The organism is Propionivibrio sp., from assembly GCF_047602565.1.
GTDB lineage: Bacteria > Pseudomonadota > Gammaproteobacteria > Burkholderiales > Rhodocyclaceae > Propionivibrio.
Map to the genome: position 1 here is coordinate 4,386,070 of NZ_JASGGX010000001.1, position 56,282 is coordinate 4,442,351.

The window sequence follows — 56,282 nt, forward strand, 5'->3', positions numbered from 1 at the left end:
CTCTCGCCGGGCGACGTCGAAGCGATCAAGGAATGGATCGAAGCCTTCGGACTGCGGCCGGTGGTGGTGCCCGACCTCGGCGATTCGATGGACGGCCACCTGATCGACAGGCAGCACACGCCGCTGACGCTCGGCGGCGTGCCGCGCGCCGAGATCGCGGCGATGGGCGAATCGGTCGCCACCCTGGCCGTCGGCCGCTCCATCGGCGCGGCGGCCGACCGTCTGGCGGCGCGCACCGGCGTGCCGACGTTCCGCTTCGACCACCTGATCGGGCTCGATGCCTGCGACAGCTTCACCCAGGCCCTGGCCGAGATTTCCGGCCAGGCGGTGCCGGCGAGGATCGAGCGCCTGCGCGCGCAGTTGCAGGACGCGATGGTCGACACGCACTTCATGACCGGCTTCCTGCGCGTGGCGCTGGGGCTCGATTCCGACCTGCTGGCCGGCCTGGCCGATCTGTTCGCCGGCGTGGGCGCCGAGATCGTCGCCGCCGTGGCGCCGGCGCGCGCCGAGGTGCTGGCCGGCGTGCCGTGCCCGCGCGTGCTGATCGGCGACCTGGAAGACCTGGAACAGGCCGCCCACGCGCACGGCGCGCAGATGCTGGTGTGCAACTCGCACGGCGCCGGCGCGGCCGGACGCCTGGGCATCCTGCTGCTGCGCGCCGGTTTTCCGCTCTACGACCAGGTCGGCGGCTACGCGCGCGGCTGGGTGGGCTACCGCCACGCGCGGCAGGCCCTGTTCGACATCGCCAACCTTTTCCTGGGGCAGCACCATGACCTTCCTGCCTATCGATCCATCTACCGAGGCGACGCCGTGCCCGCCTCCGCACGCCCGCAAGCTGGCGCTGGCGTGGTCCGCCACTGACCGGGAGCGGGCCGTGCTCAAGGTTGCCTTCGCCACCTCGGACCGCGTCACCGTGGACCAGCATTTCGGCGCTTCCGCCGGTTTCGCCATCCATGCCGTCGACGCCGAACGGGCGAAGCTGGTGGAAGTGGCGGAGTTCCCGGAGGAGCCCATGGACGGCGGTGGGAACGAAATTTCGGCGGAGGCCAATGCCGACATGGGCCGTAGCCACAACAAGCTGGCCGAAAAGGTTTCGGCGCTGACCGGGTGCGCCGCCGTGTACTGTCTGGCGGTCGGCGGTTCGGCCGTGCGCCAGTTGCTGGCGGCCGGCGTGCAGCCGATCCGCCTGGAGGAGAAGACGGGTATCGACGTCCTGTTGAGCGACGTGCGCCGCGCCGTGCGCGAAGGCGGCGTCGCCTGGATCGACCGGGCGTTCTGCCGCGCCGGCGACCTCTCGCGCTTCGACCGCATGGCCGAGGAAGGATGGCAGGAATGAGCGGCCCTTGCCCGGACGATTGCCGGAGTTCCCGCGCAGACCCCCCGATCCAAAGTTTCGGAGAGACGACCCCATGAATTCGATCCCCGCCGCCGCGAGCAGCGATGCCATCCTCGAAACCGATTTCATCCGCGAGATGGTGCGCCAGATGCGCGCGCTCGACAGCTACGGCCAGTACGACGGACAACCGGCGGCCCGCCTGCTCGAAACCTTCGTCCTGACCAAGGAGCGCAAGGCCGAGATTCCGGTGATCGGCGACCCGGATGAGATCACGCTGGCCTGCATCAAGGCCTTCTACAACGGCATCGCGGTGATGATCGAAAAGGAATGCGCGCTGATGGCCGTATCGCTGGTGCATCTCTCCCACGAAGGCTTCGGCCGGGTGTTGATCACCGTCGGCAAGCTGGTGGTTCTCGACCGCACGCTGCGCGACGCGCACCGCTTCGGTTTCGAGAGCCTGTCGAAGATGAAGCACGAAGCCGACAAGTACCTGGCCGTGGCCTTGGAAATCATCGGCAAATATCCCGAGGTGGCCGGTCTGTGAGCGAACGGACGGCGCACCCCGCCAAACTATCGGATACCCCTGCCCAAGGAGCAAGCACGATGGAAAACATCACTGGTCTGACACTGAACGGCACGTCCTGGACCCCCGAGTTCGTGAGCGCCATCGACCCCAAGAAATGCATTGGCTGCGGCCGCTGCTACAAGGTCTGCACGCGCGAGGTGCTCGGCCTGATCAACCGGGGCGAGGAAATGGACCCCGACGACGAGGATTACGACGAGGACGACACCGCCTCGGTGATGAGCCTCAAGAACTCCGGCGACTGCATCGGCTGCGGCGCCTGCGGCCGGGTCTGCCCGAAGGGTTGCTACACCTACGGGGCGTCGCCGGTGCGGGCCGCGGCCTGAACGGCGGCCGCCGGCGTTGCGCGCCCCGTGTTTCCCGGGTGAACCGATGAACCAGTCAGGATCGAAGGAGCAGCATCATGTGGGATTACACCGAGAAAGTCCGCGAGCATTTCTTCAACCCGCGCAATGCCGGGCCGTTGGAGGACGCCAATGCGGTGGGGGACGTCGGTTCGATCCAGTGCGGCGACGCGCTGCGCCTGATGCTCAAGGTCGATCCCGGCACGGAACGCATCCTCGACGCGCATTTCCAGACCTTCGGCTGCGGTTCGGCGATCGCCTCGTCGTCGGCGCTCACCGAGATGGTCAAGGGCATGACGCTCGACGAGGCCATGCGGGTTTCCAACCAGCAGATCGCCGACTACCTCGACGGCCTGCCGCCGGAGAAGATGCACTGCTCGGTGATGGGGCGCGAGGCGCTGCACGCGGCCATCGCCAACTATCGCGGCGAGGCGTGGGCCGACGAGCACGAGGAAGGTTCGCTGGTGTGCAAGTGCTTCGCCGTTGACTCCGTGCTGATCGAGGACGTGGTGCGCGCCAACGGCCTGACCACGGTCGAGCAGGTCACGCACTACACCAAAGCCGGCGGCGGCTGCTGCAGTTGCCACGAGGGCATCGAGGAGATCCTGGCCGGGGTCTCGGCCGAGCGCTGCACCGCGCCCATGCCGCCGTCGCTGGCCGAAGCGCCGAAGCCGGCGAGACCCGCCGCCGCCGCGCCGGAGCCTGTCTCCCGCGCGCGCCTGACCAACTTCCAGCGCATGCGCAGGATCGAGGAAACCATCGAGGCCATCCGGCCGATGCTGCAACGCGACCACGGCGACGTCGAGGTCGTCGAGATCGACGGCAAGAGCATCTACGTCAATCTCAAGGGCGCCTGCCAGGGCTGCATGATGGAGCAGGCCACGCTCTCGGGCATCCAGGCGCAGCTCGTCGACGCGCTCGGTGAATTCGTCCAACTGCTGCCCGCCAGCCTGCTGTCCAGGCCGGCGCGGAGGTGAGCCATGCAACCGATCTATCTCGACAACAACGCGACGACTGCCTGCGACCCGGCCGTGGTCGAGGCCATGCTGCCGTACTTCACCGAACAGTTCGGCAACGCCTCGTCGATGCACAGTTTCGGCAACAAGGTGGCGCAAGGACTGAAGGAAGCGCGCGTCGCGGTACAGGCCTTGCTCGGCGCCGAGTTCGATTCTGAAATCATCTTCACCTCCTGCGGCACCGAGTCCGACTCGACGGCCATCCTCTCCGCCCTGCGGGCGCAGCCCGAGCGCAGGCAGATCATCACCACCGCGGTCGAACATCCGGCCATCCTGGCCCTGTGCGAACACCTGGAGAAGGAAGGCGTCGTAGTCCACCGCCTGAAGGTCGATAAGAAAGGACGCCTGGACCTGGACGAATACAAGTCGCTGCTTTCGCCGCGCACGGCCGTCGTCTCGGCGATGTGGGCCAACAACGAGACCGGCACCCTGTTCCCGGTCGAGGAAATGGCCCGCATGGCGCGCGCCGTCGGCGCAATGTTCCACACCGACGCGGTGCAGGCGGTCGGCAAGGTGCCGATCGACCTGAGGAGCAGCACGATCGACATGCTTTCGCTATCCGGCCACAAGCTGCACGCGCCCAAGGGCATCGGCGTGCTCTACCTGCGCCGCAACACACGTTTCCGGCCGCTGCTGCGCGGCGGCCACCAGGAACGCGGCCGCCGCGCCGGCACGGAGAATTCCGCCTCCATCGTCGGCCTCGGCCGTGCCGCCGCACTGGCGCTGGAGCACATGGCCTTCGAGAACAACGAGGTCAGGCGCCTGCGCGACAAGCTGGAAGCCGGCATCCTGGCGCGGGTGCCGCACGCCTTCGTCACCGGCGATCCGGGCAACCGCCTGCCCAACACGGCCAACATCGCCTTCGAATACGTCGAGGGCGAGGCCATCCTGCTGCTGCTCAACAAGCAAGGCATCGCCGCCTCGTCCGGTTCGGCATGCACTTCCGGCTCGCTGGAGCCGTCGCACGTCATGCGGGCCATGGGCATTCCCTACACGGCCGCGCACGGCACCATCCGCTTCTCGCTGTCGCGCTACAACACCGAGGAGGAGATCGACCGCGTGATCGCCGCCGTGCCGCCGATCATTGCCCAGTTGCGCAAGCTCTCGCCGTACTGGTCGGGCGACGGGCCGGCCGACGCGGAAAAAACCTTCGCGCCGGCCTATGCCTGATGCCGGCCCGTTCGGACGGCGCTCCGAGAAACCCGGTTCGCACCGCCCGGGAACAGGAGGATGGGCCGCGCCTGTCGGCTGATTGTCGGAGATACGACAAAGCGCCGACAAAATCGGCGCGGCAGCCCTTGATTACAAAGCTTTCGGGCCTGGGCACCGTTCTTGCATATTGATGGGCGGAGGTGGTGCCCATGTCAGAATCCTCGAAATCTTCCGTCGTGATCAACGACACGACCTTGCGGGACGGCGAGCAGACCGCAGGCGTCGCCTTCCGCGATGCGGAAAAACTGACGATCGCCCGGCAACTGGCCGAGGCCGGTGTGCAGGAGCTGGAGGTCGGCATTCCGGCCATGGGCGAGGCGGAATGCCGCTGCATCGAAGCCATCGCGGCGCTCGGCCTGAAAGCCCGCCTCATGGTGTGGAGCCGGATGCGCCTGGACGACATCGAGGCGTGCTGCCGTCTCGACGTCGATCTGGTCAATATTTCCGTCGCGGCGTCGGACCAGCACCTGCGCCACAAGCTCCGCCGCGACCGCGCCTGGCTGCTGGACAACCTGCCGCGTTATATCGTCCGCGTCCGCGAACGCGGTTTCGACGTGAGCATCGGCGCCGAGGACGCCTCGCGCGCCGATCCGGCCTTTCTCGCCGAGATCGCGGAAACGGCCTGGCGCGCCGGCGCGCGCCGCATCCGCTTCGCCGACACGCTGGGCGTGCTCGATCCCTTCGCGGTGTTCGAGGCGGTGCGGCGCCTGCGCGAAGCGTCGGACCTCGAAATCGAAATGCACGCGCACGACGACCTGGGCCTCGCCACGGCCAACACGCTGGCCGCCGTGCGCGCCGGCGCCACGCATGTGAATACCACGGTCAACGGGCTGGGCGAGCGGGCCGGCAACGCGCCGCTCGAAGAAGTGGCCCTGGGCCTGCGCCGCTGCTACGGCATCGATGCGGGCGTCAACCTTTGCCGCTTGCCGGCGCTCTCCGAGACCGTCGCAGCGGCGTCGGGGCGGCCTGTGGCGTGGCAGAAGAGCGTGGTCGGCGAGGGCGTGTTCACGCACGAATCCGGCCTGCATATCGACGGTCTCGTCAAGCATCCGGACAACTACCAGGGCTTTGATCCCGGGATCGTCGGCCGCGAGCAGCGTTTCGTCGCCGGCAAGCATTCCGGGGCGAAGGGGCTGCAGGCCGTTTACGCCCAATTGGGCGAATCCCTGGCGGACGATGAGATTCCCCGGCTCCTGGCGGACATCCGCGAATTCGTGCTGGCCGTCAAGCGTGCGCCCTCGTCCGGGGAACTGCGCGCGTTTCTCGGTGCCGTGCGCATCCGCAAGAACGCCGCGCGCCGCGCGGCCCCGCATCACGTCCGCGCGCTTTGCTGAAAGGATAAAACCCATGCCTTCCGCCTTTTCCGCCGGTTCTGTCGGCAACGACTTGGAAAGCCGGATGTCCGGGCTGGAGAGCGCCGAAGATTTCCTGGAGTTCTTCGGCGTCGACTTCGACCCGCAGGTGGTGCGTGTCAACCGGCTGCACATCCTGCAGCGTTTTCACGACTACCTGCAGCGCGCCGACGCCACCGACCATGCCGCCCTGCGCGCCTGCCTGGCGCGCGCCTACGGGGATTTCGTGCGCTCCGACGCGCTCACCGAACGCGTCTTCCGTGTACACCAGCGCGCCGCGGGCATCGCCACGGTGCCGCTCTCTGCCATCGGCAGGAGGCGCGCGCCATGAGTTTTCTGTGGGACGTAGGCGACGCGGTGCGCGTGACCTCCAACGTGCGCGACGACGGCACCTTCCCAGGCGCGGCACGCGGCGAACTGCTGATCCGGCGGGGCAGCGTCGGCACGGTGGTTGACGTCGGCACCTTCCTGCAGACGCAGGCCATCTACAGCGTGCACTTCCTCGATGTGGATCGCATCGTCGGCTGCCGTGAGGAGGAGTTGATCGGCGCCGACGAGCCCTGGATGCCGAGCGTTTTCGAGAGCCGCGAGCGGGTGCGCGCGGACAAGATTCTGGCGGCCGGCAACGGCGGCCTGCATGTTCCCAAGGGCAGCCCCGGCGAAATCCTGCGCGTGCTGCGCCATGCCGCCGGCGTCGTCTATCACGTCCATTTCGAATGCGCGCCGGGACGCACGCTGGCGGTGCCCGAATCGGCGCTCGTCGCGTGCGGGGAGTGACGGCATGACCGATCCCGCCGCGGATGTCCGCCTCGACACCGCTTCGGACGTCTGCCCCTATCTCGCCCTCAAGCTCGCGCAGGCCATGTTCGGGAAGGGCACGGACCGTCTCGAACCGGCCGAACGGCAGCGCGTGGAAAAGGCCGCCGCGCGCCAGTTCGCCATCGAGCGGCGCATTCTCGCCTCGCCCGAGGCGGTATGCGTCACGGTGCCGGACGCCTCGATCCGCGACGCCTTCAAGGTGGTGCGCTCGCGCTACGAATCCGACGACGCTTTCGAGACCGCGCTCGCACGCGCCGGCCTGGACCGCGACGGCCTGGCGGCAGGCCTGGCGCGCGGCCTGCGGGTGGACGCCGTGCTCGACCGCGTGAGCCGCGCCGTCGCCGTGAGCGACGCCGAGATCGAGACCTTCCATTGCCTGCGCCGCGAACGCTTCGCCCGGCCCGAGCGCCGCGCGCTCCGACACATTCTGGTGACCGTCAACGATGCCTTGCGGAGCAACGGCCGGGAGGCCGCGCGGCGGACGATCGATGCAATCCTCCGGCAACTGCGCGCATCGCCGGAACGCTTCGAAGCGCTGGCCCTGAGGCATTCCGAGTGCGCCACCGCCCTCGACGGCGGCAGGCTCGGCACGGTAGGGCGCGGCCAGCTCTATCCCGAGCTGGAGCGCGAGGCGTTCGCCCTGGAACCGGGCGGGATTTCCCAAGTCATCGAATCGCCCATGGGCTTCCACATCCTCCAGTGCGTCGCCGTCCAGCCGGCCGGCGAATTGACGCTGGAGCAGGCGCGCGGCAGGATTCGCAGCCACCTTGCCGAATCGAAGCGCAAAGCCGTTCAGCGGGAATGGATCGCCTCGCTGTTCGGCAAGGCAGCGTAAATTTCCTGGGTTTTTCTGATGGCCGCCGGAGAAAACAGCGCCTTTTTTTCAGTCGACTCTCGAATTAACGGCACTAGAACAGTACTGAACGAGATGCTTGACCGGTTCTCTGTCATTGGGCAGCATTCGGCCAGCTGCTGCCGCTGAGTTCTTCTTTCAAGCGGCCATCCGAACGGCAACTCCAATCTGAAAACCCGACTGATGGCCTGCCACGGACCCTTAGCCTTCCGGATGCCTGGCCGGGCGGAAGGGATATAAACTGCCGTCTTTCTCCCGTTTGAGCTGACAATGCCCGCTGTCCTCGATATCAGAACTTTGGTGTTGATCTATGTAGGTATCAATATCGGACAGGCGGTCGTTCTGGTCTACCTGTGGAGCGTGCAGCGCAACTACCCGCCGGCGAAAGACTGGGCTCTCGGGTCCTTAATGTTTGCTATCGGCTTGTTCTTATTCGCTCTACGCAATCTGGTGCCAGCGGTGCTGAGCGAAGTCGTTTCGAATCTCTTCCTGCTGCCGGGATTGATGCTGTTCAATTTTGGGATTGCGAGGGCGACTGGCCGAGAGCCGCCATTTATGTCAGGGGTGGCATTGTGTGTGGTCGCCAACGCAATCCTGGCCTGGTTTGTCTTGGTGGCCCCGAATTATCCGGCCGCAGTCTTCACCCAGAACGTGGTGTTCCTGGCGTTTGACATATATACCGCCTACGCCTGTTTGACGGCGAGAACAGCGGAAGGCAACCACACGTTTCGCCTGATTGGGGTTTTGTTCGTCTTGCTGGTAATCGTCTGCTCCTGGCGCGTGGCGGGAGGCGTTTTTGGTTTGACTTTCTCCTTCTCTCCGACGCTACCGCGCTTGTTCTGGATCGCAACGTCGCTCATCAGCTTCCCGATGATCACCGTTTTACTGACCTTGCATACATCGCAAAGGCTCCAGGAGGAAATCCTTGCTCAAGCACGCCATGACACATTGACCGATGCCTACAATCGCCGTGCCTTTACCGAGTTTGCCGACAAGGAATGGTCCCGCAGCATGCGTCATGGTTCTCCATTCTCAATTCTTTCGGTCGATATCGATCACTTCAAGCTCTTCAATGATCAGCACGGCCACCAGACCGGTGACAAAGCGTTGGTTGAAGTCTCGAAGTCTGCCCAGGCAGCGTTGCGAGCGAACGACATCTGGTGCCGTTATGGGGGTGAAGAATTCATTGCCTTGCTTCCTGACACCACGATGGATCGCGCGCTGGCCGTTGCGGAACGGTTGCGCTTGTCGGTGGAACGCACCACGATTTCTTCGCCGCGCGGAGCCCTGAATGTGTCAGTGAGCATCGGTGTCGCGGAACGCTCATCGCATCATGCCGACCTGTCCGCGGTTCTGGCAATCTCCGATGCCGCGCTTTACAAGGCAAAGGCAGCCGGGCGCAATAGAGTCGTCGCGGCCGGCCGCGAGGAGTAAGCTTCGGGCCGCGGCGCACTGAGCCTGCGGTGCCATTCGCGATGTGCCATGAGGTTCCGCGGAATTTGAAGTGATTGCAGATGGCAAGTGATCCTCTGACCCGCGGGGTGCAAGTCGCTGCAAGAGTCGAATCCACGGGCTTGATGGCCGTTCGATGGTCGATCATCCCGGCCGACTCCGAATAAGCGCGCTTGACGACCCAGCTCATCGCCAGCACGCCGCCGTAGTCCGGGATCACCTGGGTTTCGAGAAAGGCGAAGCGCGGACCGAGCGGCAGGCTGGCCTGGGCGGACAGCGTGCCCGCGCCGATCAGTTCGCGCACCAGGCCGATGGCGGTCAACGACCGTGCTACGTGCTCGAGAGCCCGTTCCGGAATCGTGCGATGCCCGGAAAATCCGCACCGTAACGGGGTGGCCGCCTGCCGGGCGCATGCCCCTCCGGGATGTGTCGCAATTCCTACAACGTGCGGGAAACGCGACAGATACGACGGTCGCGGCGGAGCGCAGAATTTGTCCGCAAGGGTGGTACGGAAATTGCGCCGGGTTCCCGCATGATGGAGAACAGACGTGGCAGACCAGGATAAATCCGCAAAGCCGTTCGCTCCGGCCATCGTGCCGGCGGTATTCCAGCAGGCGGTCGAGCAGGCGGACATCGCCATTTCGATCACCGACGCCGCGGCCGTCATCCTGTACGTCAATCCCGCTTTCACGCGGGTCACCGGCTACGCGCCGGAAGAAGTGATCGGTGCCAACCACGCGCTGCTTTCGAACAAGTCCACGCCGGAATCGATCTACCAGGCCATGTGGGCGGCGATCACCGCCGGGCAGCCCTGGAGCGGGCGGCTGGTCAATCGCCGCAAGGACGGCAGCAAATATCTGGCCGATCTCCTGGTCCAGCCGGTCATCGACGCCTCGGGCGCCGTCACCAACTACCTCGGCATCCAGCGCGACGTCACCGATCTGCACCGCCTCGAATGCGAAGTCGGCGAGCAGAAGGCGCTGATCGAGTCGGTCGTCGATTCGGCGCCGGTGGTCCTGGCGCTGCTCGACCGGGATTTCCGCGTGGTGCTCGACAACCACGAATACAAGAAGCTGGTCAGCGACCTGCGCGCCGTGGAGCCGGCGACGGTCATCCTCGACGCCGTGCGCGCCAGCCTGGGGACGTTGCCCGGCACGCCGCAGGTCGGCCGCCATGCGTTCCACGACCATGAGATCCGCTTCGACTCGCGCAACGGAACGCGCTGGTATTCCTGTTCCGGTCTCTGGGTACGACGCAAGGACGGGACGGTCGAGAGCTTCTTCGACCGGCGGGACGATCTGTTCCTGCTGCTGGTCGCCAAGGAGACGACGCGCCAGCGCGCGGAGCAGGAGAAGACCCGCCTGGCCATGCTGCAGGCGATGATGGCCGAGGAGGCGCGCATCGACAGCCTGCGCGAGACGCTCTCGGCCGCCGTGTTCAAGATCGAGGGGCCGGTCAACATCATGGCCTCGGTGCTGTCCACGCTGGAACGGCGCGGCGGCTCGCCGGCGGGAGCGGCCCTGGCGGGGGCGCTCCGCGCCGGACGCGACGCGATCGACAGCCTGCGCGGCGCGATCCCCGGGCATTCGCCGGAATCGCGCACGGCGGTAAACATCAACGAAGTCATGCGCGACGTGCTCGATCTGACCACGACGCGCATGCTCGCCGCGGGCATCACCGTGCATTGGCGGCCGCAATCGGTGCTGCCCTCGCTCAACGCCTATCCCAGCCGCGTGCGCACGATGTTCAAGGCTATCGTTGACAACGCCATCGAGGCCATGAACGCCAAGGGCTGGAAGGCGCGCGAACTCTCCGTCGTCACGCGCGGCCATGCCGACCGCGTGGAGGTGATCATCGAGGACAGCGGCCCCGGCATTCCGCCGGACCTGCGCTACAAGGTGTTCGAGCCCTTCTTTTCCACGCGCATGGGCGGCGGCGGGCACCTGGGCACCGGCTTGTCGTCGGCGCAGCAGGTGGCCGCCGACCACGACGGGACGATCGAGATCGATTCGACGGAGCGCCGGGGCTGCTGCGTGCGCGTGGTCCTGCCGGTGCCGCGCCGGGGAATGGCGGCATGAGCATCACCCCGCCCGGGCTCACCACGCTGCGCCGCGTCGAACTGGAGACGCTGTACCGCGTCGGCGAAATCCTGTCGCGCTCGCTCGATTTCCGCCATACGTCGCGCGAAATCCTGCGCCAGCTCGACGAACAGGCGGGCATGAGCCGCGGCATGGTCAGCGTGCTCGATGCGGCGAGCGGCGATCTCGTGGTCAACGCCATCAACGGCAGCGACGACGACGGCCGCGAGCGCGTGCGCTATCAGCCCGGCGAGGGGCTGCTCGGGCTGATCCTGGAGGAAAAGCGCACGCTGGCCCTGCCGCGCCTGGGCGACGAGCCGCGCTTCCTCGACCGCCTGGGGCTGTTCGACCGCCGCCTGCCCTTCGTCGCCGCGCCGATCAACCAGGGCGGCGACCTGCAGGGGGTGCTGGCCGTACAGCCGAACACGCCGGACGACGGCCTGCTCGACGAGCGCACGCGCTTCGTCGAGATGGTCGCCAGCCTGGTCGGCCAGAGCATCCGCCTCTCGCTCGGCGTCGAGCAGGAGCGCCGGCAACTGGCCGACGAGCGCGACAGCCTGCGCCGCACGGTGCGCCACCAGTACGGCTTCGACAACATCGTCGGGCGCTCGGCGCCGATGCGCCGGGTGTTCGACCAGGTGCGCATGGTCTCGAAGTGGAACACCACCGTGCTGCTGCGCGGGGAAACCGGCACCGGCAAGGAACTGATCGCCAACGCCATCCACTACCACTCGCCGCGCTCGAACGGCGCCTACGTGCGCCTCAACTGCGCCTCGCTGCCGGAAAACCTGCTCGAATCGGAACTGTTCGGACACGAGAAGGGTGCCTTCACCGGCGCCGTGGCGGCGCGGCGCGGACGCTTCGAATCGGCCGACGGCGGCACCATCTTCCTCGACGAGATCGGCGAGATCTCGCCGGCCTTCCAGGCCAAGCTGCTGCGCGTGCTGCAGGAAGGCGAGTTCGAGCGCGTCGGCGGCACGCGCACGATCAAGGTCAACGTGCGGGTGATCGCCGCCACGCACCGCGACCTGGAGGCGGCGGTCGACGCCGGCGAGTTCCGCGAGGACCTGTACTACCGTCTCAACGTGATGCCCATCGTCCTGCCGGCGCTGCGCGACCGCATGGAGGACATCCCGGACCTGGCGCGCTTCCTGGCCGGCCGCGTCGGCGAACTGCAGGGGCGGCGGCTGTCGCTGACCGACGGCGCGCTCCGCCGCCTGTCCCAATATTCGTGGCCGGGCAACGTGCGCGAGCTGGAGAACTGCCTGGAACGGGCCTCGGTGATGTCGGAATCAGGTGCGATCGACGCGGAGCTCATTCACCTCGACCGTTCGCGCGAAATGAGCGGCGGAATCCAGCCGCTTGTGGCGAGTTCCGTCATCGATGCCGTGGCGCCGGAGGTGGCGGCGGCAACCACCCCGGCCGACGACGACCCGGACGAACGCGCCCGCGTCATCGCCGCCCTCGAACGGGCCGGCTGGGTGCAGGCCCGCGCGGCGCGCCTTCTCGGCATGACGCCGCGGCAGATCGCCTACCGCATCCTGACGCTGAACATCGAAGTGAAAAAGATCTAGCGTCAACAGGCCCGGGTGCACGCGAAAGCTGTCGTCTTTGGCACAGAGGCGATCCGGAGGTTGTTCCGTTTGCGACATGTTCGCCGTTGCCCGAAAAAAAATTCCTGCGAAACAGGGTGTTGAGCTTAATGGCTGAGATGGCACAGGCATTGCTACTCACCGTTCGAGCAGACAACGCGGAGAACGTCGTGGATAGGCCTGTTTTCGCAAGCGCGTCCGTTTCGCCGGGCGGTTGCAGCAAGGGCTCGTGCGGGGCGGGGGCGGCGCAACCGGACGACTGGCCGGACGAGGTGCGGGCCAAGGTCCAGGACCATCCGTGCTTCTCGGAAGACGCGCACCATTACTTCGCGCGCATGCATGCGGCGGTGGCGCCGGCGTGCAACATCCAGTGCAACTACTGCAACCGCAAGTACGACTGCGCCAACGAGTCGCGTCCCGGCGTGGTGTCGGAGGTGCTCACGCCCGAGCAGGCGGTGAACAAGACCCTCGCCGTGGCGGCGGCGATTCCACAGATGGCGGTACTCGGCATCGCCGGTCCCGGCGACCCCCTGGCCAACCCCGAACGCACCTTCGCCACCTTCCGCCTGCTGGCCGAAAAAGCGCCGGACATCAAGCTGTGCGTGTCGACCAACGGCCTCGCCTTGCCGGAATGCGTCGACGAACTCGCGCGGCACAACATCGAGCACGTGACGATCACCATCAACTGCGTCGATGCGGATGTCGGCGCCAAGATCTATCCCTGGATCTTTTGGAAGAACCGGCGCGTACGCGGGCGTGCGGCCGCGGCGATCCTCATCGGACAGCAGCAGAAGGGACTGGAAATGCTGGTGGCGCGCGGCATCCTGGTGAAGATCAATTCGGTGCTGATTCCGGGCGTCAACGACCAGCACCTCAAGGAGGTGTCGCGCGTGGTCAAGGCCAAGGGCGCGTTCCTGCACAACGTCATGCCGCTGATCGCCGAGCCCGGCCACGGCACCTTCTTCGGGCTGATGGGGCAGCGCAGCCCGTCGCCGGAGGAATTGCAGCGCCTGCAGGACGCCTGCGCAGGCGACATGGTGATGATGCGCCATTGCCGCCAGTGCCGCGCCGACGCGGTGGGCCTGCTCGGAGAGGACCGCGGCGCGGAGTTCACGCTGGAGAGATTGGACGCGCTGGAGGCGTCGGCGGGCGAGGGCGGCGGCATCGACCACGCGGCGGCGCTGGCGCGCCGGCAGGCGTTCCGCGCGCAGGCCGTCGCCGAACTGGAAGCCCGGCGCGCGGCCCGGCGGGCGGAGGCGCAGGGCGCGCCGCAGGTGCTGGCCTTCCACCGCCCGGCGCGCAAGCCGCGCGGCCGGCCGGTGCTGATGGCCGTGGCGACCAAGGGCGCCGGCGTGGTCAACGAGCATTTCGGCCATGCCCGCGAGTTCCTGGTTTACGAGGCGAGCGAAGCCGGCGTGCGCTTCATCGGCCACCGCAGGACGGACAAGTATTGCGTCGGCGGCGAGCACTGCGGCGACGGCGAGTCGCGGCTCGACCGCGTCATCCGCGCGCTGGCGGGCTGCGAGGCGGTGCTTTGCGCGCGCATCGGCTTCGAGCCCTGGGGCCGTCTGGAAGCGGCCGGCATCGCGCCGAACGCCGAGCACGCCATGGAACCGATCGAAGCGGCGGTGATGGCGGTGTGGCGCGGCATGCTCGACGCCGGAGCGCTCGCCGCCGGGCCGCTCGGCGCGGCCGGCAGGCGCGCGTGAGCACGCGAGAACGGCCATGGCCCTGAACATCGGCGAGAGCTGCATCAACTGCGAGGCCTGCGCGCCGCTGTGTCCGCACGCGGCGATCCGCGCGGCGCGCCCGCATTTCCTGATCGACGCGCGCCGCTGCGGCGAATGCCTCGGCGATTACGACGAGCCGCAATGCGCGGCGATCTGCCCGATCGAAGGGGCCATCTCCGACGCCTTCGGCAATGCGCTCAATCCGCCCGGCTCGCTGACCGGCATCCCGCCAGAACGCTGGGCGGCCGCGCGGGCCGAGATTTCGGCGCGCTAGGGCGGGGGGTATGAGGGCATCCCGACCGGATAGCGCCGCCGGCCGGGCGGAGGCCGCCTATCTCGGCCTGGCGCTGGGCGACGCGCTCGGCGCCACGGTCGAGTTCATGACGCCGCGCGAGATCGCGCACACGTATGGCGTGCTGCGCGACATTCGCGGCGGGGGGTGGCTCAACCTCAAACCGGGGCAAGTCACCGACGATACGACGATGGCCCTGGCGCTCGGCCGGGCGATCCTCGACGACGGTGGCGAGGTGCGCGCGCTGTCGTGCGCGCGCGCGTTCGACGCCTGGATGCGCGGCAAGCCGGTGGACATCGGCAATACCGTGCGGCGCAACCTGATCGCCTTCCGGCGCACGGGAAACCCCGAGGCGCCGCCTTCCGAATACGACGCCGGCAACGGCGCCGCGATGCGCGTGTTGCCGGTGGCGCTGGCCTCGCTGTCCTGGGACGACGCGGCGGTACGGGCGGCGGTGCGCGCGCAGTCGCACGTCACGCACAACAATCCGGTCTCCGACGCGGCTTGCGAGCTGATCGTGCTGTGCGTGCGCGATTTCCTGCGCGGCGAGCCCCTGCGTCAGGTGTACCGCCGGCACATCGGCCCGGCGCTCGGCCGCCATCCGCAGTTCGCCTACCGCGGCAGGCGCCGCGAGAATCCGAGCGGCTGGATCGTCGACACCATGCAGGCCGCGCTGCAGGCACTGATGGATGCCGACGGCTTCGAGCACTGCCTGGTAGACGTGGTCAATCGCGGCGGCGACGCCGACACCACCGGCGCCATCGCCGGCATGCTCGCCGGCGCGCTGTACGGGATCGAAGCGATTCCGGCGCGCTGGCTGAAGGCGCTCGATCCGGCCGTCAGCCGGGCGTGCCGCGCGCAGGCGGCCGCGTTGACGGGGGGCATTCCCACGTCTTCCGGGCGTTGAATAACCGCCGTTCTGGGTCCCAGCGAAAGCCGGGACCCAGGAGCGAACCGGGAGCATTACCCGGCTCCGCCCAGCAGCGCCTGCCAGTCTTCCTCGATCAGCTCGATCCCTGCCCGTTCCAGAAAGCGCCGTTCCTTGGCCGTGGTCTCGGCGATCATCGCCCAGCCGGCCGGTTCCGGCGCCGCGCCGTGGATCAGGTCGGAGAGCACCATGCGTTCGGTGTCGCGGTCGAGGCGCAGGCCGAGCAGGAGATAGCGCTTCCCCGCCCGCCGCGCCTTGACGAAGGCGGGGACGGCAAAACCGCCCATCAGCTCGGTGATGTAATCGACATAATCAGCATCGGAGGCGATGTAACTGTCCTTCGGTTTCGGGCTGCCCATCGGCTTGAAGAGTATCGGCTGCGCCGTGTCGATCTCTTCCGGGGTGGCGGGCGCGTAGGCGGCACCGTCGTGGCGATGGAGCCGGAAGCGGTAGGCGCTGCCGCCGAGGCGGGCGCAGCCGAGAATCAGCGTGTGGGGGATGCCGGCGTAGCTGTCGAGCAACTGGGTGTCGCGGTTGATGTCGATGACGTAGGGCGGCCGGACGCCTTTCAGCCAATCGTGCAGCACCGAGCGCGTCCATCGGGTCGCGCCGTAGGTGGTGTTCAGGAAGCGCGTCACCGCCGAACGTCCGCGCTTGAGCTCGACGTTCATCGCGGCGCGCGGGAATTCGTACATCAGCCGTGGCGCCATGGGCCGGCCGCCGTTCATGGCCAGGATCAACTGCTCGCTGGTCGCCGGCATCGGTGCGCCGGTCTTCGTGTCAACGACGTCGGCCAGCGCGCCGGGGCCGAGGTAGGGGACGATGCCGCCGTCGTGCAGGCCGGCCAGAAGCGAGTCGCGTAGCGCGTTGTCCATGCGGGTTCCTTGAGTGATCCGTGAGGAGGACCACGCAAGAAATGTACGCAAAAATACACCGGCCGATGGGCGTACTGACGGCCGGCACTGGATTCCGGCTTTCGCCGGAATGACGAAGAGGGATCGACGGAGGGATTTCAGTCGTCCCAGCGAACGCCGGGACCCGGGGAGCGAACCGCGAGCCTCCATTACGGAGAGCAAACCGCTCCCTGTCGCATTTGCGACAAACTCACACCGTGTCGATGGCCACGTCGTAAACTCCGCCGATCACCAGGCACTCCTCTTCGCCCTTGAGAATGCCCGGAACGAGGTCGTGGCCGAAGAAGATCTTCTCGACGGGGACGCGGGTCAACAGGATGTAATCGCCGAATTCGCCTGCGCGGTCGCGCGACGCGGTGAAGGAAACCAGGTTGTTGAACAGCACGACCTGCCGGCGCCCGCTGCGGTTCAGTACTTCGTGCTCGTTGATGCGGTTGATGCCGCGGAATAGTTCGACACGCTGCCCGGAACGGCCGCCGCGCCGGAACTCGTATTGGCTGTAGGCATAGAGCAGGTCGAGCTGCCCCTCCAGGGCGTTGGTGCCGTACAGTCCCGCCGAGCGCATCTCCTGGTAGCGCAGGTAGGCCGCGCCGGAGAAGTCGCGCAGGGCCTCGCCGTGGAAGCGGGCGAGCAGGCCGAAGCGTGACTCCACCCAGCCCTTGAGCACGGCGCCTTCGCGACCGTCCGAATCGAAGCTCCAGCCGCGCAGCAGGCGCATCCAGTTGGCCTTGGCGCGCCCGTTCGAGCACGGCGTCAGGCCGGCCTTTTCCAGTTCCTCCAGGCAGAAGTGCACCGTCATGTAATCGCGGAAGGACTCGGCACGCTCCGCGCGGCCGTCGATGGCGTCGAGGCGCCGGAACAGGTCGGCGTGGAACTCGGCGACGCTGTCCAGGTGCAGCGGCGCTGGATGGTGCTGGAAGGTCAGGCTGCCGAGTATGACGGGCGGGACGTTGCAGCGGTTGATCGGCAGGCGCGCGTAGCGCGGCAGGGTGGCGTGGTCGTTGTCGGCACTGCGACAAGGACTGGCCCGATTGTCGGCTTCCGCCGTTTGCGGCGAGTCTTCGAATGTCTGTATTTTAGTTTTCATTTCAATTGGTTATCGCGTTTTTTCGGCGATGGCACGGTCTTTGCGGAAACCCCGGCGGGATCGAGGGATTTTCCTAATGCCCGAGAGAAGCACAGACACAGGAGATTGCACCATGGCTAAACTGCGTCAAGCCGCCATTTATGGCAAAGGTGGCATCGGCAAGTCAACCACCACCCAGAATCTGGTCGCCGCGCTGGCGGAGGCCGGCAAGAAAGTAATGATCGTCGGCTGCGACCCGAAAGCCGACTCGACCCGCCTGATCCTGCACAGCAAGGCCCAGACGACCGTCATGCACCTGGCGGCGGAAGCCGGTTCGGTCGAGGATCTGGAACTCGAGGACGTGCTGGCCGTCGGCTACGGCGGCGTGAAATGCGTCGAATCCGGCGGTCCGGAACCGGGTGTCGGCTGCGCCGGCCGCGGGGTCATCACCGCGATCAACTTCCTGGAGGAAGAGGGCGCTTACGACGAGGACCTCGACTTCGTGTTCTACGATGTTCTCGGCGATGTGGTGTGCGGCGGTTTCGCCATGCCGATCCGCGAGAACAAGGCGCAGGAAATCTACATCGTCTGTTCCGGCGAGATGATGGCCATGTACGCGGCCAACAACATCGCCAAGGGCATCGTGAAGTATGCCAACTCCGGCAGCGTGCGCCTGGCGGGCCTGATCTGCAACAGCCGCAAGACGGACCGCGAGGATGAGCTGATCGTGGCGCTGGCGGCCAAGCTGGGTACGCAGATGATCCACTTCGTGCCGCGCGACAACGTGGTCCAGCACGCCGAGATCCGCCGCATGACGGTCATCGAGTACGACCCGAAGGCCAATCAGGCCGACGAGTACCGCGCGCTGGCGCGCAAGGTGATCGACAACAAGATGTTCGTCATTCCGACGCCGCTCGAGATGGAAGAGCTCGAAGACCTGCTGATGGAGTTCGGCATCATGGATCCGGAAGACACCAGCATCATCGGCAAGACGGCGGCGGAACTGGCTGCCGAGGCGGCTTGAGCGACGGGAAACCGTCTCGTTGGCAACTGGATTGTTCTGTAACGGCGCCGTGTCGGACTGAAGACCGTCGCCCGGAGAGGAGAAGCACATGGGTTTGCTCAATCGCGAGGAGGCCGAGGCCCTCATTCAGGAGGTGCTCGAGGTTTATCCCGAGAAGGCCAAGAAGGATCGGGCTAAGCACTTGATGGTGAACAACAAGGAGATCACGCAATCGAAGAAGTGCATCACTTCGAACCGCAAGTCGGTCCCGGGTGTGATGACGCAGCGCGGCTGCGCCTATGCCGGCGCCAAGGGCGTGGTCTGGGGGCCGTTCAAGGACATCATCGACATTTCGCACGGCCCGATCGGCTGCGGCCAGTATTCGCGCGCCGGACGCCGCAACTATTACGCGGGCATCGCCGGCGTCGACGCCTACTGCGACATGATGTTCTCGTCGGACTTCCAGGAAAAGGACGTGGTGTTCGGCGGCGACAAGAAGCTGGCCAAGCTGATCGACGAGGTCGAATCCCTCTTCCCGCTCTCCAAGGCCATTTCCGTGCAGTCCGAATGTCCGATCGGCCTGATCGGCGACGACATCGAGGCGGTCGCCAAGAAGAAGTCGGCGGAACTCGGCAAGACCATCGTGCCGGTGCGCTGCGAAGGCTTTCGCGGCGTGTCGCAGTCGCTCGGGCACCACATCTCCAACGACGCGATCCGCGACTGGGTGATCTCCGCGCGCGACGGCAGGCTCGAACCGGGCAGCCCCTATGACGTGGCGATCCTCGGCGACTACAACATCGGCGGCGACGCCTGGGCGTCGCGCATCCTGCTCGAAGAGATGGGCCTCAACGTCGTGGCGCAGTGGTCCGGCGACGGCACCATCGCCGAGATCGAGAACACGCCGAAGGTCAAGCTCAACCTGCTGCACTGCTACCGGTCGATGAACTACATCGCGCGGCACATGGAAGAGAAGTACGGCATTCCCTGGCTGGAATACAACTTTTTCGGCCCGACCCGCATCGCCGAGAGCCTGCGCGAGATCGCCTCGCACTTCGACGACACGATCAAGGAAGGCGCCGAGCGCGTCATCGCCAAGTATCAGCCGGCCATGGACGCGATCGTCGCCAAGTTCAAACCGCGCCTGCAAGGCAAGCGGGTGATGCTCTACGTCGGCGGCCTGCGCCCGCGCCACACCGTCGGCGCCTACGAGGACCTGGGCATGGAGGTGATCGGCGCCGGCTACGAGTTCGCGCACAACGACGACTACGACCGCACGATGCACGACCTGAAAGATGCGACCCTGATCTACGACGACGCCACCGGTTACGAGCTCGAGGAATTCGTGCGCCAGTTGAAGCCCGACCTGGTCGGTTCCGGCATCAAGGAAAAGTACACCTTCCACAAGATGGGCGTGCCGTTCCGCCAGATGCACTCCTGGGACTATTCCGGCCCGTACCACGGCTACGACGGCTTCGCCGTGTTCGCCCGCGACATGGACATGGCGGTGAACAATCCCTGCTGGACGATGTTCACCCCGCCGTGGGAAAAGCCGGCCGAAACGGTGGAAGAAGCCAAGGCGGCGTAAGCCATCGGCCGCGGAGTCGCAGAAACGGGCGTTCTCCGTGGCCTCGGAAATTCTTCGAATTCTCTGAACTTATGTCTGTGTCCACGGATGAGTGGCCGGGCAAAGGAGACCAAGATGCAAGCAGCAGACGACATCAAACCCTGTTTCCCGCTGTTCAATACGCCGGAATACCAGGACGTCCTTGCCAGGAAGCGTGTTTACGAGGAGCGTGTCTCGCCCGAAAAGGTGGCCGAGACCTTTGCGTGGACGACGACCCAGGAGTACCAGGACCTCAACTTCAAGCGCGAGGCGCTGACGATCAACGCGGCCAAGGCCTGCCAGCCGCTCGGCGGGGCGCTGTGCGGCCTCGGCTTCGAGAAGACGATGGTCTACATCCACGGATCGCAAGGCTGCGTGGCGTATTTCCGTACCTACTTCAACCGCCACTTCAAGGAGCCGATCGCCTTCATCGCCGACTCGATGACCGAGGACGCGGCGGTGTTCGGCGGCCAGAAGAACGTGCATGAAGGCCTGCAGAACGCCACCAAGCTCTACGACGCGAAGATGATCGCGGTGTGCACGACCTGCATCGCCGAAGTCATCGGCGACGATCTCGGTGCCTTCATCGGCAACGCCCGCAAGGAAGGCTACGTCGATCCGGATTTCCCGATTCCCTACGCCAACACGCCGTCCTTCGTCGGCTCGCACATCACCGGCTGGGACAACATGTTCGAAGGCATCATGCGCTATTTCACCCTCAATACCATGGAGGGCAAGGCACCGGGGCAGAACGGCAGGATCAACATCGTGCCGGGCTTCGAGACCTATCTCGGCAACTACCGCGTGATCAAGCGCTACATGAAGGAGATGGGCGTCGACTACACCTATCTCTGCGATCCGGAGGAGGTGCTCGATACTCCCGCCACGGGGGAATACCACATGTACGCCGGCGGCACCACGATCGACGAGGTCAAGGACGCGCCGAACGCCATCACCACCTTCATGCTGCAGTCGACCACGCTGGAAAAGTCGAAGAAGTACATCGAAGGCACCTGGAGCCACGAGATTCCGAAGCTCAACATCCCGATGGGCGTCGAGTGGACCGACGCCTTCCTGATGAAGGTCTCCGAGGTCACCGGCAAGGCGATCCCGGCGTCGATCACCAAGGAGCGCGGCCGCCTGATCGACATGATGACCGACTCGCACCAGTGGCTGCACGGCAAGAAAATGGCTGTGTTCGGCGACCCGGAATTCGTCATGGGCCTGGTCAAGTTCATGCTTGAGCTGGGCATCGAGCCGACCCACGTCGTCTGCCACAACAGCAACAAACGTTGGGAAAAGGCGATGAAGAAAGTTCTCGAAGCCTCGCCCTACGGCATCCACGCCAAGCTCTATCCGGGATGCGACTTGTGGCACATGCGCAGCCTGTGCTTCACCGACCAGCCCGATTTCATCGTCGGCAGCAGCTACGGCAAGTTCATCCAGCGCGACACGCTGTACAAGGGACCGGAGTTCGAGGTGCCGTTGATCCGCCTCGGCTTCCCGATCTTCGACCGGCACCACCTGCACCGCATGACGACGCTGGGCTACGAGGGCGGGATGTACGTCCTGACCACGCTGACCAACGCGGTGCTGGAGCGCCTGGACGAAAAGACCAAGCTGCTCGGCAAGACGGACTACAACTACGACCTGATCCGCTAGGCCGGCGGCGGGCGGCACGGGGAAGCGCGGGGCGGACGCCCCGGTTTCCTCCAGCTTTCCACGCGCCGCCCCGCCTCCGTTTCAAGGGAGAATCCAATGGCCAACATCATGATCCGCAAGGGCGGCCGGGGCTACGTGTTCTATATGCCCAAACGCGACATCGAGGACTCGATCGTTTCGATCGAGTTCGACACGCCGGACAAGTGGGGCGGCGAAATCAAGCTCGGCAACGGCGGCGCCTATTACATCGACCCGCAGCCCGCGCCGGAACGCCTGCCTTATTCGGTGCGCGCCAGGCGCATCGACGGCGTCGAATGAACCTCATCAACCGGAGATCGTCATGACTGCTTCCATAACCCGTGAGGCCGCCCTGCGGCTGGGCATGGCCGCCCGCGAACTGGGCGGCGTCGGCGTGGCCGAGTTCGCCCGGGCCGTCGGTGAAAAGGTCGGCCTGCCCGTGACCGAAACGCGCCTGGCGCAGGTCACGGTGACCGATCTGCGCGAGATTCTCGCCGGCAGCCACGCCGAGGAGGACTGCGCGCTCGGTGTTTCCCCGGATGCGCTGAAACAGGCTGTCCGACGCCTGTGGGGCGAGGAAATGGCATACAGCGAACTGCCGCCGGTCAACCTGCGCCATACCGAAGGCAATCTGCCGGGTTCCATCCGCGTCGCCTGCGCCTCCAACACCGGAGAAGTCCTCGACGGGCATTTCGGTTCCTGCGAGCGTTTCCTGATCTACCAGGTGGCTCCGTCCGAAGCGCGGCTGATTGCCATCCGTCCGGCGCTGGAAGCCGACCACGCGGAAGACCGCAACGCCGCGCGGGCAGCGCTGATCGCCGACTGCGAAGTATTGTTCATCCAGTCGATCGGCGGACCCGCTGCGGCCAAGGTGGTGCGCGCCAGCGTCCACCCCGTCAAGGTGCCCCGGCCGGAAGCGGCGCGTGCCGTCATCGCCCGCCTGCAATCCGTGCTGAACAATCCACCGCCGTGGCTTGCCAAGGTCATGAGAGTCGAAGCGCGTTCACTGCACAGGTTCGCCGCGGCGGCCGAATCCTGATGATCATCGAGGCGCTGCTGGACAGCGTGCTCGCGCCACGCCGAGCAGAGTATTTCATCCCTTTCTTCATCCTCAGTTACCGGATCAAAAAAGCTGAACGAATAACGCCGACAAGGCAAGGGGTGCTGTTCGTGTAACGTTACCTTGTATGTACCCTGGCTCCCTCAAACAGTTGATGCTTGCGTTCGAACCTCGCACGTGCCCGCGGCGAGGAGGCCCAGGCCATCAGGCACGAAGCTGGTTTCAAGGCGCTACGCCGGGCAGTGGAACATGCCCATTGCTGAATGAAAAAAAATATAGACCCCGGCTTTTGCCGGGGTGACGAATAATTCAGCAGGAACAGCCTTGCACGGCAGTAGCTGCCTACGGGTAGCGTTTCTCGAAATCCGAGATCTGCCGTTCGGCGTCTTCCTTGCTGAGGCCATAGACTTCCTGAATCCGGCCGGCCAATACATCGCGCTTGCCGGCAATTACATCAAGATGATCGTCCGTCAGCTTTCCCCATTGGATCTTCACCTTGCCCTTGAATTGATCCCAGTTTCCTTCAATGATGTCCCAGTTCATGGCAATCTCCTTTGATCGTTCGTTCAAGTCCGGATCGGCTGAGCCCGCGTCGTCACTTGTTGCCGACCTGGTTCCCGATCACGCCTCCCACGGCGGCCCCGCCTACCGTACCGAGCGCGCTTCCGCCCGTGAGAACGGCACCCCCGACCGCACCGACTCCCGCGCCGATCGCCGTATTCCGATCCCGCGTTGACATGCCGGAGCAGGCGCCCAAACCGAGCGCCATCACCACGACGACCGAACTGATTGCAAATCTCTTGATCGTTTTCATCGCATTACCTCACTTGAATACCGTCTTTAGGGGAGCGTCCACCGCTCATTTCCTGCCAAAAGCGGTTTTTGCCCGATCCAGGCACGCATCCTTGGCATCGCCGGCAAGCGCGTCACATTTCTCCTTCGCTACCGCATAGTCGGCGTCGCTCTTGTCGGCGTCGGCTTCCTTGCGCGCCTCGGTGGCCTTTTTCTGCGCCTTGGTATTGGCCGCGGCGGTCTTGTCATGCGCCGTCGCTTTCGCGTCCGACGCCTTCATCTGCGCCTTGGCATCCGCCTTGGCCTTGGTTTCTGCCGCCTTGGCTTCCTTCACGCAAACATCCTTCGCATTGCCCGCGGCGTCGTCGCACTTTTCCATGGCTATCTTGTAAGCGGCCTCCGCCCTGGCAATCTCGACATCATGGGTGGCCTTGGGGCCGGGCTTGTACTCTGCTTCCAGTTCAGCCTTCGCCACCTTTTCGTGGCCTTTGGCTTCAGCCTGGCAAATGTCCTTCGCGTTGCCGGCAAGCGAGTCGCAGGCGGCCATGTCCTTCTTGTAACTGGCGGTGATGCTGTCCTCGGTTGTCTTGTATTCGGCTTTCGTCATGCCCGCGGCCAGCGCGCTGCCGCAAAGCGCCAGACCGATCGCCACGGTAACCGCCTTGATGTTGAAGTAAGTCATAGTTCATCCTCGATGTAAGGGAATCGAAAGGAACGCGCTGGCCGGAAAAAACCGGACAGATACTCGTCTCGCCAAGCGAACTGGAAGTCTCGGCAGGCGCACACCATTACGGCGGCAAACGACGTGCCACAGCAATTGCCGAATCGTTTTCTTGAAAACGCCGGGAAACTGGCCGCCCTTGAAAAACGTGCGGAAATAATTACCTCTCCCCACCGCCGGAGTGGGCGCGCCGACCCGCGGAGCCGGGCAACGCAGGGTCCGGCGAAGGCGTCCATTCGTTTACCCTGTCCACGGCACGGACTAGCTAGGTTCGCGCCGCAGAAAGAACATGCAAGGTTTGACATTTCCGGGTCGATTCATTGAACGCCCTGAATTGACCGGCGGCGTTCCACGATGCGGAATCGTATCGACTTCGTGCGCGGCAGGTCATATCGTCGCGCGAGTATGGTATATATTCGCCCCTTCAGCCCCAGTACGGGCACTGCGAAACAGGGCGGCGCAATTGGCCGCCGGGCACAAATCCCGACGAGGAGATCGTCATGAAATGTCCCCCCGCGCTGCCGACCGAGCCGGAACGCCTGAAAGCACTTGCCGCCTACGGTCTTGGCAGTGATCGGCCTCTTCCCAGCCTGGATCCGGTGGTTCAGATCGCAGCGCGCATGTTCGGCATGCCGGTGGCTGCGGTGAACATGATCGGCAGCGATCACGTGTTCTTTGCCGCGAGCACGGGCATAGACGCGGCCAGTACCGACATGAGCCGGAATTCCTCCTTCTGCGCCCATGCCATCGCTCAGCAGGACGTCATGGTGGTGCCGGACGCGACGCAGGACGAGCGCTTCCATGACAATCCCCTGGTGACCGGTCCGGCCGGTCTGCGCTTCTACGCCGGCGTGCCGCTCACTTCGCCCGAGGGCCATGCCCTGGGCGCCTTGTGCGTGATCGACGGCCGGCCCCGCCACGACTTTTCCGACGAAGACAGCATGCGTCTGCGCGAATTGGCGAAGATGGCGTCCGACCGGCTGGAACTGCGCCGCGTCGAGATTTCCACCGAGCAGGCCCAGCGCCCTTTCGAGGAATTCGCCCGCAATTCGCCGACCGCGGTGGTCTGGTTCGATGAGCAGCGCAGGATCGTGGCGTGGAACGAGGCCGCCGCGCATCTGCATGGCTACGAGCTGGCGGAGGGAGCAGGGCGCCTCCTCGATACCCTGGTGCCGGAACGCTATCGCGCCGACATGCAGGCGTTGATCGGGCAGGCGGTGGCCGCCGGCTCGGTCGATGGGCTGGTCATGCCGGACGAAGTGCATGGCCTGCGCCGGGACGGCACCGAGTTCCTGCTCGGCCTGTCCCTGTTCTGCTGGCGAGAGAACGGCGTACTGACTTTCAATGCGCATTTGCAGGATCTGACCGAGCGCAGGCGCGAGGAGGCGGAGTTGCAGCGTATCGCCAACACCGACGTGCTCACCGGACTGGCCAATCGCGCCTGCTTCTACCGGCGCACGGAAGAAACGCTGACGCTGCCGTTGGCCGCGGCGGCGCTGATGGTGGACCTGGACGGCTTCAAGGACATCAACGACACCTTGGGCCACGCGGTGGGCGACGGCATCCTGTGCGAGGTGGCGCGCCGGCTGGAACTCGGCGTGGGGGCCGGCGACACGGTGGCGCGTATCGGCGGCGACGAGTTCGCGGTACTGCTGCCCGCCGTTTCCGCTCCCGAACTGGCGATGGAAGTGGCGCGCTTGCTGGTGGCCCGCATCGCCGAACCCATCGTCGTGGACCGGCAGGAAGTCCGGGTGGCGGCCAGTTGCGGCGTGGCGGTGGCGCCGGCGCAGGCGCAGGAGGCGCTGGAACTGATCGGCGACGCCGATCTCGCGCTGTTCAAGGCCAAGAAACTGGGCCGCGGCCAATGCTTCCTCTTCGTCACTGCGCTGCGCATGGAGGCGATAGCCCGCCGGCTGTACAACATCGAACTGCATCGCGCGGTCAACGATGGTGAATTCGTGCTTTTCTATCAGCCGCAGGTGAGGCTGCACGACGGCAAACTGATCGGCGCCGAGGCGCTGATCCGCTGGCGCCACCCGCAACGCGGACTGCTGGCACCGGCCGCCTTCCTGTCGGCGCTGGAAGGCGGTCCGCTGGCTTCGGTGGTGGGTGCCTGGGTCATCGATGAAGCCTGCGCCCAGGTGGCGCTGTGGCGGCGCTGCGGAGCGGAAAATTTCCGGATCGGCGTCAACCTGTGCGGCGCCCAGTTCCGCACCGGCGACCTCGTCGCCCAGATCGTCGCCTCCCTCGACCGCCACGGCCTGCCGCCGGATGCGCTGGAACTGGAAATCACGGAAAACATCGTGCTCGACAACGACGACGTGGTGTTCGATGCCCTGCAGCGCCTGCACGACCACGGCGTCGGCATCGCCTTCGATGATTTCGGCACCGGCTACGGCTCGCTCAGCCTGCTGAAGAGCTATCCGCTCAGCCGCATCAAGATAGATCGTTCCTTTGTCCAGGGCGTCCTCACTTCCGAGCGGGACGCCTCGGTCATCCGCGCCATCCTGGGCATGGCGAAGAGCTTTCAGCTGGAAACCATCGCCGAGGGCGTGGAGGACGAAAACCAGATGCGTTGCCTGCACCGCTACGGTTGCGAGGAAGGCCAGGGATATCTGTTCGGCAAGCCGGTTTCGGCGGTGGAGTTCGGGGAATTGTTCGGCATCGGGTTGCCGAACCGGAGGGTTGCTCGCTGAAAAGAAAAAGGCCAGCTGGTGAGAGCTGGCCTGTAAGGCTTGGTATTACTGGTCGGGGCGGCGGGATTCGAACTCGCGACCCCTTGCACCCCATGCAAGTGCGCTACCAGGCTGCGCTACGCCCCGACAAACCGCGATTATAACCTATCGTCGATGCTTTGCACTTAAATTCGGAGTATTTCCGCGATGCTGAGCAGCTCGGCACGCAGGGATTCGGGCGTCAAATCGGTTTTCTCGTGATTCTCTTCCGAGGCCTCTTCCAGACGATTCCGTGCCCCGCTGATGGTGAATCCCTGGTTGTACAGCAATTCACGGATACGCCGGACCAGCAGGACTTCGTGGTGCTGGTAGTAACGCCGGTTGCCGCGCCGCTTGACCGGCTTGAGCTGGCTGAATTCCTGTTCCCAGTAACGAAGCACGTGGGGCTTCACGCCGCACAGGTCGCTGACTTCTCCAATGGTGAAATAACGCTTGGCCGGAATGGGGGGCAGGGGATCCTTCGACGTGTCTTTAGGATTGTGTTCCATTGTAGGAGAGCTCCACTTCACCCTTCAGCTTCTGGCTGGCATGGAAAGTGACGACGCGCCGCGCGGTGATCGGGATTTCCTCTCCGGTTTTGGGGTTGCGCCCCGGCCGCTGCGGTTTGTCCCGCAACTGGAAATTACCGAATCCGGAAAGCTTGACTCCGTCTCCACGCTCCAAGGCGTTTCGAATTTCCTCGAAGAAGGCTTCGACCATATCTTTTGCCTCACGTTTGTTGAGGCCGACTTTTTCAAACAGCAAATCCGCAAGTTCTGCTTTTGTGAGCGTCATGTCAATTCCTGTTAGACGCGAAGTTGGGCGGCAAAGGCGTGACGCAGGTATTCGACGAGTTGTTGAACTGCCGCATCGACTTCGGCATCTTGCAAAGTCCTTTGAGTATCTTGCATAACTATACGGAAAGCAAGGCTTTTTTTCCCTTGATCGATACCTTTTCCGGTGTAGATATCGAACAATTTTACGTTCTGGACGATGGCTGGACGGTTCTCCGCGAGGCCGTCCAAGATGGTTTGAAGTTGCAGTTTCTGGTCGACCACGATGGCCAGGTCACGGAAGGCGGCCGGCAATTTGGAAACCTCCGCATACTGCGGCAGGCGCGCTTTCCTCAAGGCGTCCAGGTCGAATTCGAACAGTGCGGGCGCCAGCGGCAGGTCGTATTTCTGCGCCCACTGCGGGTGCAGTTCGCCCAGGAAGCCGACCACTTCCCCGTCGACCAGGATGCGCGCGCTGCGGCCCGGATGCAGAGCCGGGTGCGTCGTTTTTTCGAAGCGCGCCACGCAGGGTGCCAGCAGCAGCTCGGCTTCGCCCTTGATGTCGTAAAAATCCACGGCGCGGGTGGGCACGCCCCACTGTTCGGGCTGCGCGCCGCCGTAGGCCAGCGCGGCGAGCTTCCACGGCTGGCGGAAGCCCTGCACCGGCAGGCCGGCGGGGTCGCGGAAAAAGCAGCGGCCGGTCTCGAACAGGCGGACGCGGTTCTGCTTGCGTTTGAGGTTTGTCATCACGTTGGCGACCAGTCCGCCGATCAGCGTCGAACGCATGACGCTCATCTGGCTGGCGATCGGGTTGGCCAGGCGGATCGGCGCCGTATTGGCGTTGAAATCGGCTTCCCAGGCTTCTTCGACGAAGGCGAAGTTGACGACTTCCTGGAAACCCCGGTCGGCCAGGATCTGGCGCACGCGCGACAAGGGCCGCGCGTCCTCCGTTTGCGGCAACATCGCCAAGCGCGCATGCGGCGGCGGGGCGGGGATTTCGTCGTAGCCGTGCAGGCGGGCGATCTCTTCGATCAGGTCTTCCTCGATTTCGATGTCGAAGCGATACGTCGGCGGGGTGACGATGAAGTCGTCGCCATCCTGCGCGAAGGTCAGCCCCAGGCGGGTGAATAGTTCGGCGATCCGCCGGGCGCTCAGGGTGACGCCCAATACCTTGGCCACGCGCTGCAGGCGCAGGCGGACGGGCGGACGGGCCGGCAGGGCGGCCTGCGCCGCGCACAGCGGGCCGGCCTGGCCGCCGCAGATGTCGAGGATCAGTTGGCTGGCGCGTTCCAGCGCCTGCCGGGTGGCGCCGAAGTCGACGCCGCGTTCGAAACGGTGCGATGCGTCGGAGCCGAAGCCGTAGCGCCGGGCGCGCCCGGCCACCGCCTTGGGCGCGAAAAAGGCGGATTCTAGGAACATTTCGGTCGTGTCGAGGCTGATCCCGCTGTCTTCACCGCCCATGATGCCGGCCATTGCCACTGGACGCCGGTCGTCGGCGATCAGCAGTACGTCGTCCTGCAATTCGAGCGTCTGTTCGTTGAGCAGCAGAATCTTTTCGCCGGGCCGGGCCAGGCGGGCGTGGATGGCGCCTGCGAGTTTCTCGTTGTCGAAGGCGTGCAAGGGCTGTCCCGTTTCGAGCATCACGTAATTGGTGATGTCGACCAGCGCCGAGATCGAACGGATGCCGCTGCGTTCGAGGCGGCGCTTCATCCACTCCGGCGTCGGCGCCTTCGCGTCGACGCCCGCGATGACTCGGCCGCAATACAGCGGACAGGCTGCCGGGGCGTCGAGGACGATCTCGCGGCGGGCGTCGGTGGTCACCGGCGTCGCGGTAACCGGCGGGTAGACCGCCGGCGTATCGGTCAGCGCCGAGACTTCGCGGGCGATGCCGGTCAGCGAGAGGCAGTCGGCGCGGTTCGGCGTGAGCTTGAGCGTCAGCAGGCGGTCGTCGAGGTCCAGGTAGCGGCGGATGTCCTGCCCGGCGGGAGCGTCCGGCGGCAGCACGAGCAGGCCGGCGGCATCGTCGGAAACGCCCAGTTCCCTGGCCGAGCAGAGCATACCCGAGGATTCGACGCCGCGGACCTTGGCGATCTTGATCTTGAAGTCGCCGGGCAATTCGGCGCCCGGCAGCGCGCAGGGCACTTTCAGCCCGGCGGCGACGTTGGGGGCGCCGCAGACGATCTGCCGCGGCGGCTGTCCGTCGCCGATGTTGACGCGGCAGACGTTCAGCCGGTCGGCGTCCGGATGCTTGGCGACTTCCAGCACTTGGGCGACGACGACGCCGGCAAAGGCGGGCGCGACGGTTTCCTCTTCTTCCACTTCGAGGCCGGCCATCGTCAGCAGGTGGGTGAAATCGCCGCCCGATACCGCCGGGTCGACGAAGCTCCGCAGCCAGGATTCAGAGAATTTCATGGGTGATCCGTATGAACAAAACCGTTAGACGAACTGCCGCAGAAAGCGCAGGTCGCCGTCGAAGAACAGGCGCAGGTCATTGACGCCGTAACGCAGCATGGTCAGACGGTCGGGGCCCATGCCGAAAGCGAAACCGATGTACTTTTCCGGGTCGATGCCGACGTGCCGCAGGACGTTCGGGTGCACCATGCCGCAGCCCGCGATTTCGAGCCAGCGCCCTTTCAGCGTACCGCTCATGAACGCCACGTCGATCTCGGCCGACGGCTCGGTGAAAGGGAAGAACGAGGGACGGAAGCGCACCTGCAGATCGTCGCTCTCGAAGAAGCGGCGCAGGAAGTCGGCGACCACACCTTTCAGGTCGGCGAAGCTCACGTCCTCGCCGATCCACAGGCCTTCGACCTGGTGGAACATCGGCGAATGCGTGGCGTCCGAATCGACGCGGTAGACCCGGCCCGGCGCGATGATGCGGATCTCGGGCATCGTTTCCAGGTGAGCGTACTTGGCGACGTGCGCCTGCATGTAGCGCACCTGGATCGGGCTGGTGTGCGTGCGCAGCAGGATGTCCTCGGCGACCTTGCCGTGTTCGTCGAGCAGGTAGAAGGTGTCGTGCATCGAACGCGCCGGGTGGTCTTCCGGCGTGTTCAAGGCGGTGAAATTCTGGAAATCGGCCTCGATTTCGGGGCCGTCGGCGACTTCGAAGCCGATCGAGCGGAACAGCGCCTCGATGCGTTCCAGCGTGCGGGTGACCGGGTGGAGTCCGCCCCGGATTTCGCCGCGGCCGGGCAGCGTCACGTCCAGCGCTTCGCCGGCCAGCTTGGCCTCGAGCGCCTGCTGGCGGATCGCCTCGCGGCGGGCGGCGAGCGCCGCCTCGATGGCGGTCTTGGCGCGATTGATCGCCGCGCCGGTCGATTTCTTGTCCTCGGGCGAGAGGCTGGCCATCCCTTTCAGCAGTTCGGTGATCTGCCCGCTTTTGCCGAGGTAGCGCGCCTTGATCTGTTCGAGCGCATCGGGGTCGTCCGTCGCGGCGAAGGCCGCCGCCGCATCTTGTGCAATTCGATCGGGATTCAGCATGAAATCAACGCCTATCAGAAAAAAAAGGAGGCACGAGCCTCCTTTTTCTTACGCTCGTACGGTTATACGCCGAGTTGTGCCTTGGCCTGCGAGGCCAGTGCGGCAAAGGCCGGCTTGTCGAAAACGGCCAGATCGGCCAGCACCTTGCGGTCAACTTCGATCTGAGCTTTTTTCAGGCCGTTCATGAAGGTGCTGTACTTCAGGCCGACTTCGCGGGCCGCCGCGTTGATCCGGGCGATCCACAGGGCGCGGAACTGGCGCTTCCTCTGGCGACGGTCGCGGTAGGCGTATTGACCGGCCTTCATCACCGCCTGTTTGGCGATGCGATATACATTCTTGCGGCGGCCTCGGTAACCCTTGGCCTGGGCAAGTACTTTCTTATGGCGCGCGCGCGCCGTCACACCACGTTTCACTCGGGACATTTATGGTCTCCTTATGCGTAAGGCATCATGGCGTGAACCATGGCCTTGTCGGAGTCATGCACTCCGAGCATGCCGCGCAGCTGGCGCTTGGACTTGGTCGTCTTCTTGGTCAGGATGTGGCGTTTGAACGCCTGGCTGCGCTTGATGCGGCCGCTGGAACTGACCTTGAAGCGCTTTTTGGCGCCGCTCTTGGTCTTCATCTTGGGCATTGAATGCTCCTCTTTATAAACATGGAATCAGGTGTTTCCCGGCGGGAATGCTTGTCGACCCGATACCACTTGTGGGTGCTGCAACTGCTGAAAACTGCCGTTACTTCTTCTTGTTCGGCGCCAGGATCATCACCATCTGGCGGCCTTCCATCTTGGGCATCTGCTCGACCGTCGCGAGATCCTGCAAATCGACCTTGATCCGCTCGATCTGGCGCATGCCGATTTCCTGGTGGGCCATTTCGCGGCCCCGGAAGCGCAGGGTCACCTTGACCTTGTCCTCTTCCTGCAGGAAGCGCGTCATGTTGCGCAGCTTGATCTGGTAGTCGTTCTCGTCCGTACCGGGCCGCAGCTTGATTTCCTTGACCTGAATCTGCTTCTGCTTGAGTTTCTGCTCGTGCTGACGCTTCTGCTCCTGGTACTTGAACTTGCCGTAATCCATGATCCGGCAGACCGGCGGTTGCGCCAACGGGGCGATTTCGACCAGATCGACTCCGGCTTCCTCCGCCAGATGCAGCGCCTGCCGAACGCTGACGATTCCCAGCGTCTCTCCTTCGGCTCCGATCAGGCGGATTTCAGGGGCGTTGATCTCTTCGTTGACGCGATGCGACTTTTGCAGTGCGATGGTTTGGCTCCTTTTTCCGACAAAAAATTAAGCCGTGCCACTTCGCGCGGCGACTTCCTGCTGAAGCCGCCCGATCAGCATCTCAAGGGTCATCTGTCCGAGATCCTGACCGCCGCGTGTACGCACGGCAACCAAGTCGGCTGCCATTTCCTTATCGCCGACGACGATCTGATAAGGCAGCCGGTGCAAGCTATGTTCCCGTATTTTATAGGTTATTTTCTCGTTCCGCAAATCGCATTCGGTCCGGAAGCCCGCGGCGCGTAGCGTTTTTGCAACGTTCTCGGCGTATCCGGCCTGCTTTTCGGAGATGTTCAGCACGACGGCCTGCACGGGCGCCAGCCACAGCGGCAGGGCGCCGGCGTAGTTTTCGAGGAGGATGCCGATGAAGCGTTCGAGCGAACCGAGGATCGCCCGGTGCAGCATGACCGGCGTGTGGCGGGCGTTGTCCTCGCCGACGTACTCGGCGTCGAGGCGCTTGGGCATCGAGAAGTTGACCTGGATGGTGCCGCACTGCCAGGAGCGGCCGATCGCGTCCTTGATGTGGAACTCGATCTTCGGTCCGTAGAACGCGCCTTCGCCGGGCAGTTCGTCCCAGGCCAGGCCGGAGGCTTTCAGTCCTTCGCGCAGCGCGGTCTCGGCCTTGTCCCAGACTTCGTCCTCGCCGATGCGCTTTTCCGGCCGCAGCGCGAGCTTGACCACGATGTCGTGGAAGCCGAAGTCGGCGTAGACCTTGCGCACCAGGGCGTTGAATGCGGTCACCTCGGACTGGATCTGGTCCTCGGTGCAGAAGATGTGGCCGTCGTCCTGGGTGAAGCCGCGCACGCGCATGATGCCGTGCAGGGCGCCGGACGGTTCGTTGCGATGGCACGAGCCGAATTCGCCGTAGCGCAGCGGCAGGTCGCGGTAGCTGCGCAGGCCGGTGTTGAAGACCTGGATGTGGCCGGGGCAGTTCATCGGCTTGATCGCGTAGTCGCGCTTTTCCGATTCGGTGGTGAACATGTTCTCCCGGTAGTTCTGCCAGTGCCCGGTCTTTTCCCACAACGTGCGGTCGACGATCTGCGGACACTTCACTTCCAGGTAGCCGTTGTCCTGGTAGACGCGGCGCATGTACTGCTCGACCTGCTGCCAGACGGCCCAGCCCTTGGGGTGCCAGAACACCATGCCGGGCGCTTCGTCCTGCAGGTGAAAGAGGTCGAGCTGGCGGCCGAGGCGGCGATGGTCGCGCTTCTCGGCTTCCTCGAGCATGGTCAGGTAGGCGTCCTGCTCGTCCTTCCTGGCCCAGGCCGTGCCGTAGATGCGCTGGAGCTGCTCGTTGCGGTGGTCGCCGCGCCAGTAGGCGCCGGCCACCTTCATCAGCTTGAAGACCTTGAGCTTGCCGGTGGAGGGGACGTGCGGGCCGCGGCAGAGGTCGATGAAATCGCCTTCGCGGTAGAGCGAAACCGTCTCGCCTGCCGGGATCGCGGCGATCAGTTCGGCCTTGTAGTGCTCGCCGATCGACTTGAAGAAGGCCGTCGCCTGGTCGCGCTCCCAGACTTCGCGCGTCACCGGGATGTCCTTCTTGGCGAGTTCGGCCATGCGTTTCTCGATGGCGGCGAGATCCTCGGGCGTGAACGGGCGCTTGAAGGCGAAGTCGTAGTAGAAGCCGTTTTCGACGACCGGGCCGATGGTCACCTGCGCCTCGGGGAACAGTTCCTTGACCGCGTAGGCCAGCAGGTGCGCCGTCGAGTGACGGATGATGTCGACACCCTCGGGGTCCTTGTCGGTGACGATGCCGAGCGCGACGTCGGTGTCGACGAGGTGGCTGGTGTCGACCAGCCGGCCGTCGACCTTGCCGGCCAGGGCGGCCTTGGCCAGGCCGGGGCCGATGCTTTGGGCGATTTCGGCGATCGTGACGGGGTGATCGAACTCCCGTCGGGAACCATCAGGCAGTGTAATGACCGGCATCTTGCAACCCCAGAAACAAAGAAAGCCAGAGACTCGCTCTGGCTTTCGGAAATTTGGTAGGCGCGATTGGACTCGAACCAACGACCCCCACCATGTCAAGGTGGTGCTCTAACCAGCTGAGCTACGCGCCTTCAGTGTCGCCGAGCTGCCTGCGACAACGAAGAAGGCCCGCATTATACGTCGGTTCCGGGGCAAGTCAACGTTTTGCCTGAAAAACATCCGGGGCCGGCGGCCGCACGGAACGTGCGTTTTGGGCCGGGCAGGCGCTACCCGTCATGCCGAACGGATGTCGTTTTCCTGAAGACGGAACCATGCTGGTGCGTATGCACCAAGAATGGTCCTGAGCGTACGTCCGAGCCGGCGGAGCAAGGCTTCCAGGGCATACGGGGCGACGGCCCCGAGCGTCATGAGGGAAAGTAGGGCTTCGGCTTCCATGAGATGCTCCTTTTCGTCTGATGGCAGACGAAAAGGAGCAATAAGGATGCCAGGGCGGCGCTCAGTCGAGGACGTGCGAGGCGAGGCCGTCGGCGAGCTTGGGTTCGAACCAGGTGGATTTGGGCGGCATGATCTGTCCGGCGTCGGCGACGGACATCAGTTCGGCGAGCTGCGTCGGGTACATGGCGAAGGCCAAGGCCATCTCGCCGCTGTTCACCCGCCGTTCGAGTTCCGGCAGGCCGCGGATGCCGCCGACGAAGTCGATGCGCGTGTCGCGCCGCAGGTCGGCGATGCCCAGGATCGGTTCGAGGATCTGCTCGGACAGCACCGAGACGTCGAGGCGGCGCACCGGGTCGTCGGCGGGCACCAGTTCCGGCCGGATGGCGAGGTGGTACCAGCGCTTATCGAGATACAGGCCGAACGTCCCGCTGCGCTCGGGCGTGACCGGGGACGCGGACGGCGTAACGGTGCAGCGTTCGCCGACGGCTTTCAGGAAGGCGTCGGCGGACAGGCCGTTGAGGTCGCGCACCACGCGGTTGTAGTCGAGGATGCGCATCTGGCGGGCGGGGAAGATGACGGCCAGGAAGTACTCGGCCGAATCCGGGGCGCCCGTGCCGCGCCGGGCAGCAGCCACGCGCGAGGCGGCGGCGGAACGGTGATGGCCGTCGGCGATGTAGAGGGCGGGCATGGCGTCGATCACCGCGCCGATGCAGGCGATCGCCGCCGCGTCGTCGATGCGCCAGAGCGTGTGTTTGATGCCGTCGTCGGCGGTGAGATCGGCGATCGGCGTGCCGGCGGTGGCCGCGGCGACCAGGCGCTCGGCTTCGTCGCTGTCCGGATGGGCGAGCAGGACCGGGCCGGTCTGGGCGTTGAGCGCCTCGATCTGGCGCACGCGGTCGTCCTCCTTGTCCGGGCGGGTGAATTCGTGCTTCTTGATGCGGTTGGCGTCATACGCCTCGACCGAGGCGGCGGCGATCAGCCCGGTCTGCGTGTGCGTGCCCATGACCAGCCGGTAGGCGTAGTAGCAGGGCGCGGCCTCGCGCATCAGGATGCCGTCGGCGATCAGCTTTTTCAGGTTCTCGGCCGACTTGGCGTAGACCTCGGGCGCGTAGTGGTCGACCTCGGGCGGCAGGTCGATTTCGGCCTTGGAGATGTGCAGGAAGGAATACGGCTTGCCGGCGGCGCGCGCGCGGGCTTCGTCGCTGGACAGCACGTCGTAGGGCGGCGCGGCGACGGCGGCGGCGTGTTCGGGGCGCGGACGCAGCGCGGTGAAGGGGCGGATCAGCGGGCGCATGGGTAAGTCTCCTCGATGGGCAGGGTCATTGGATTCGTTGCGGCCGCACGGCGCGCAGCACGGCGGCGGCGTCGCGCAGCATCCGTTCCGTGGTGTCCCAGTCGACGCAGGCGTCGGTGACCGAGCAGCCGTAGCGGAGCAGCGCGGGGTTCTTGGGAATCGGCTGGTTGCCGCCGACCAGGTTGGATTCGATCATCACGCCGACCAGCGAGGTGTTGCCGTAGCGGATCTGGTTCACCACGTCGGACAGGACCAGCGCCTGCAGCTCGGGGTCCTTGTAGCTGTTGGCGTGCGAGCAGTCGACCACGATGTTGGCCGGGAGGCCGGCCTTGGTCAGCGCCTGCTCGGCGATGCGCACGCTGACCGTGTCGTAGTTGGGGCGGCCGTCGCCGCCGCGCAGCACGACGTGGCCGTGGCGGTTGCCGCGGGTGCGCACGATGGCGGTGCGCCCCTCGCCGCTGATGCCGAGGAAGCTGTGCGGCCGCGAGGCGGAGAGGATGGCGTTGACCGCGATGCCGACGTCGCCGTTGGTGCCGTTCTTGAAGCCGACCGGCGTGGACAGGCCGGAGGCCATTTCGCGGTGCGTCTGCGATTCGGAGGTGCGGGCGCCGATGGCGGTCCACGCCACGAGATCACCGAGGTATTGCGGCGAAATGGGGTCGAGGGCTTCGGTGCCGGCCGGCAGGCCGATTTCCGCGACGTCGCGCAGGAACTTGCGCGCCAGCTCCATGCCCTTGGCGACGTTGAACGAGTCGTCCATGTCGGGATCGTTGATGAAGCCTTTCCAGCCGGTGGTGGTGCGCGGCTTCTCGAAGTAGACGCGCATGACGAGCAGGAGCGCGTCGGCCAGTTCGTCGGCCAGTTTTTTCAGCCGCCGCGCGTAGTCGAGGCCGGCCGCCGGGTCGTGGATCGAGCAGGGGCCGACCACGGCGAACAGGCGCGGGTCCTGCCGGTCGAGGATGTCGCGCAGGGCTTCCCGCCCGCGCATCACGACCCGCGCGGCCGGCTCGGACAGCGGTACGCGCGCATGCGTTTCCTCGGGCGAGGGCATCGGGTCGAAGTCGGTGACGTTGACGTTCTCGATGCCGGTCGCGGCAACGTGGTTCGGGGCGGAGGAGGTCATGGCTTCAGTTGCTTCATCATTTCCTTGACGGCGGCGACACGGTCGGCCAGCGTCGGGCAGTTGCGGGTGAGCGACAGTTTATCCTGTCCGGCGAGCCGGTAGTTCCGGTTCTTCTGGATCAGATTGATGATGACGATGGGCTCGATCGGTGGCTTCGGCTCGAACTGCACGGTGACCTGTGTTGACGCGGCATCCAGCTTGACGATGCCGAGCGGCCGGCAGAGCAGGCGCAGGCGGTGGCTTTCGAGCAGCGACTGGGCCTGCGGCGGCAGTTCGCCGAAGCGGTTGACAAGTTCTTCCTGCAGGGCAGTGATGTCGTCGACCGCGTCGCAGTTGGCCAGGCGCTTGTAAAGGGTGAGGCGCTCGTGCACGTCGGGCGCGTAGTCGTCGGGCAGCAGCGCGGGGGTGTGCAGGTTGATCTCGGTGGCGATGCCGAGCGGTTGCAGGAGGTCCGGCTCCTTGCCCTGGCGCAATGCGCTGACGGCGCGGTTGAGCATCTCGGTGTACAGGTTGAAGCCGATCTCCTGCATCGAGCCCGACTGGTTTTCGCCGAGGATCTCGCCGGCGCCGCGAATCTCTAGGTCGTGCATGGCGAGGTAGAAGCCGGCGCCGAGCTCGTCCATCATCTGGATGGCTTCGAGCCGCTGCCTCGCCTGCTTGGTCAGCCCGGAGGTGCCGTCCGCGTCGGCGTGGGTGAGCAGGTAGGCGTAGGCCTGGTGGTGCGAGCGGCCGACGCGGCCGCGCAACTGGTGCAACTGGGCGAGGCCGAACTTGTCGGCACGGTTGATGACAATGGTGTTGGCGTGCGGGTTGTCGATGCCGGTCTCGATGATCGTAGTGCACAGCAGCAGGTTGGCGCGCTGCTGGGTAAAGTCGCGCATCACGCGTTCGAGCTCGCGCTCGTTCATCTGGCCGTGGCCGACGACGACGCGCGCCTCGGGCAGCAGCTTGGCGAGTTTTTCCCGCATGTTCTCGATCGTCTCGACCTCGTTGTGCAGGAAGTACACCTGGCCGCCGCGCTTGAATTCGCGCAGCAGCGCCTCGCGGATGATGCCGTCGGAGAAGCGCGAGACGAAGGTCTTGATCGCCAGCCGCTTCTGCGGCGCGGTGGCGATCACCGAAAAGTCGCGCAGCCCTTCGAGCGACATGCCCAGCGTGCGCGGGATCGGCGTGGCGGTCAGCGTCAACACGTTGACCTCGGCGCGCAAGGCCTTCAGCGTTTCCTTCTGGCGCACGCCGAAGCGGTGTTCCTCGTCGATGATGACCAGGCCCAGGCGGTCGAAGCGCACGTCCTTTTGCAGCAGCTTGTGCGTGCCGATGACGATGTCGACCTTGCCGTCGGCCAGATCCTTGAGCGCCTGCGTCGTTTCCTTGGCGGTCCTGAAACGCGACAGTTCGGCGATCTTCACCGGCCAGTCGGCGAAACGGTCGCTGAAGGTCTGGAAATGCTGTTCGCAAAGCAGGGTGGTCGGGCACAGCACGGCGACCTGCCTACCGCCGGCGACGGCGCAGAAGGCGGCGCGCAGCGCGACCTCGGTCTTGCCGAAGCCGACGTCGCCGCAGACCAGGCGGTCCATCGGCTTGCCGGCCTGCATGTCCTCGATGACCGCGGCGATGGCGGCGGCCTGGTCCGGCGTTTCCTCGAAGCCGAAGCCGTCGGCGAACGCCTCGTAGTCGCGCGCGGTGAACTCGAAGGCGTGGCCCTGCCGCGCCGCGCGGCGGGCGTAGAGCGCGAGCAGTTCAGCGGCCGTGTCGTGCGCCTGCAACGCCGCTTTCTTCTTGGCCTTTTCCCACTGCTGCGAGCCGAGCGTGTGCAGCGGCGCGGCGTCCGGGTCGGCGCCCGAATAGCGCGAAATGACGTGCAGTTGCGAGACCGGCACGTAGAGCTTGGCATCGTCGGCGTAGTGCAGTTCGAGGAATTCGGTGTCGCCTTCGCCGAGGTCCATGTGGATCAGGCCCTGGTAGCGGCCGATGCCGTGCTGCTCGTGCACCACCGGATCGCCGACCTTGAGTTCGGTCAGGTCGCGCAGCCAGTTGTCGAGCGAGGCCTTCTTCTGCCCAGCGTGGCGGGTGCGCCGCGCCGGGCTGCCGGCGTAGAGCTCGGCCTCAGTGACGAAGGCCAGCCCGTCGAGCAGGAAGCCCTCGTGCAGCGGGGCGACGCCGAGCGCCAGCCGGCTGTCGCCGGCGAGGAAGCCCGCCAGGTCCGCGCTGGCGCTCGGCTTGATGCCGTATTCGGCGAAGAGGCCGGCAAGCGTCTCGCGGCGGCCGGCCGATTCGGCGAGCAGCAGGATGCGGCCGGCGAAGGTGTCGATGAACGACTTGAGCCGGGCGAGCGGATCGTCGGCGCGGCGGTCGACCGCAACCAGCGGGACGGCGGCGGTCGGACCGCCGTCGCCCTTGGCGAGGAGCAGCCGCGCGTGGGGCCTGGCGGCCAGGAAAAACGCCTCCTCGTCGAGGAAGAGCTCGCCGGGCGCCAGCAGCGGGCGGCTCTTCTCGCCGGAGAGCATCTCGTGGCGCGAACGGGCGTCGCGCCAGAAGTCGCGCAGCGCCGCCGGCACGTCGCCGAGCAGGCAGAGCGCAGCCTCCTTCGGCAGGTAGTCGAACAGCGTCGCGGTCGTGTCGAAGAACAGCGGCAGCCAGTATTCGATACCGGCGGACGGAATGCCGCTCGACACGTCCTTGTAGATGCCGGATTTCGCCGGGTCGCCCTCGAACGCCTCGCGGAAGCGCTGGCGGAAATGCGCGCGCCCCTTTTCGTCCATCGGGAATTCGCGCGCCGGCAGCAGGCGGATTTCCGGCACCGGGTAGAGCGTGCGCTGCGTGTTGACGTCGAAGGTCTTGACGCTCTCGATCTCGTCGTCGAACAGGTCGATGCGGTAGGGCAGCGCCGAGCCCATCGGGTAGAGGTCGACGAGGCCGCCGCGGACCGAGTATTCGCCGGGCGAGACGACGTTGGAGACGTGCGTGTAGCCGGCCAGCGTCATCTGGGCGCGGAAGGCCTCGGCGTCGAGCCGGTCGCCCTGCTTCAGGAAGAAGGTGTACGCCGCGAGATACGAGGGCGGCGCGAAGCGGTAGGCGGCCGTCGAGGCGGGCACCAGCAGCACGTCGCATTCGCCGCGCATGACGCTGTACAGCGTGGCCAGCCGTTCCGAAACGAGGTCGTGGTGCGGGGAAAAACTGTCGTAGGGTAGCGTCTCCCAGTCCGGCAGCAGGCGTACGCGCAGGCCGGGGGCGAACCAGGGAATCTCGTCGAGCAGGCGCTGGGCGTCGCCCGCGCTGGCGGCCACCACCGCCAGCAACCCTTTTCCCTCGGTGGCCAGTTGCGCCACGAGCAGGGCGTCGGAGGAGCCGGAACAGGGCGGCAATTGGACGCGATCGCCGGGTTTCCAGGCGGGGAGGGCGAGGGACAATGCTGCAACAACCGGATTTGCTGAACGGAGGAGTGTTGGACTGGCGGCAGGCACGGCGACGATCGGACGAAGCGGGGAAACCGTTATTATCCGGGAAAAACGGAAGGGAGGCGTTGCCGGAGACAGCCGCATTCCCTGCGTATCTCGTCGGCATCGGCCATGCCGCGGCTTCCTAAAACGGTCTCGCCGCACCCCGCGCGAAGAGGGAAGCAACCGTCCTCCCATCCAGGGTAAGCAAGGTGGGTGGAGTTATGTCGCCGTGTTGTATAGAATGGCGGCCTTTTATCCCTTGGCCTGAAGGAGCTTGCTCATGGTGGTGCGATCCGGAACCGTCATCACGGCGGTGTTGCGATTGGGAATTGCCGGCGCGGCATTCGCGCTTTCCGGATGCGCCATACAGACGCCTCCTGTGACACAAAAGGAAGCGCCCCAGCCCGTCGCCGCGCAGCGCGCCGCGCAGCAGGCGGTGAATGCGGAAACTCCTGCCGCGCCGACGCTCAAGCACAAAATCGCCTTGGGCAGGATTACCAACGAGACGGTCTATGGCCGCTCACTGCTGCGCGACAACCACGGCGATCCTTTGGGTAAACAGGTCACCGACCTGATGAGCAAGGCGTTGACCGAGACAGGCGCGTATCTCGTGTTCGAGCGGCCGGACATCACCCGCCTGCAGGCGGAAAGCCAGATGACCGGCGGCAAGCTGAATCTGGTCGGTGTCGATGCGCTGATCATCGGTTCGCTGACGGAGTTCGGGCGCAAGACGGTCGGAGAAAGCGGCTTCGTTTCTTCCAGCAAGCGCCAGGTCGCCTTCGCCAAGGTGGACATCCGCGTGGTTGACGTCGCGACCGGGCAAGTATTCTTCGCCACGTCCGGCGCCGGCGAGGCATCGACCGAGACGGCATCGACTTTCGGCTTCGGATCGCAGGCCGGTTACGACGGAACCCTGAACGACTCGGCGATCCGCCAAGCCGTCTCGGAAGCCATCAACAGGCTTTCCAAGGAGATGGCCGGGCGTCCCTGGCGCACCTACATCCTGAAGTCGGAAGGCCGGCAGGTCTTCATCGGCGGAGGAAAGAGCCAGGGGATCAGGCCCGACATGGTGTTTTCGATCGAAACCCAGGGTGAAAGGATGAAGTCGCCGCAGACCGGCGCCGAGGTGACGCTGCCCGGACGCCGATTGGCGCAAATTCGCGTCGAGTCGAGTTTCGGCGATAACGAACTCAACGAAGGTTCTGTCGCGACGCTGGTTTCAGGATCGCTCGAAGGCTACAAGCCCGAACAGCTGATCATACGGTTCGAAGGAGGCAAATGATGAACGCTCTATATTTTCGGATTCTTGCCATCGGCCTGTCGCTTGCTTGCCTGGTACTGGCCGGTTGTACGCAGATGCCCACGGAAAAAGCGGGCGTGACGGACATGCGGCCGGCGATTTCCTTCCGGGTCGAAGCAGAAGGCGGATTGTCGGGCCGCGTCATCGTGGACGGCTTGGACATGGGCACGGTCGCCGACTATCAGGCCGGGCAGTCCGCCTTGCGGATTCTGTCGGGCAATCATCGCATCCAGGTGGTGTCGGGCGGAGCGATCCTGCTTGACGAGAAGGTCTATATCGGTGACGGAGTGAATCGTTCTTTCTTGATCAAATAGAAAAACAGGGGAAAACAGGGTGAAACCACTATTTGCAGGGCTGCTGGCGGCATTGCTGCTATCGGGGTGCGCGACAACGACGACACGCCAGTACCAATGGGGGGAGTATGAAGGTCTGCTTTACGCGTCCTACAAGGACCCGGCCAAGGTCGAAGAGCTGACCGTCGGCTTGCGGGAACTCATCGCTCAGATCGAGCGGAACAACCAGAAAGTGGCGCCCGGACTGTATGCCGAACTGGGCACGCTTTATCTGCAGGCGGGCTCTGCGGACGAGGCGTTGTCGATGTACCGCAAGGAGCGCGATGCCTGGCCGGAAAGCAGGGGCCTGATGAGCGCGCTGATCCAGAATCTCGAACGCCAGAAAACCCCGGCGGTTCAGGAAGAGGTGGCCAAATGAGCAAGATGGCTTTGCTGCTGGCGGCGTTGCTCGCGACGCTGCTCCTGACGGGCTGCGTGACGCAACCGGCCAAGAAGGACTTGAGCGCGTTCACGGCCAGCGCGCCGCGCTCGATCCTGATCGTGCCGGTGGTCAACAAGTCCCTCGACGTCGATGCGCCGAATTACGTCCTCTCCGCACTGCCGGTGCCGGTCGCCGAAAAGGGCTACTACGTCTTCCCGGTCAATACGACCAAGTATGTGCTGGAGCAGGAAGGCTATTACGAAGGCGAGCGGATTCGGGATATGCCCGCTGAAAGCCTGGCCAAGATGTTCGATGCCGACGCCATCCTGTATGTGACCATCAACCGCTGGGACGCACAGTACATAGTCATTTCCACGCAGGTGACCGTCGAGATCGGCTACAAGATGGTCAGCCGGGACGGTACTGAAATCTGGCAGGACTGGCAGAGACTCGTTTACACGCCGGACAACAACTCCGGAGGACTCATCGGCGCCTTGATCAATGCCGCCGTTGCACGGGCCGCGCCGAACTACATGCCGTTGACCCGGCAGGCCAACAGCCGCGCCTTCTACGGCGCTGGGGCCTTCCCGAACGGGCCTTACAGGGAAGAAAAGAAGAAATAAGACGATTCCGCCGCGCGTCGGGCAGGCGAAGGGCTACTCTGCTTCTCGCCGTTCCGGTGTGCCGAAATTCTCCGCGAACCATTCCGTCGCCTCGCGCAGGCAGGTCGCGATACCGGCCGAGACGGCGTAATCGACGCCGATGTCGGGGATGAGTCTGAGCTCCTTGCGGCAGGAGACTTCCTGCAGCGCGCGGCGGTTGCTGGCGATGTGCTGCGTGTCGCTTTCCTCGTTGAGCAGCAGGAGCGGCGATTCGAGCGAGCGCAGGTAGAGCACCCCGGCCAAGTCGATCAGCCCGTCGCGGCAGACGACCGCCGCGATGTCGTGGTCGCGCAGCGCGGCGACGCGGACGGCGACCGGCGAGGTGGCGTTGGCGGCGAACAGGCCGATCGGCTGTTGCCGCAGCTCGCCCATCTGCATGCGGTTCTTGAGCAGCCCGAGGAAGTCGACCAGCCGCTTGGCCAGCAGGGGCACGTTGTTGTGCACGTCGGGGAAATGCTCCTCCTGGTGCGCCAGCAGGTTGACGCCGAGGGTCGACAGGCCGGCGCGCCGGAATTGGCCGGCCAGCAGCTTGTCCTTCTGGTCGAGCGCCATCGCCGCGTGGGCGAGGACGACGAGCCCCGGCGAGTCCGGCAGCGTGGCGAGTTCGCCATACAGCAGGCCGTGCTCGGAACGGACCGAGACGGGAATGCCGATGCCGTCCGGGGTGAAGTCGAGCACGGCGGCCTACCTGCGCGCCAGGCGAACCGGGATGCGGTGCGAGCCGAACGGCTTGCCGAATTTTCCGTAGTGGCCCGCGATCCGGGTCTGGCAGTGCGGGCAGCAGCCGTCCTCCGGCAGGTCGTAATGGCGGATCGCGTACCAGTCGCGCACGATCAGCGCGGCGTGGCACGTCGGGCAGAAGGTGGTGTCGCCTTCGGTGTCGTGCACGTTGCCCGTGTAGACGTAATGCAGCCCGGCGTCCATGGCGATGTTGCGGGCCAGCGTCAGCGTGGTGGGCGGCGTGGGCGGCAGGTCGTCCATTTTCCAGTCCGGGTGGAAGGCGGAGAAATGCAGCGGCACTTCCGGCCCCAGTTCGCTTTCCACCCAGCGCGCCAGCGCCTTGATTTCCGCCGGCGAGTCGTTCTGCCCCGGAATCAGCAGCGTAGTGATCTCCAGCCAGCAGTCGGTTTCATGGTGGATGTAGGAGAGCGTGTCCAGCACCGGCCTCAGGCGGGCGCCGCATAGCTTGACGTAGAACGCATCGGTGAACGCCTTGAGGTCGACGTTGGCGGCGTCCATCACGGCATAGAATTCCCGCGCCGGCGCCGGGTGGATGTAGCCGGCGGTGACGGCCACGGTCTTGACGCCGCGCTGGCGGCAGGCTTCGGCCGTGTCGATGGCGTATTCGGCGAAGATCACCGGGTCGTTGTAGGTGAAGGCCACCGATTGCGCGCCGTAGGCCAGCGCCGCGCCGGCGATGCCTTCCGGGCTGGCGGCGTCCATCAGGCGGTCCATGTCCTTCGACTTGGAGATGTCCCAGTTCTGGCAGAACTTGCAGGCGAGGTTGCAGCCCGCCGTGCCGAAGGAGAGTACCGACGAGCCGGGATAGAAGTGGTTGAGCGGCTTCTTTTCGATCGGATCGATGCAGAAGCCGGACGAGCGGCCGTAGGTGGTCAGGATCATCCGGCCGTTGACGTTCTGCCGCACGAAGCAGGCGCCGCGCTGGCCGGCGTGGAGCTTGCAGTCGCGCGGGCAGAGGTCGCACTGGATGCGTTCGGGCTTGCCCGCCTCGGCGGGCAGGGGATGCCACCAGCGGGCCGGATGGGTGGATTCGGGCGACTTCATGTCTCTTTCCATTTTTGCACCCCGTAGCGGGCGAGCGTCAGTTGCGGGCTCCAGAAATCCGCCGGCAGCCCGGCCTTGAGCTTGAGGTGTTCCAGGAACAGCGGCGGTGTCGGCAGCGATTCCCAGACCTGCGGCAGGAAGGTGGCGCGATGGTGTCCGCAATTCAGGATCAGCCCGTCGACGCCCGGGCACAGCCGGGCGAGCGCCTCGGCCTCGTCGGCGAATTGTAACGGTTCCGGCGTGTCGAGCAGGGAAACCTCGACGCGCGTCTGATCCAGTTCGCCCTGCCGCAGGGGCGGAAAGCGCGGGTCGCGGAAGGCCGCCGCGAGCGCGTTGTCGGCGACGTCCGTGGCCAGCGGGCGGCGCGCTTCGAGGCTGCCGATACAGCCGCGCAGCTGGCCTTGCTGGGTCAGCGTGACGAAGGTGGCGGCCGGCCTGGCGAGATCGGGATGCGCGGTCACCGTGCGCGCCTTCATGCCGAACTCCTTTTCGATGGCGTTGCGGGCGATGGTCAGCAGGGCGTGGCCGAGCGGGTCAATGGACATGGCGCTGTGCTCCCGGATTGGCTTCGAAGAAGGCGAAGGCCCCGTAGCCGACGACCTGCAGGCGGTCGCCGGCGGTATCGCCCGAATTGCGCAGATCCAGCTGGCGCACCTGCAGGCCGTGCTTGCGGGCGGCCAGCAGCAGGCCGTTGACCGGCGTCGCGCCGCAGGCCTGGTAATGGTTGATCATCGGGTCGAGCTTGCCGATCTGGCCGGCCGTGCCGGCGTCGATCTGGCGCGCGTCCTCGTAGGGCAGGTAGTGCGACAGGTCCGAGCTGATCACGATCAGCGTCTCATGCCCGCCCCACAGGCGGTCGAGCACTTCGGCCACGGCGTCCGGCGACGCTTCGCCGACCGCGATCGGCAGCAGCGAGAACTCGGCGAGGACCACCTGCAGGAACGGGATCTCGACCTCCAGCGAGTGCTCCTGGCGGTGTGCCGGGCCGCTGACCACGACCTGCGGCAGGTCGAGGATCGCCTCGGCCGCCGGCCGGTCGATCGGGACGCTGCCGAGCGGCGTGGCGAAGGCGTCGCAGTCCGGCAGCGCCAGTCCGCGCACGGCGACGCGATGCGTCGGGCCGAGCAGCACGACGCGGTGGATGGCGTGCCGCCGGCTCGCCAGCGTGGCGAAGGCGCTGGCCGCGATCGGTCCGGAATAGACGTAGCCGGCGTGCGGCACGATGATCGCCTTGGGACACTCCTCCGCCTTGCCTGCGGCGTCGGCGAGCATGGCCGCGATCTCGCGGCTCAGCCGGCTCGGTGAATCGGGGTAGAACATGCCGGCGACGGCGGCGGGGCGGAGTTGGATGCTCATGGCGGTGCTCCTTTCGCTTCACTATATGAAAGCGTTGGAAGCGTGGCAAGGCGCGTCGATCGACGCGGACGCGCCCCGCTTTCGGCTAGAATTCGCCGATGCCACGACATTACGCCCTCGTCCCCGCCGCCGGAAACGGCGCCCGTTTCGGTGCGGAAATCCCCAAGCAATACCTGCCCCTGGCGGGCCGGCCGATGATCCACCACGCGCTGGCCGCCCTGTGCCGCTGCGAGCGCATCGAGCGGGTGTGGGTGATCCTCTCGCCCGGCGACGCCTGGTGGGAGACGTACGACTGGTCGGGCCTCGGCGCGAAGCTGGAGGTGCTGCGCTGCGGCGGGGCGACGCGCGCCGAGAGCGTGGCGAACGGCCTGCGCGCCGTCGGGGAAATCGTGGCGGAGGACGACTGGATGCTGGTGCACGACGCGGCGCGGCCCGGCCTGTCCCAGGCGCTGCTCGCCGCCCTGTGCGAGGCCTTGCGGGACGATCCGGTCGGCGGCCTGCTGGCGGTGCCGGTGGCGGACACCTTGAAGCGCGCCGATGCCGGGCAGCGGGTGGCGGCGACCGAAGCACGCGACGGGCTGTGGCAGGCGCAGACGCCGCAGATGTTCCGCTACGGCCTGCTGCGGCGGGCGCTGGACGGCCGGCAGGCAGTCACCGACGAGGCCGGCGCGCTCGAAGCGCTGGGCTGCCGGCCCTTGCTGGTGCGGGCGGACGCGACCAATTTCAAGGTGACCTATCCGGCCGATCTCGAACTGGCCGAACTGGTGCTCAAGGCGAGGAACTCATGATCCGGATCGGGCAGGGCTGCGACATCCACGCGCTGGTGGCCGGGCGCAAGCTGATCATCGGCGGCGTCGAGATTCCCCACGAACTCGGCCTGCTCGGCCATTCCGACGCCGACGTGCTGCTGCACGCCATCATCGACGCGCTGCTCGGCGCGGCGGGCATGGGCGACATCGGCCGGCTGTTCCCGGACACGGACGCGCGCTACCTCGATGCGGACAGCCGCGTCCTCCTGCGCGCAGTGCGGGACCGACTGGCGGCGGCCGGCTGGCGCATCGTGAACGTCGATGCGACGATCAACGCGCAGCGGCCGAAGATGGCCCCGCACATTCCGCGCATGGTCGCGGTGATCGCCGACGATCTCGGCATTCCGGCGGAGCGGGTGAACGTGAAGGCCAAGACCGCCGAAAAACTGGGTTTCGTGGGGCGGGAGGAAGGCATCTCGACCGAGGCCGTGGCGCTGATCGAACGCGACGCCGGCTGAGGCGGTCCGAAGGGCGCCGGCAACTGGTCAGGCCATTTATCCAATTGCCAGCAAAATCAGAAAGATAGGCCGGGAATCCACAGGCTGGACGGCGGATTTCTGCTAGAATCGCGGGCTCAGAAGAAACTAACAATCGTTGGCGAGGCAGGGCGACGGCACCACCCCGATTGCCCGATCGAGCCGTTTTTCGTTGTTTGTCCGTTGATTGGGGTAGATATGTCGAATAAATCCGTTTATGTGTTCGGTCCGTCGCGGACCGACGGCGCCGCCGATATGAAAAACACCCTGGGCGGCAAGGGTGCCAACCTCGCCGAAATGTGCCGCCTGGGCATCTCCGTTCCGCCGGGCCTGACCATCAGCGCCGAAGTCTGTACCGTCTATACCGAGCAGGGCGCCGATGCCGTGCGCAAGCTGATCGAGGCCGAAGTCCTCGCAGGCGTGGCCTTCATCGAGAAGGAAATGGGCAAGAAGTTCGGCAACGCCGCCGACCCGCTGCTGGTCTCCGTGCGCTCCGGCTCGCGCGCCTCCATGCCGGGCATGATGGACACCATCCTCAACCTCGGCCTCAACGAGGAAGCGGTCAAGGGCCTCGCCGCCAAGTCGGGCAATGAACGCTTTGCCTGGGACTCCTACCGCCGCTTCATCCAGATGTACGGCGACGTGGTCATGGGCCTGAAGCCGGTCTCCAAGGAAGACCACGATCCGTTCGAGGAAATCATCGACGAGATCAAGGAAAAGAAGGGCGTCGAGCTCGACACGCAGCTCGGCGTCGACGACCTCAAGCACATGGTCGCCGAGTTCAAGGCGCTGATCGCCAAGCGTCTCGACCGCGAATTCCCGAGCGACCCGTGGGAGCAGCTGTGGGGCGCCATCATGGCCGTGTTCGAAAGCTGGAACAACGACCGCGCCAAGCTCTACCGCAAGATGAACGACATTCCCGACTCCTGGGGCACCGCGGTCAACGTCCAGTCGATGGTGTTCGGCAATCTCGGCGACAAGAGCGGCACCGGCGTGGCCTTCACGCGCGACGCCGCCGTGGGCGAGGACATCTTCAACGGCGAGTTCCTGGTCAACGCCCAGGGCGAGGACGTCGTGGCCGGCATCCGCACGCCGCAGCAGATCACCCTCGAAGGCTCGCGCCGCTGGGCGCAGCTGGCGCAGGTCAGCGAAGACGATCGCCGCACCAAGTATCCGTCGATGGAAGAGCTGATGCCGGAGATCTACCAGCAGCTGCTGAAGACGGAAACGGCGCTGGAAAACCACTACAAGGACATGCAGGACATCGAGTTCACCATCCAGGAAGGCAAGCTGTGGATGCTGCAGACCCGCTCCGCCAAGCGGACCGGCGCGGCCATGGTGCGCGTGGCGATGGAAATGCTCGAACAGGGCATGATCGACGAGAAGACCGCCGTCCTGCGCGTCTCGCCGGACCGTCTGAACGAACTGCTGCACCCGGTGTTCGACCGCGCCGCGATCAAGAGCGCGCGTTCCATCGCCAACGGCCTGCCGGCCTCGCCGGGCGCCTCGACCGGCCAGATCGTGTTCTTCGCCGACGAAGCCGAGCAATGGGTGCAGAACGGGCTCGACGTCATCCTGGTGCGCCAGGAAACCTCGCCGGAAGACCTGCGCGGCATGGCCGCGGCCAAGGGCATCCTGACCGCCCGCGGCGGCATGACCTCGCACGCCGCCGTGGTGGCGCGCGGCATGGGCAAGTGCTGCGTCTCCGGCGCTGGCGCCATCCGCGTCGATCCGCGGGCCCGCACGATGACCATCGACGGCAAGGTGTACAAGGAAGGCGACTGGATCTCGCTCGACGGATCGACCGGCCTGGTCTATGAAGGCAAGATCCCGACCAAGGACGCGGACCTGTCGGGCGACTTCGGCAAGCTGATGGACATTGCCGAACGCTACAAGAAGCTGGCCGTGCGCGCCAACGCCGACACGCCGGAAGACGCCCGCGTGGCGCGTAATTTCGGCGCCGTCGGCATCGGCCTGTGCCGTACCGAGCACATGTTCTTCGAAGGCGACCGCATCAAGGCCGTGCGCGAGATGATCCTGGCCCGCGACGAGGAAGGCCGCCGCCGCGCGCTGGCCAAGCTGCTGCCGATGCAGCGCAGCGACTTCGAAGGAATCTTCACGGCCATGGACGGCCTGCCCGTCACCATCCGTCTGCTCGACCCGCCGCTGCACGAGTTCCTGCCGCACGACGACGTCAACCAGCGCGAAATGGCCATCGAGATGGGCCTGACCTACGAGGGCATCAAGCACCGCGTCAACGACCTGCACGAAGCCAACCCCATGATGGGCCACCGCGGCTGCCGTCTCGGCATCACCTATCCGGAAATCACCGAGATGCAGGCGCGCGCCATCTTCGAGGCGGCGCTCAACGTCAAGGCGCAGGGCATCACCCCGAAGGTCGAGATCATGATCCCGCTGGTCGGCACGGTGCGCGAGTTCAACTCGCAGGCCAAGGTGATCCGCGACACGGCCGAGGCGGTGTTCGCCGAGCGCGGTTCGACCGTCGAATTCATGGTCGGCACGATGATCGAGACGCCGCGCGGCGCGCTGGTCGCCGACAGCATCGGCAAGCAGGCCGAGTTCTTCTCGTTCGGCACCAACGACCTGACGCAGATGACGCTCGGCTTCTCGCGCGACGACGTGGGCAAATTCCTGCCGCATTACCTGAAGGCCGGCATGTACGAGCAGGACCCGTTCCAGTCGATCGACCAGAAGGGCGTCGGCCAACTGGTCAAGATGGGCGTCAACAAGGGCCGTTCGGTGCGTCCGGCCATCAAGCTCGGCGTCTGCGGCGAACACGGCGGCGATCCGGCCTCGGTGGAATTCTTCCACCGCGCTGGCCTCGACTACGTGAGCTGCTCGCCGTTCCGCGTGCCGATCGCGCGCCTGGCCGCCGCGCAGGCCGCCATCACCAACGCCAAGTAAGCGGCGGCATCTCGCTGGAGTAAAACGAAACCCCGCCGGTTCAGCGAACCGGCGGGGTTTTTCTATGCGGGGGGCGTCGGCAGGGAAGCGCCGGCGTCAGGCCGGCAACGGCGTGGGAGCGGTCGGCGCGCGTCCCGTCTCCAGATAGACGCCGCAGCGCTCGACGTATTCCTGGGTGCTCTTGGGCATCGGCGTGCGGGCGCGGGTGATGAAGAAGATCAGGTCGCGTCCGGCGCGGATCAGCTGCAGGCCGTCCGAAACGCCGTGCCCGTCGGAGACGCCCGGGGTCGCCCCGGCGCTTTCGTCCGGCGCGAAATTGGCCAGCCGCTCGCCGGCGGTCACCAACTGCGGCCAGACGTCGAAAATGTCCGGATCGGTGCGCAGGGTTTCCGTCTTGATGCGCGCCGCGCGCGCGAAGACGCGGATCAGCGGTTCGATCTGCGCGAAGGCCGGCACCTTGGCGAACGTATCGACCATGGTGTCGGCGATCCGGTCGATGTCGCGCTTGGTCTGGCCGATCTTGATGTAGCGGCTCTCGTAGAACTCCTCGATCGGCGCCGTGAAGGCGCGGAAGGGCTCGCCCCACAGTTCGTCGATGCCTTCCTCGCCGCTGCGGTGCAGGACGAAGCGCCCGAGTTCCATGGCTTCGAGCAGGCAGCGCCCGCATTCGCGCATCAGGGCATCGCTGCTCTTGATCTCGACGCCGCACGCCTGCAGATCGACGAGGTTGCGGAAAATGTCCGTCGCCCGGTTGAACAGCGCGCCGGCCAGCATGCCGGCCTTGACGCGCTTCAGGGCCGGGTCGGTTTCCTCCTCGTACCTTTGGCGCGCTTCCGCCAGGCGCGTGCCGGGGATGTTCAGCCCGTGCTCGGTATGGTTGAAGAGGCGCCGGGTCAGGGCCTCGATCAGGCGTTTCTTGGCGGTCAGCGAGTTGGCCGGGGTCGGGTAGGTCCTGATCCAGTAGCCGTCGTAAAAAACCCGTTCGCGCCCATCGATGATGCGGCGCGTGCCTTCGGCGGGGCAATCGTCGGGAAGCAGGTTCTTGGCCGAAAGGTCTTCGTTCATGGCGTGTGCCGTTTCCTGAGAATCCGTGGTGCGTAGCCTTGCGAGGCACGTTTTTCCGCCCCGCAAGCGAATCCGGCGGATTGTACGTCGATTGAGGAGCGCGATCCCGATTCGGAGCGCCGGCGCGCGCGTGGGGCGGGCAAGCTGTTGCGCTCGCAAGACACTCAGGGCGGCGCCAGCGCCGCGCGCTTTTGCCGGATGGCGAGCATTTCGTTGAGAATCAGCGCCGCGATGACCAGGCAGCCGCCGGTCAGCGTGGCCGGGGACGGCTGCTCGCCGGCGCCCAGCCACGCCCAGGTGACGCCGAACAGGACTTCGAGCAGCCCGAGCAGCGCGATTTCGGCGGCCGGCAGTTCGCGCGACAGGCGCACTACCAGCAGGCAGGGAATCGCCAGCTGCACCACGCCGAGCAGGGCCAGCAGCGCGACGTCGTGCAGGGACGCCTGCAGCGGCCAGGCGAAGGGCAGGGTGAGGAAGGCCGAGAGCAGCGCGCCGACCAGGATCGCCGGCAGCATGTCGGGCGGCTTCGCTCCATCGTCGGCGCTCTCGCCGGCGATCGATTGCAGCAGCGTCCAGTTGATCGCCGCGGCGACCGGCACGGTGAAGGCCACCAGCGAACCGGTCAGCGACGCCCCGGCGGCGGCCTCCCGGCCGAACATCCAGGCGATGCCGGCGCCGCCCAGGGCGATCGCCGCCCAGGTGCGCAGCGGCAGCCGGTGGCCGAGGAACAGCCGGGCGAACAGCGCCGTGATCAGCGGCCCGACGGCCAGGGTGACCAGCACGTTGGCTACCGTGGTCAGCGTCAAGGCGATCATGAAGGCGGTGAACATCGCCGCCCAGCACAGGCTCGACACCCAGACCGGCCAGCGGGCGGCCGCCAGGCCGCGCAGGAAATCCGGCCCGCGCATGGCGCTCAGCGCCATGAACAGGCCGGCGGCGTTGCACAGGCTGCGCCAGAAATTGACCTCGAATGCCGGCGCCGCGTCCAGCTGGCGGGTGACGACCCCGGCGATGCTCCACATCAGGGTGACCAGGATCATCAGGGCGACGGCGCGGCTGTGGGTCATTGGGCTTGGGCGTACGGGCGATAGTCAAACCGGAAGTATCGGCGAGCGGCGCGTTCCGGGTCAATCGCGGCGAGCGGAGTGCTTCCGGCATGGCGGGCCGGGGCCGCGAAAAAAGGGGATCGGCAGGCGCGATTTTCTCCCGGCCTTGCCGTTTTCCCGCGGAGAAGGAGGGCGCCGGATGACGTCCGCGATTTGTTTGATTCCGTCATGATAAAAAAGCTGGTCAATTCCAACAAGATAATCAATAATCATCTTATATGACGGGAGGTAAAGAATGGATGACACAAGCAATTTCGACATTCCGACGCTGCGGGAGAAAATGCTGGCCAACCTCGGCGAGAACGCGGATGCCTATCCGCACCAGGTCGAACGGCATTTCCCGCGCATCTTTGCCCGGCTGGTCCTCCTGTGGGGCCACGCCGAGGGGGACGCCTACCTGAACAGCCTGCTGGTGACCGACCGCAACGACCGGCAAGGCTTTCCGGACGACGTGGCGCGCGAACTGTTTCGCCTGTCGCTGATCCACGCCATGCTGCAACCCGAGAAAATGACGGATCGGGACAAGTGGACGCGCAGCGCGGACGACTCGTTCGATCGGCGTTCCGGCCGTTGATCCCGGTTTGCGCGGGCACTGAATCGTACTTCGCCGCGCCGCGTCAGCCGCACGGCAAGCCGTAGGCGAGGGCGATCGCCGCCCGGATGCGCAGCGGCCGCGAGGAACGGCCGGGCGAACAGCGCCGCGATCGGCGGCCCGACGGCCAGCGTGGCCAGCACGTTGGCGACCGTGTCCGGCGTCGGCGCGATCATGAGGGCTGAATATCGCCGTCCCGCACGGACTCGACGCCCACCCCGGCCAGCGCGCGGCCGCCAGCCCGTAAAGGCCGGGCCGCGCATGACGCGCGGTGCCACGACTTGATCAGGATTTACCGGATCGTCGATGAAATTAACAGAAGAAAGACAGATGATGCCGTCGTTCCTGATACGTCGGGCCGGAGGCCGCCATCTTTGTCATTTTCATCAATCCTGTCCGCCTCTTCGAGATCCCGGCGGCGATGCGCGGCAAAGGCGGCCTGGTTTTCCCCAGCCGCCCGGCCGGCGGCCAGAGCGGGATGGTGCTGCTGATCGTGCTGGTGTTCCTGGCCGTCATGACCATCGGGGCGCTCGCCATGATGCGCGCGACGGACAGCGCCACGCTGGTGGCGGCCAACCTGGGATACAAGCAGAACGGCATCGCTTCCGGCGATCTGGCGATCGAAGCGGCGATCGCCTGGCTGAGCAAGCAGAGTAGCGGGGGGCTGGAGGCCGACAGCACGGGCGACGGCTACCTGGCGTCCTACGACCGGAACGGGCCGAACATCAAGGCCGGCCAGACCTGGGACGCCTACTGGAACGACACGGCCAGCCTGCCGACCGGGTACAAATGCTGGATTTCCTGGTCCGGCAACCCGCCGGCGGCCACCTGCCATTCGACCCCTTCAGCGCAGACGGCCGACGCGGCGGGCAACAAGTCGGCATATCTCGTCCAGCGCCTGTGCCTGTCCGCCGGGGCCGCCACGGATACGGCCAGCGGCTGTTTCCAGGCGGTTTCCGCGTCCTCGTCCTCGAACAGTTCCAAGGGGGCCGGGAAACTCACCCTCACCGCCTCTTCGCAGGTGTATTACCGCATCACGGTGCGCGTGGACGGGCCCCGGGACACGGTGACCTACACCCAGGCCGTCGTCGCGCTCTAGACCCGCAGGACTCACGGCAAGGAATCGACATGCTCAGCCTCCCGCATCCCGTCCTCCGCAGAACACGCCGGATTCCGCTCTGGCTCTGCGCGCTCCTGCCGGCCTGGGCGATCGCCGGCGCCACCGATCTGGCCACGGCGCCCATGGTGACCTCGTCCACCACCTCGGTGAAGCCCAACGTGATGTTCGTGCTCGACGATTCGGGCAGCATGGCCGACGCCTACATGCCCGACGTGGCCGCGAACTTCTCGGGAAAATACGGCTATTACGGCAGCCAGTGCAACGGCCTGGCCTACAACCCCGAAATCACCTACACGCCGCCGGTGGATTACCAGGGCACCAGCTATGCCAATGCGTCCGTCTCGGCCGCCTGGAAGGATGGCTACAGCCAATCCTCGGGCACCACCAACCTGAGCAGCGATTACTACTACGTCTATTCCGGCGCCCAGACCTCGGCCGCGCAGAAGACGTATTACGACACCGGCAGCACGTTCTACCAGGAATGCAATACGTCAACGTCCAAGGCGTCCGCGGTATTCACCAAGGTGCTGGTCAGCACGCTGACTGCGACGCAGAAAACCAACTACGCCAACTGGTACAGCTACTACCGGACACGGATGCTGGCCATGAAGACGGCGACCGGGCTGGCCTTCGCCGGCATCGACAACCGCTATCGCCTGGGCTTCATGACCATCAACAACAACGGCGGCAGCGACCTGCTGAACATCGCCGATTTCGACTCGACCCAGAAGAAGGCGTGGTACGCCAAGCTCTATGCGGCGACGGCCAACGGCAGCACGCCGACGCGCTCGGCGCTGGCGATCGCCGGCCGCATCTTCGCCAACAAGATTTCCAGCTACAACTCGGTCTCGGTGGTCGATCCGATGCAGTACTCGTGCCAGCAGAACTTCGCCATCATGGCCAGCGACGGGTTCTGGAACAGCGGATCGTGCAACAACGGCAGCGCCGGCTGCTACAACGGCGGCGCCGGGACCAAGCTGGACGGCAGCACCAACGTCGGCAACCAGGACGGCGGGGCGGCACGGCCCTATTTCGACGGTTCGGCCACGACCACGGTGGTGACGACGACGAACAAGACCTATACGAAGACGTACACGTATGCCAGCTGCAGCACGTCGAAGAAAAGAATCGTCGAAACGACCACGACCGTCACCACCGTGACGGTGACCACCAACGGGGTGGTGACCAGCGAGAAGACGTCGTCGGCGAGCGCCGACGCCAACTACGAAGGCTGCTCCTCCTCGTCCAGCGCCTTGCCCGTCTCCGTGTCGGGAACGGCGGACGGCTATCCGAAGACGTCGAGTTCGACAACGACCTCGGGCGTTTCCAACTCGATGGCCGACGTCGCCTACTACTATTACGCGACCGATCTGCGCAGCAGCGACAACGGCAACGAGACGGGCGTGCTCGGGGTCAACGTGGCGAAGAACAACGTTCCCGGCACGACCAAGGACTCGGCGGCCTGGCAGCACATGACCACCTTCACG

56 protein-coding genes and 2 tRNA genes (2 of these 58 only partly in view) are annotated in these 56,282 nt (G+C 65.6%); 33 read left to right on the forward strand and 25 right to left on the reverse strand.

Translation table 11 applies throughout. The annotated features are described in order from the left end of the window. From nifN to draG, 16 genes are all read left to right on the forward strand, one after another. Window positions 1–861, forward strand: the 3' portion of a protein-coding gene (gene nifN / locus QM701_RS20720; protein WP_415168888.1) for a nitrogenase iron-molybdenum cofactor biosynthesis protein NifN. It extends 534 nt beyond the left edge of the window; only the last 861 of its 1,395 coding nucleotides appear in the window; its start codon lies off the left edge, out of view; its stop codon occupies window positions 859–861. Beyond that, window positions 770–1,336, forward strand: coding sequence for a NifB/NifX family molybdenum-iron cluster-binding protein (locus QM701_RS20725; protein ID WP_415168889.1), 567 nt, complete (start codon window positions 770–772; stop codon window positions 1,334–1,336). Before nifN ends, QM701_RS20725 begins: the two co-directional genes overlap by 92 nt. A 73-nt stretch (window positions 1,337–1,409) precedes the next feature. Beyond that, window positions 1,410–1,880 (forward strand): NifX-associated nitrogen fixation protein, encoded by a 471-nt coding sequence (locus QM701_RS20730; protein ID WP_415168890.1) that lies wholly within the window; start codon window positions 1,410–1,412, stop codon window positions 1,878–1,880. A 59-nt stretch (window positions 1,881–1,939) separates the two neighbouring features. Next, window positions 1,940–2,245 (forward strand): ferredoxin III, nif-specific, encoded by a 306-nt coding sequence (gene fdxB, locus QM701_RS20735; protein ID WP_415168891.1) that lies wholly within the window; start codon window positions 1,940–1,942, stop codon window positions 2,243–2,245. Window positions 2,246–2,322: 77 nt separating this feature from the next. Next, window positions 2,323–3,240 carry a Fe-S cluster assembly protein NifU gene (gene nifU / locus QM701_RS20740; protein WP_415168892.1) on the forward strand — a complete coding sequence of 306 codons (918 nt, stop codon included), beginning with the start codon at window positions 2,323–2,325 and terminating at the stop codon, window positions 3,238–3,240. 3 nt (window positions 3,241–3,243) lie between these two features. Then, entirely contained in the window at window positions 3,244–4,449 is a 1,206-nt protein-coding gene (gene nifS / locus QM701_RS20745) for a cysteine desulfurase NifS (protein WP_415168893.1), read from the forward strand. 191 nt (window positions 4,450–4,640) lie between these two features. Further along, window positions 4,641–5,825 carry a homocitrate synthase gene (gene nifV, locus QM701_RS20750; RefSeq protein ID WP_415168894.1) on the forward strand — a complete coding sequence of 395 codons (1,185 nt, stop codon included), beginning with the start codon at window positions 4,641–4,643 and terminating at the stop codon, window positions 5,823–5,825. A gap of 13 nt (window positions 5,826–5,838) precedes the next feature. Next, on the forward strand, window positions 5,839–6,174 hold the full coding sequence (gene nifW / locus QM701_RS20755; protein WP_415168895.1) for a nitrogenase-stabilizing/protective protein NifW: 336 nt from the start codon (window positions 5,839–5,841) through the stop codon (window positions 6,172–6,174). Continuing rightward, the gene (locus QM701_RS20760) at window positions 6,171–6,620 is read left to right on the forward strand and encodes a nitrogen fixation protein NifZ (RefSeq protein WP_415168896.1); all 450 of its coding nucleotides are present in this window, start codon (window positions 6,171–6,173) and stop codon (window positions 6,618–6,620) included. Before nifW ends, QM701_RS20760 begins: the two co-directional genes overlap by 4 nt. 4 nt (window positions 6,621–6,624) lie before the next feature. Next, window positions 6,625–7,497 (forward strand): nitrogen fixation protein NifM, encoded by an 873-nt coding sequence (nifM, locus tag QM701_RS20765; RefSeq protein ID WP_415168897.1) that lies wholly within the window; start codon window positions 6,625–6,627, stop codon window positions 7,495–7,497. 288 nt (window positions 7,498–7,785) lie between these two features. Then, window positions 7,786–8,949: a GGDEF domain-containing protein gene (locus QM701_RS20770; RefSeq protein ID WP_415168898.1), complete on the forward strand. Its 1,164-nt coding sequence runs from the start codon at window positions 7,786–7,788 to the stop codon at window positions 8,947–8,949. A 566-nt stretch (window positions 8,950–9,515) separates the two neighbouring features. Then, window positions 9,516–11,045 carry a nitrogen fixation negative regulator NifL gene (gene nifL / locus QM701_RS20775; RefSeq protein ID WP_415168899.1) on the forward strand — a complete coding sequence of 510 codons (1,530 nt, stop codon included), beginning with the start codon at window positions 9,516–9,518 and terminating at the stop codon, window positions 11,043–11,045. Continuing rightward, window positions 11,042–12,619, forward strand: a complete 1,578-nt coding sequence (gene nifA / locus QM701_RS20780) for a nif-specific transcriptional activator NifA (RefSeq protein WP_415168900.1) — start codon at window positions 11,042–11,044, stop codon at window positions 12,617–12,619. The genes nifL and nifA overlap by 4 nt, the downstream gene beginning before the upstream one ends. Window positions 12,620–12,807: 188 nt before the next feature. Further along, on the forward strand, window positions 12,808–14,346 hold the full coding sequence (gene nifB, locus QM701_RS20785; protein ID WP_415168901.1) for a nitrogenase cofactor biosynthesis protein NifB: 1,539 nt from the start codon (window positions 12,808–12,810) through the stop codon (window positions 14,344–14,346). A gap of 16 nt (window positions 14,347–14,362) precedes the next feature. Then, the gene (locus QM701_RS20790; RefSeq protein ID WP_415168902.1) at window positions 14,363–14,641 is read left to right on the forward strand and encodes a 4Fe-4S binding protein; all 279 of its coding nucleotides are present in this window, start codon (window positions 14,363–14,365) and stop codon (window positions 14,639–14,641) included. A gap of 10 nt (window positions 14,642–14,651) precedes the next feature. Next, entirely contained in the window at window positions 14,652–15,566 is a 915-nt protein-coding gene (gene draG, locus QM701_RS20795; protein ID WP_415168903.1) for an ADP-ribosyl-[dinitrogen reductase] hydrolase, read from the forward strand. A 56-nt stretch (window positions 15,567–15,622) separates the two neighbouring features. On the opposite strand, the gene QM701_RS20800 is transcribed toward draG, so the two are convergent. Both QM701_RS20800 and QM701_RS20805 read right to left on the reverse strand, forming a co-directional pair. Continuing rightward, the gene (locus QM701_RS20800) at window positions 15,623–16,462 is read right to left on the reverse strand and encodes an SIR2 family protein (protein ID WP_415168904.1); all 840 of its coding nucleotides are present in this window, start codon (window positions 16,460–16,462) and stop codon (window positions 15,623–15,625) included. Window positions 16,463–16,691: 229 nt separating this feature from the next. Next, entirely contained in the window at window positions 16,692–17,588 is an 897-nt protein-coding gene (locus QM701_RS20805) for an NAD(+)--dinitrogen-reductase ADP-D-ribosyltransferase (protein ID WP_415168905.1), read from the reverse strand. Window positions 17,589–17,700: 112 nt separating this feature from the next. On the opposite strand from QM701_RS20805, the gene nifH reads away from it, so the two are divergent. From nifH to QM701_RS20835, 6 genes are all read left to right on the forward strand, one after another. Continuing rightward, complete coding sequence (nifH, locus tag QM701_RS20810) at window positions 17,701–18,591, forward strand: nitrogenase iron protein (RefSeq protein WP_415168906.1); 891 nt, start codon at window positions 17,701–17,703, stop codon at window positions 18,589–18,591. Between the two features lie 88 nt (window positions 18,592–18,679). Next, a complete protein-coding gene (gene nifD, locus QM701_RS20815) occupies window positions 18,680–20,155 on the forward strand; it encodes a nitrogenase molybdenum-iron protein alpha chain (protein ID WP_415168907.1) in 1,476 nt (491 codons plus the stop codon). A gap of 114 nt (window positions 20,156–20,269) precedes the next feature. After that, window positions 20,270–21,835, forward strand: a complete 1,566-nt coding sequence (nifK, locus tag QM701_RS20820) for a nitrogenase molybdenum-iron protein subunit beta (protein ID WP_415168908.1) — start codon at window positions 20,270–20,272, stop codon at window positions 21,833–21,835. A 96-nt stretch (window positions 21,836–21,931) separates the two neighbouring features. Further along, window positions 21,932–22,153: a putative nitrogen fixation protein NifT gene (nifT, locus tag QM701_RS20825; protein WP_415168909.1), complete on the forward strand. Its 222-nt coding sequence runs from the start codon at window positions 21,932–21,934 to the stop codon at window positions 22,151–22,153. A gap of 22 nt (window positions 22,154–22,175) precedes the next feature. After that, a complete protein-coding gene (locus tag QM701_RS20830) occupies window positions 22,176–22,892 on the forward strand; it encodes a dinitrogenase iron-molybdenum cofactor biosynthesis protein (RefSeq protein WP_415168910.1) in 717 nt (238 codons plus the stop codon). After that, window positions 22,892–23,029, forward strand: a complete 138-nt coding sequence (locus QM701_RS20835) for a hypothetical protein (RefSeq protein ID WP_415168911.1) — start codon at window positions 22,892–22,894, stop codon at window positions 23,027–23,029. Before QM701_RS20830 ends, QM701_RS20835 begins: the two co-directional genes overlap by 1 nt. 226 nt (window positions 23,030–23,255) lie before the next feature. Here the strand turns inward: QM701_RS20835 and QM701_RS20840 are convergent, their stop codons facing one another. From QM701_RS20840 to QM701_RS20850, 3 genes are read right to left on the reverse strand one after another with little or no spacing between them, the layout of a single operon-like run. Further along, a complete protein-coding gene (locus QM701_RS20840) occupies window positions 23,256–23,456 on the reverse strand; it encodes a CsbD family protein (RefSeq protein ID WP_415168912.1) in 201 nt (66 codons plus the stop codon). 52 nt (window positions 23,457–23,508) lie between these two features. Beyond that, window positions 23,509–23,727, reverse strand: a complete 219-nt coding sequence (osmB, locus tag QM701_RS20845; protein WP_415168913.1) for an osmotically-inducible lipoprotein OsmB — start codon at window positions 23,725–23,727, stop codon at window positions 23,509–23,511. Between the two features lie 45 nt (window positions 23,728–23,772). Continuing rightward, a complete protein-coding gene (locus QM701_RS20850; protein ID WP_415168914.1) occupies window positions 23,773–24,387 on the reverse strand; it encodes a hypothetical protein in 615 nt (204 codons plus the stop codon). Window positions 24,388–24,926: 539 nt separating this feature from the next. Here QM701_RS20850 and QM701_RS20855 point away from each other — a divergent pair. After that, entirely contained in the window at window positions 24,927–27,122 is a 2,196-nt protein-coding gene (locus QM701_RS20855; protein WP_415168915.1) for a putative bifunctional diguanylate cyclase/phosphodiesterase, read from the forward strand. 49 nt (window positions 27,123–27,171) lie between these two features. Here the strand turns inward: QM701_RS20855 and QM701_RS20860 are convergent. The 14 genes from QM701_RS20860 to mfd all read right to left on the reverse strand — a co-directional run bounded on the left by QM701_RS20860 (window position 27,172) and on the right by mfd (window position 40,855). Further along, window positions 27,172–27,248: transfer RNA gene (locus QM701_RS20860), tRNA-Pro, on the reverse strand. A gap of 38 nt (window positions 27,249–27,286) precedes the next feature. Then, complete coding sequence (locus tag QM701_RS20865; protein ID WP_415168916.1) at window positions 27,287–27,649, reverse strand: MerR family transcriptional regulator; 363 nt, start codon at window positions 27,647–27,649, stop codon at window positions 27,287–27,289. Further along, window positions 27,633–27,941: an integration host factor subunit alpha gene (locus QM701_RS20870; protein WP_415169443.1), complete on the reverse strand. Its 309-nt coding sequence runs from the start codon at window positions 27,939–27,941 to the stop codon at window positions 27,633–27,635. Before QM701_RS20870 ends, QM701_RS20865 begins: the two co-directional genes overlap by 17 nt. Window positions 27,942–27,946: 5 nt before the next feature. Beyond that, entirely contained in the window at window positions 27,947–30,325 is a 2,379-nt protein-coding gene (pheT, locus tag QM701_RS20875; RefSeq protein WP_415168917.1) for a phenylalanine--tRNA ligase subunit beta, read from the reverse strand. A 24-nt stretch (window positions 30,326–30,349) separates the two neighbouring features. Continuing rightward, the gene (gene pheS, locus QM701_RS20880) at window positions 30,350–31,396 is read right to left on the reverse strand and encodes a phenylalanine--tRNA ligase subunit alpha (protein WP_415168918.1); all 1,047 of its coding nucleotides are present in this window, start codon (window positions 31,394–31,396) and stop codon (window positions 30,350–30,352) included. Window positions 31,397–31,458: 62 nt separating this feature from the next. Continuing rightward, complete coding sequence (rplT, locus tag QM701_RS20885) at window positions 31,459–31,818, reverse strand: 50S ribosomal protein L20 (protein ID WP_415168919.1); 360 nt, start codon at window positions 31,816–31,818, stop codon at window positions 31,459–31,461. An 11-nt stretch (window positions 31,819–31,829) separates the two neighbouring features. Beyond that, entirely contained in the window at window positions 31,830–32,027 is a 198-nt protein-coding gene (gene rpmI / locus QM701_RS20890; RefSeq protein ID WP_415168920.1) for a 50S ribosomal protein L35, read from the reverse strand. Between the two features lie 100 nt (window positions 32,028–32,127). After that, complete coding sequence (gene infC, locus QM701_RS20895; protein WP_415169444.1) at window positions 32,128–32,649, reverse strand: translation initiation factor IF-3; 522 nt, start codon at window positions 32,647–32,649, stop codon at window positions 32,128–32,130. Window positions 32,650–32,676: 27 nt separating this feature from the next. Beyond that, window positions 32,677–34,593, reverse strand: coding sequence for a threonine--tRNA ligase (gene thrS / locus QM701_RS20900; protein ID WP_415168921.1), 1,917 nt, complete (start codon window positions 34,591–34,593; stop codon window positions 32,677–32,679). 54 nt (window positions 34,594–34,647) lie between these two features. Next, window positions 34,648–34,724, reverse strand: a tRNA-Val gene (locus QM701_RS20905). 142 nt (window positions 34,725–34,866) lie between these two features. Beyond that, complete coding sequence (locus tag QM701_RS20910; protein ID WP_415168922.1) at window positions 34,867–35,028, reverse strand: hypothetical protein; 162 nt, start codon at window positions 35,026–35,028, stop codon at window positions 34,867–34,869. A gap of 61 nt (window positions 35,029–35,089) precedes the next feature. Beyond that, window positions 35,090–36,322: a DUF1015 domain-containing protein gene (locus QM701_RS20915; RefSeq protein ID WP_415168923.1), complete on the reverse strand. Its 1,233-nt coding sequence runs from the start codon at window positions 36,320–36,322 to the stop codon at window positions 35,090–35,092. Between the two features lie 25 nt (window positions 36,323–36,347). Further along, window positions 36,348–37,445, reverse strand: a complete 1,098-nt coding sequence (locus QM701_RS20920) for a 3-deoxy-7-phosphoheptulonate synthase (protein WP_415168924.1) — start codon at window positions 37,443–37,445, stop codon at window positions 36,348–36,350. Next, window positions 37,442–40,855: a transcription-repair coupling factor gene (gene mfd, locus QM701_RS20925; RefSeq protein WP_415168925.1), complete on the reverse strand. Its 3,414-nt coding sequence runs from the start codon at window positions 40,853–40,855 to the stop codon at window positions 37,442–37,444. Before mfd ends, QM701_RS20920 begins: the two co-directional genes overlap by 4 nt. 310 nt (window positions 40,856–41,165) lie before the next feature. Between mfd and QM701_RS20930 the strand changes: the two genes are divergently transcribed. From QM701_RS20930 to QM701_RS20945, 4 genes are read left to right on the forward strand one after another with little or no spacing between them, the layout of a single operon-like run. After that, the gene (locus QM701_RS20930; RefSeq protein ID WP_415168926.1) at window positions 41,166–42,167 is read left to right on the forward strand and encodes a CsgG/HfaB family protein; all 1,002 of its coding nucleotides are present in this window, start codon (window positions 41,166–41,168) and stop codon (window positions 42,165–42,167) included. Continuing rightward, complete coding sequence (locus tag QM701_RS20935) at window positions 42,164–42,499, forward strand: hypothetical protein (protein WP_415168927.1); 336 nt, start codon at window positions 42,164–42,166, stop codon at window positions 42,497–42,499. The genes QM701_RS20930 and QM701_RS20935 overlap by 4 nt, the downstream gene beginning before the upstream one ends. Before the next feature lie 19 nt (window positions 42,500–42,518). Continuing rightward, window positions 42,519–42,896, forward strand: a complete 378-nt coding sequence (locus QM701_RS20940) for a DUF4810 domain-containing protein (RefSeq protein WP_415168928.1) — start codon at window positions 42,519–42,521, stop codon at window positions 42,894–42,896. Continuing rightward, the gene (locus QM701_RS20945) at window positions 42,893–43,522 is read left to right on the forward strand and encodes a DUF799 domain-containing protein (RefSeq protein WP_415168929.1); all 630 of its coding nucleotides are present in this window, start codon (window positions 42,893–42,895) and stop codon (window positions 43,520–43,522) included. Before QM701_RS20940 ends, QM701_RS20945 begins: the two co-directional genes overlap by 4 nt. Before the next feature lie 33 nt (window positions 43,523–43,555). Here QM701_RS20945 and QM701_RS20950 read toward each other — a convergent pair whose 3' ends face one another. Genes QM701_RS20950 through amrB form a run of 4 tightly spaced genes read right to left on the reverse strand, consistent with a single transcriptional unit; the run spans window position 43,556 to window position 46,702 of the window. Continuing rightward, complete coding sequence (locus QM701_RS20950; protein WP_415168930.1) at window positions 43,556–44,239, reverse strand: hypothetical protein; 684 nt, start codon at window positions 44,237–44,239, stop codon at window positions 43,556–43,558. A gap of 6 nt (window positions 44,240–44,245) precedes the next feature. Next, window positions 44,246–45,346, reverse strand: coding sequence for an AmmeMemoRadiSam system radical SAM enzyme (gene amrS / locus QM701_RS20955; RefSeq protein ID WP_415168931.1), 1,101 nt, complete (start codon window positions 45,344–45,346; stop codon window positions 44,246–44,248). After that, a complete protein-coding gene (amrA, locus tag QM701_RS20960; protein WP_415168932.1) occupies window positions 45,343–45,891 on the reverse strand; it encodes an AmmeMemoRadiSam system protein A in 549 nt (182 codons plus the stop codon). Before amrA ends, amrS begins: the two co-directional genes overlap by 4 nt. After that, window positions 45,881–46,702, reverse strand: a complete 822-nt coding sequence (gene amrB / locus QM701_RS20965) for an AmmeMemoRadiSam system protein B (protein ID WP_415168933.1) — start codon at window positions 46,700–46,702, stop codon at window positions 45,881–45,883. The genes amrA and amrB overlap by 11 nt, the downstream gene beginning before the upstream one ends. Before the next feature lie 98 nt (window positions 46,703–46,800). Between amrB and ispD the strand changes: the two genes are divergently transcribed. From ispD to ppdK, 3 genes are all read left to right on the forward strand, one after another. Continuing rightward, the gene (gene ispD, locus QM701_RS20970) at window positions 46,801–47,490 is read left to right on the forward strand and encodes a 2-C-methyl-D-erythritol 4-phosphate cytidylyltransferase (protein ID WP_415168934.1); all 690 of its coding nucleotides are present in this window, start codon (window positions 46,801–46,803) and stop codon (window positions 47,488–47,490) included. Continuing rightward, window positions 47,487–47,969 carry a 2-C-methyl-D-erythritol 2,4-cyclodiphosphate synthase gene (gene ispF / locus QM701_RS20975; protein ID WP_415168935.1) on the forward strand — a complete coding sequence of 161 codons (483 nt, stop codon included), beginning with the start codon at window positions 47,487–47,489 and terminating at the stop codon, window positions 47,967–47,969. The genes ispD and ispF overlap by 4 nt, the downstream gene beginning before the upstream one ends. A gap of 216 nt (window positions 47,970–48,185) precedes the next feature. Beyond that, complete coding sequence (ppdK, locus tag QM701_RS20980; protein WP_415168936.1) at window positions 48,186–50,912, forward strand: pyruvate, phosphate dikinase; 2,727 nt, start codon at window positions 48,186–48,188, stop codon at window positions 50,910–50,912. A 96-nt stretch (window positions 50,913–51,008) separates the two neighbouring features. Here the strand turns inward: ppdK and QM701_RS20985 are convergent, their stop codons facing one another. After that, window positions 51,009–51,977 carry a hypothetical protein gene (locus QM701_RS20985; protein WP_415168937.1) on the reverse strand — a complete coding sequence of 323 codons (969 nt, stop codon included), beginning with the start codon at window positions 51,975–51,977 and terminating at the stop codon, window positions 51,009–51,011. A 164-nt stretch (window positions 51,978–52,141) separates the two neighbouring features. Next, a complete protein-coding gene (locus QM701_RS20990) occupies window positions 52,142–53,044 on the reverse strand; it encodes a DMT family transporter (protein ID WP_415168938.1) in 903 nt (300 codons plus the stop codon). Window positions 53,045–53,318: 274 nt separating this feature from the next. On the opposite strand from QM701_RS20990, the gene QM701_RS20995 reads away from it, so the two are divergent. The 3 genes from QM701_RS20995 to QM701_RS21005 all read left to right on the forward strand — a co-directional run. Then, a complete protein-coding gene (locus QM701_RS20995) occupies window positions 53,319–53,657 on the forward strand; it encodes a hypothetical protein (RefSeq protein ID WP_415168939.1) in 339 nt (112 codons plus the stop codon). Window positions 53,658–54,096: 439 nt separating this feature from the next. Then, on the forward strand, window positions 54,097–54,774 hold the full coding sequence (locus QM701_RS21000) for a hypothetical protein (protein WP_415168940.1): 678 nt from the start codon (window positions 54,097–54,099) through the stop codon (window positions 54,772–54,774). Between the two features lie 29 nt (window positions 54,775–54,803). Next, window positions 54,804–56,282 carry the 5' portion of a pilus assembly protein gene (locus QM701_RS21005; protein ID WP_415168941.1) on the forward strand. It continues 2,289 nt past the right edge of the window, so the window shows 1,479 of its 3,768 coding nt (coding positions 1–1,479); the start codon lies at window positions 54,804–54,806; its stop codon lies beyond the right edge, outside the window.

Coding starts and splice junctions, on each gene's coding strand:
- nifD (WP_415168907.1), top strand. CDS start 18,680: ATGGGTTTGCTCAATCGCGAGGAGGCCGAGGCCCTCATTCAGGAGGTG.
- nifS (WP_415168893.1), top strand. CDS start 3,244: ATGCAACCGATCTATCTCGACAACAACGCGACGACTGCCTGCGACCCG.
- pheT (WP_415168917.1), bottom strand. CDS start 30,325: ATGAAATTCTCTGAATCCTGGCTGCGGAGCTTCGTCGACCCGGCGGTA.
- nifW (WP_415168895.1), top strand. CDS start 5,839: ATGCCTTCCGCCTTTTCCGCCGGTTCTGTCGGCAACGACTTGGAAAGC.
- QM701_RS20990 (WP_415168938.1), bottom strand. CDS start 53,044: ATGACCCACAGCCGCGCCGTCGCCCTGATGATCCTGGTCACCCTGATG.
- QM701_RS20910 (WP_415168922.1), bottom strand. CDS start 35,028: ATGGAAGCCGAAGCCCTACTTTCCCTCATGACGCTCGGGGCCGTCGCC.
- QM701_RS20800 (WP_415168904.1), bottom strand. CDS start 16,462: ATGGACAACGCGCTACGCGACTCGCTTCTGGCCGGCCTGCACGACGGC.
- QM701_RS20850 (WP_415168914.1), bottom strand. CDS start 24,387: ATGACTTACTTCAACATCAAGGCGGTTACCGTGGCGATCGGTCTGGCG.
- QM701_RS20790 (WP_415168902.1), top strand. CDS start 14,363: ATGGCCCTGAACATCGGCGAGAGCTGCATCAACTGCGAGGCCTGCGCG.
- nifA (WP_415168900.1), top strand. CDS start 11,042: ATGAGCATCACCCCGCCCGGGCTCACCACGCTGCGCCGCGTCGAACTG.
- thrS (WP_415168921.1), bottom strand. CDS start 34,593: ATGCCGGTCATTACACTGCCTGATGGTTCCCGACGGGAGTTCGATCAC.
- nifK (WP_415168908.1), top strand. CDS start 20,270: ATGCAAGCAGCAGACGACATCAAACCCTGTTTCCCGCTGTTCAATACG.
- QM701_RS20770 (WP_415168898.1), top strand. CDS start 7,786: ATGCCCGCTGTCCTCGATATCAGAACTTTGGTGTTGATCTATGTAGGT.
- ppdK (WP_415168936.1), top strand. CDS start 48,186: ATGTCGAATAAATCCGTTTATGTGTTCGGTCCGTCGCGGACCGACGGC.
- amrS (WP_415168931.1), bottom strand. CDS start 45,346: ATGAAGTCGCCCGAATCCACCCATCCGGCCCGCTGGTGGCATCCCCTG.
- pheS (WP_415168918.1), bottom strand. CDS start 31,396: ATGCTGAATCCCGATCGAATTGCACAAGATGCGGCGGCGGCCTTCGCC.
- QM701_RS20725 (WP_415168889.1), top strand. CDS start 770: ATGACCTTCCTGCCTATCGATCCATCTACCGAGGCGACGCCGTGCCCG.
- QM701_RS20805 (WP_415168905.1), bottom strand. CDS start 17,588: ATGAAAACTAAAATACAGACATTCGAAGACTCGCCGCAAACGGCGGAA.
- ispD (WP_415168934.1), top strand. CDS start 46,801: ATGCCACGACATTACGCCCTCGTCCCCGCCGCCGGAAACGGCGCCCGT.
- QM701_RS20855 (WP_415168915.1), top strand. CDS start 24,927: ATGAAATGTCCCCCCGCGCTGCCGACCGAGCCGGAACGCCTGAAAGCA.
- nifH (WP_415168906.1), top strand. CDS start 17,701: ATGGCTAAACTGCGTCAAGCCGCCATTTATGGCAAAGGTGGCATCGGC.
- QM701_RS20985 (WP_415168937.1), bottom strand. CDS start 51,977: ATGAACGAAGACCTTTCGGCCAAGAACCTGCTTCCCGACGATTGCCCC.
- amrB (WP_415168933.1), bottom strand. CDS start 46,702: ATGAGCATCCAACTCCGCCCCGCCGCCGTCGCCGGCATGTTCTACCCC.
- QM701_RS20915 (WP_415168923.1), bottom strand. CDS start 36,322: ATGCGCCCGCTGATCCGCCCCTTCACCGCGCTGCGTCCGCGCCCCGAA.
- nifU (WP_415168892.1), top strand. CDS start 2,323: ATGTGGGATTACACCGAGAAAGTCCGCGAGCATTTCTTCAACCCGCGC.
- QM701_RS20865 (WP_415168916.1), bottom strand. CDS start 27,649: ATGGAACACAATCCTAAAGACACGTCGAAGGATCCCCTGCCCCCCATT.
- nifM (WP_415168897.1), top strand. CDS start 6,625: ATGACCGATCCCGCCGCGGATGTCCGCCTCGACACCGCTTCGGACGTC.
- QM701_RS20930 (WP_415168926.1), top strand. CDS start 41,166: ATGGTGGTGCGATCCGGAACCGTCATCACGGCGGTGTTGCGATTGGGA.
- QM701_RS20995 (WP_415168939.1), top strand. CDS start 53,319: ATGGATGACACAAGCAATTTCGACATTCCGACGCTGCGGGAGAAAATG.
- osmB (WP_415168913.1), bottom strand. CDS start 23,727: ATGAAAACGATCAAGAGATTTGCAATCAGTTCGGTCGTCGTGGTGATG.
- QM701_RS20935 (WP_415168927.1), top strand. CDS start 42,164: ATGATGAACGCTCTATATTTTCGGATTCTTGCCATCGGCCTGTCGCTT.
- rplT (WP_415168919.1), bottom strand. CDS start 31,818: ATGTCCCGAGTGAAACGTGGTGTGACGGCGCGCGCGCGCCATAAGAAA.
- QM701_RS21000 (WP_415168940.1), top strand. CDS start 54,097: ATGCGCGGCAAAGGCGGCCTGGTTTTCCCCAGCCGCCCGGCCGGCGGC.
- rpmI (WP_415168920.1), bottom strand. CDS start 32,027: ATGCCCAAGATGAAGACCAAGAGCGGCGCCAAAAAGCGCTTCAAGGTC.
- QM701_RS20835 (WP_415168911.1), top strand. CDS start 22,892: ATGATCATCGAGGCGCTGCTGGACAGCGTGCTCGCGCCACGCCGAGCA.
- amrA (WP_415168932.1), bottom strand. CDS start 45,891: ATGTCCATTGACCCGCTCGGCCACGCCCTGCTGACCATCGCCCGCAAC.
- fdxB (WP_415168891.1), top strand. CDS start 1,940: ATGGAAAACATCACTGGTCTGACACTGAACGGCACGTCCTGGACCCCC.
- QM701_RS20920 (WP_415168924.1), bottom strand. CDS start 37,445: ATGACCTCCTCCGCCCCGAACCACGTTGCCGCGACCGGCATCGAGAAC.
- ispF (WP_415168935.1), top strand. CDS start 47,487: ATGATCCGGATCGGGCAGGGCTGCGACATCCACGCGCTGGTGGCCGGG.
- nifV (WP_415168894.1), top strand. CDS start 4,641: ATGTCAGAATCCTCGAAATCTTCCGTCGTGATCAACGACACGACCTTG.
- QM701_RS20840 (WP_415168912.1), bottom strand. CDS start 23,456: ATGAACTGGGACATCATTGAAGGAAACTGGGATCAATTCAAGGGCAAG.
- QM701_RS20830 (WP_415168910.1), top strand. CDS start 22,176: ATGACTGCTTCCATAACCCGTGAGGCCGCCCTGCGGCTGGGCATGGCC.
- draG (WP_415168903.1), top strand. CDS start 14,652: ATGAGGGCATCCCGACCGGATAGCGCCGCCGGCCGGGCGGAGGCCGCC.
- QM701_RS20945 (WP_415168929.1), top strand. CDS start 42,893: ATGAGCAAGATGGCTTTGCTGCTGGCGGCGTTGCTCGCGACGCTGCTC.
- QM701_RS20730 (WP_415168890.1), top strand. CDS start 1,410: ATGAATTCGATCCCCGCCGCCGCGAGCAGCGATGCCATCCTCGAAACC.
- nifT (WP_415168909.1), top strand. CDS start 21,932: ATGGCCAACATCATGATCCGCAAGGGCGGCCGGGGCTACGTGTTCTAT.
- QM701_RS20760 (WP_415168896.1), top strand. CDS start 6,171: ATGAGTTTTCTGTGGGACGTAGGCGACGCGGTGCGCGTGACCTCCAAC.